The following is a 55,662-nucleotide window of genomic DNA, read 5'->3' as shown; positions in this document are numbered from 1 at the left end:
TTCCGCCCTTAGTTGGGCGGAAGGAACCCTCCCCGGACTCCTTGTCCTATTTTGGCACGAGGGTAGGGGAAGGGCGCAAGGGTGTAGATAGTGCGGTCCGTCACGCTTGGGCCAATGGCCCGTATCGGGACGAAGGTCCTGGCCCTTGGGCCTAAATGTAGCGATCAAGACCTTGATCTGCGGTTTATACCCGATCAACCGATACGGGCGGTACGCTCGGCCCCGCCGGCCCCGGCCGGGAGCCGCCGGGTCCGTGGAACGCGTCACACCACCCGTTCGAGGCTGATTCGACGCTAATTGGCGAACAGTCTCTCCCGTACCGCCCGCCAGCGCTCCGCCAGCTCGCCGTACTTGCCGGCCGCCCCGGCCGTGTCCCCCGCCCGCAGCGCCGCGATCCCCACCGCCAGGTCCCGGGCCGAGCGGTCCACCGCCAGCCGGTCCGGCGGCAGCGCGTGCAGCAGCCCGCCGTAGTCGAGTTCCACCATCGACCGCGGATGGAACTCCTCCAGCCAGCTCCCGACCTCCACCAGGCCCTCCACCAGCCCCCCGTACCCCTCGGCCTCCCGCAGCGTCCGCAGCCCCCGCGCGAGCCGCCTCCGGGCCTGCACCATCGGCGTCCGGTAGCGCAGCCGCTCGCCCGGCAGGTACTCCCGCTCCTCGTCCGCCACCAGCACGAACCAGCGCAGCGGCACCTGCCACACCCCGGTCCGGATCCACGGCCGCGCGTCCGGGTTCCGCTCGCGCCAGGCCTCGTACTCCTCGGTCGCCCGCCGGCGCGCGCCCGGCGGGAGCGCCGCGTCCAGCACCGGGCGCGGGAAATCGGCCACCAGCTCCTGGAGCGCCAGCCAGCCGCGCAGCCGGGTCCGCCACGGGCAGACCAGCAGCACCCCGCCCACCTCCGCCGTGAAGGCGTCGGCGCTCTCGTGCGCGGGGACCCCGACCACCGGGACCCGTACCAAATCGACGAGGGACCGACGCAGTTCGTCCTGGGCGGTCGGCGCCACCCCGCGCCGGGCGTAGTCGGCCCAGTGCGCGCGCTCCGCCTCCGGGAAGGCCGCCAAGGGCTCGTAGACGCGCAGGTAGGAGGCGTACGGGACGGTCGGCGCCGGGCGCGCGGAGGGCAGTCTGCGGTCGGGGGATTCGCTCACGCTCTCGTACTCCCCTGTTTGAGGGCTCGGTTCACCTCCGGGGCGCCTTTTGGCGGGCGCGCGGGGCCGGCCGGAGAGGGCTCCGTACGCCGGGAGGGTCCCGATCCCCGGACAGGTCGCCTACGCGCGCCCCGCAGGTCTTACGCTGCTCCCAGCACGCCCTCCCCCACCCGCAGGGCGGGCGTCTTTCCGCCGCATCTCTTCCATGGGAGTCACCACCGTGACCGAAATGACCGACGGCGTCCTGCACACCCTGTTCCGTACGGAACAAGGCGGCCACGAGCAAGTCGTGCTGTGCCAGGACCGAGCCTCAGGCCTGAAGGCCGTCATCGCGATCCACTCCACCGCCTTGGGCCCCGCCCTCGGCGGTACGCGCTTCCACGCGTACGCCTCCGACGAGGAGGCCGTCATGGACGCGCTGAACCTCTCGCGCGGCATGTCGTACAAGAACGCTCTCGCCGGTCTCGACCTCGGCGGCGGCAAGGCCGTGATCATCGGCGACCCGGACGTCCTGAAGTCCGAGGAACTGCTGCTGGCCTACGGCCGGTTCGTGGAGTCCCTCGGCGGCCGCTACGTCACGGCCTGCGACGTCGGCACGTACGTCGCGGACATGGACGTCGTGGCCCGCGAGACGCGCTGGGCCACCGGCCGCTCCCCCGAGAACGGCGGCGCCGGCGACTCCTCGGTGCTCACCGCTTTCGGCGTCTTCCAGGGCATGCGGGCCAGCGCCCAGCACCTGTGGGGCGACCCGACCCTGCGCGGCCGCAAGGTCGCCGTCGCCGGTGTCGGCAAGGTCGGCCACTACCTGGTCGAGCACCTGCTGGAGGACGGCGCCGAGGTCGTGATCACGGACGTACGGGAAGAGTCCGTACGCCGCGTCCTGGACAAGCACCCGCAGGTCACCGCCGTGGCGGACACCGACGCGCTGATCCGCACCGAGGGCCTGGACATCTACGCCCCGTGTGCGCTCGGCGGCGCGCTGAACGACGACACCGTGCCCGCCCTGACCGCCACGATCGTGTGCGGCGCGGCGAACAACCAGCTCGCGCACCCGGGTGTGGAGAAGGACCTCGCGGACCGCGGGATCCTCTACGCGCCCGACTACGTGGTCAACGCGGGCGGGGTCATCCAGGTCGCGGACGAGCTGCACGGCTTCGACTTCGACCGGTGCAAGGCGAAGGCCACGAAGATCTTCGACACCACTCTGGAGATCTTCGCGCGTGCGAAGGCGGACGGCATTCCGCCGGCCGCGGCCGCCGACCGGATCGCCGAGCAGCGGATGGCCGAGGCCCGCGCCGCGCGCAAGGCCTGACCCTTTCGAGCCCTTCTTCGAGCCCTCCTTCGGGACGGCATCGGGGCGACATCGGGGCGGCTTCGAGGCCCTGGGGTGCGCCCGCCGGGGTGCGGCGAGACGGAACTCACTGCACTTCGGCGGGTCGCCCGTCAGGAAAGGGCTAAAATCGCAGCTGACCAGCGAGGACGGGGCGCTTCTCTGGTTCTGCACCGGGGCGCGTCATGCGGGCGGCGTACCGTATGGCCGCGGAAGCAGGTACCGTTAAACCCCTACGGACGGTCTCTCCACGGAGAGCCCGCTCCGAACCATGAACGCGTGTCAGACTCTGGGGCCGTCGAGCCCCGTCACCGAGGGGGTCGAGCCATGGGGCGCGGCCGGGCCAAGGCCAAGCAGACAAAGGTCGCCCGCCAGCTGAAGTACAACAGCGGCGGGACTGACCTCTCGCGTCTGGCCAATGAGCTGGGCGCATCGCCGACGGATCCGCTGCTGCCTGTCAGCGAGCCGGTCGAAGTCGATGACGATCTGGACGACGACGACGACCCGTACGCCAAGTACGCGGATCTGTACAACAGCGATGACGACGACGAGGACGATGAGTCCGGCCCGTCGGCACAGCGTCGCGGCGCTTGACGCTTTCTTTCGCGTCTGCACGAGATCGAAACAACGAACCCGGTCCAGGGCATTGCCCCGGACCGGGTTCAGTGCTGCTCAGCTCGCGTCAGCTCGCGTAGGAGCCGGTCAGGGTCGCGCCCTCGGTGTGGTCGCCCCGGTCCAGGATCTCTCCCGCGACCCAGGCGTCCACGCCCCGGTCGGCCAGCGCGGTCAGGGCCACGTCCACCGACTCCTGCGGGACCACGGCCATCATGCCGACGCCCATGTTCAGGGTCTTCTCCAGCTCCAGCCGCTCCACCTGCCCGGCCTTGCCGACCAGGTCGAAGACCGCGCCGGGGGTCCAGGTGCCGCGGTCGACCGTGGCGTGCAGGTGGTCCGGGATCACCCGGGCCAGGTTGGCCGCGAGGCCGCCGCCGGTGATGTGCGAGTACGCGTGCACCTCGGCCGTACGGGTGAGGGCCATGCAGTCCAGCGAGTAGATCTTGGTGGGCTCCAGGAGCTCCTCACCGAGGGTCCGGCCGAGCTCCTCGACGTGCTGGTCGAGCGACATCCCGGCGCGGTCGAAGAGGACGTGCCGGACCAGCGAGTACCCGTTCGAGTGAAGGCCGGAGGACGCCATCGCGATGACGGCGTCACCCGTACGGATGCGATCCGCGCCCAGCAGCCGGTCGTACTCGACGACACCGGTGCCGGCGCCCGCCACGTCGAAGTCGTCCGGGCCCAGCAGGCCCGGGTGCTCGGCGGTCTCGCCGCCGACCAGGGCGCAGCCGGCGAGGACACAGCCCTCGGCGATGCCCTTGACGATCGCCGCGACACGCTCGGGGTGGACCTTGCCGACACAGATGTAGTCGGTCATGAAGAGCGGCTCGGCGCCGCAGACGACGATGTCGTCCATGACCATCGCGACCAGGTCGTGGCCGATGGTGTCGTACACGCCCAGCTGGCGGGCGATGTCCACCTTCGTGCCGACCCCGTCGGTGGCCGAGGCCAGCAGCGGGCGCTCGTAGCGCTTGAGGGCGGAGGCGTCGAAGAGGCCGGCGAAGCCGCCGAGGCCGCCGAGGACCTCGGGGCGCTGCGTCTTCTTCACCCACTCCTTCATCAGCTCGACGGCGCGGTCTCCCGCTTCGATGTCCACGCCTGCGGCTGCGTAGCTGGCACCGGTGGTCTTCTCTGTCATGACAGGAGAGAGCTTTCGTGTCGTTACTGCGTGTGGTGCCGGGCCCTGGGCCCCATGTCTTTCCTTCGGCTTGAAAGCTTGAAAGACAGGGCCCGGCGCAGGTTGAACCGTTCGAGCCCGGGCTACGGGCCCACGGCTGACGGGGTTACGGCCGGCGGAGCGCGTCGGCGGCGTCGGTGCCGCCCGCGAGCTCGCTCTCCAGGAGCTGCTTGCCCAGGAGCTGCGGGTCGGGCAGCTCCATGGGGTACTCGCCGTCGAAGCAGGCACGGCAGAGGTTGGGCTTCTGGATGGTCGTCGCCTCGATCATCGAGTCGAGCGAGATGTACGAGAGCGAGTCCGCGCCGAGCGACGTGGCGATCTCGTCGACCGTCATGCCGTTGGCGATCAGCTCGGCCCGGGTGGCGAAGTCGATGCCGAAGAAGCACGGCCACTTCACCGGCGGCGAGGAGATCCGGATGTGGACCTCGGCCGCGCCAGCCTCGCGGAGCATCTTGACGAGGGCGCGCTGGGTGTTGCCGCGGACGATCGAGTCGTCGACGACCACCAGGCGCTTGCCCCGGATGACTTCCTTGAGCGGGTTGAGCTTCAGGCGGATGCCAAGCTGGCGGATCGTCTGCGAGGGCTGGATGAAGGTCCGGCCGACGTAGGCGTTCTTGACCAGGCCGACGCCGAACGGAATCCCGCTGGCCTCGGCGTATCCGACGGCGGCGGGCGTGCCGGACTCCGGCGTCGCTATCACCAGGTCGGCGTCGGCGGGGGCTTCCTTGGCCAGGCGCCGGCCCATCTCGACACGCGAGAGGTAGACGTTCCGGCCGGCGATGTCGGTGTCCGGGCGCGCCAGGTAGACGTACTCGAAGACACAGCCCTTGGGCTTCGCTTCCGCGAATCGCGACGTGCGCAGGCCGTTCTCGTCGATCGCGATGAGCTCGCCCGGCTCGACCTCGCGGACGAAGCTGGCGCCGCAGATGTCGAGGGCGGCGGTCTCACTCGCGACCACCCAGCCGCGCTCCAGGCGGCCGAGGACCAGCGGGCGGATGCCCTGCGGGTCACGGGCGGTGTAGAGGGTCCCCTCGTCCATGAAGACCAGCGAGAAGGCTCCCTTGACCTTCGGGAGGACCTTGGTGGCCGACTCCTCGATCGTCAGGGGCTTGCCGTCGTCGTCGACCTGGCCGGCCAGCAGGGCCGTCACGAGGTCGGTGTCGTTGGTGGCCGCCACCTGGGTGGCGCGGCCGTCCTGACGGGGGAGGTCGGCGACCATCTCGGCGAGCTCGGCGGTGTTCACCAGGTTGCCGTTGTGACCCAGGGCGATGGAGCCGTGGGCGGTCGCGCGGAAAGTCGGCTGGGCGTTCTCCCAGACGGAGGCTCCGGTGGTCGAGTAGCGGGCGTGACCGACCGCGATATGACCTTGGAGCGAGCCGAGAGAGGTTTCGTCGAAGACTTGGGAAACTAGGCCCATGTCCTTGAAGACGAGGATCTGGGAACCGTTGCTCACAGCGATTCCCGCGGACTCTTGTCCGCGGTGCTGCAGTGCATACAGTCCGAAGTAGGTGAGCTTGGCGACCTCTTCACCCGGAGCCCAGACACCGAAGACGCCGCAAGCGTCCTGGGGGCCCTTTTCTCCGGGGAGCAGGTCGTGGTTGAGTCGTCCATCACCACGAGGCACGCCTCCGAGTGTAGGCGAGATCGACCACTGGTCCGAATTGGGGACTGCCCGTAAAAGTCACAGTGCGGACAGTCCGGTAACCCCTGCGGAGGGTGACCGTCTAGATCCGGAATGTCCTTGTTTGACCGGTCCTGTGGATTCGTACAACCTGCCGGCCCGTGCAGCCTCTCGGTGACCGCACCGTCACCCTCGTCGAGCACCGGCCCGTGGACCTCGTCCGTGTCGCGAGCGCCATCTGTCGCTCCCGGGCGCAGCCCCGCCGCGCGCCGTCGTGCGCCGCCTTCCCTTTTCCGGCGTTTCCCCTCGCGGCGGCCCCTGTTGCGGTGTTCCGCGCCGGCCTTCCCCGCCCTGCCTCTCTGCCCTGCCTGAGCCCACCCGGCCGGGCCGTGCGCGGGCCGGCGGGCCGCGCTCTGGAGTACTTGTGGCTTCGTACGAAGCGACCCTTTCCCGGCGTGCCTTCGCGGGGGCCCCCGAGCCTGGACCGACTGGCCCCGCGAGAGCGTCCGGTTCACGGGCGCGGGGCTGCTTCCGTACCCCGGCTGAGCCGGGTCACTCGACGGCGGAGGCGGCCTGGGCGCCCAGGCCCTTTCCGTCGGGCGCGGTGAGGGTCAGGGCCTGGCCCTGGATCCTCCAGGCGAGCGGGCCGCTGCCGAACAGCTCGGTCAGCGCCCGCTCGACCTCGCCCGCGTCGCCCAGGCAGGCCATCCGGGTCATGGTGAGCGGCCCGAGGGTGAGCGTGGGGCCCTCGACGGTGGCCTTGGCGTTGAACCGGTTGCAGCCGAGGTTGCCGCTCGCAGTGCCGTCGGCGGAGATCGTGAACCGGGCCCGGCCGGCCGCCCCGGCGGGGACGGGGGCCGCGCTCTCACCGCTGAGCAGGGAGTCCACCGTCCACTCGGTCGCTATGAGCGGGGCGTCCGGGACCGGTGGGGTGAGCGTGACCGTGCCGGTCGCGGTGTGCGGGCTCTGCGCGCTCAGGGCGGCGCTGCCGTCACCGCAGCCGGCGGCTGCGGCGGCGAGCACGAGCGCGACGAGGATGACAGGGACGGTGGGGACGCGCCTGAAGGTACGCATGCCCCTTGGACGGACGGCCCGCTCCACCGGTTCCGCCCGGCGTCCCGGCGGCTCGGCGCTCGGCGCTCGGCGCTCGGCACGGGCGAGCCCCCTCCGGTGGCTCCGCCCGGCCGCACGGCGACCGGCGATCGGTACGGGACGGCCCGCTCCGGCGGCTCCGCCCGGCGACCGGCACGGGACGGCCCGCTCCGGCGGTTCCGCCCAGCCGCCGGCGATCGGCACGGTCACGCGGGTCAGCCGGGCGGTCGGTCCGCCGGGCGGCGAGGGGCCGGGCGGCGAGGGTTCAGCCCATCAGCGGGAGCAGCCGGGACAGGTCGGCGCGCTCCCCGCTGGCCCTCACCCGCGCCTCGGACACGGCCTCGGCCCAGTCCGTACGGCCCGTCGCGAGCCGGATCCAGGTCAGCGGGTCGGTCTCCACCACGTTCGGCGGGGTACCGCGCGTGTGCCGGGGCCCCTCCACGCACTGGACCACCGCGAACGGCGGGACCCGTACCTCCACCGAGCCACCCGGGGCGGTCACCGCGAGGGCGTCGGCGAGCAGCCGGGTGCAGGCGGCCAGGGCCTGCCGCTCGATCGGGATGTCCAGGCCGGCGGCCCGGTTGAGGTCATCGGTGTGCACCACGAGCTCCACGGTCCGGGTGACCAGGAAGTCGGCCAGTGTCATGGCCCCGATCCACAGGTTCAGCACCCGGTCGTCGAGGTTCGCGTCGAGCGCCTCGGCCATGCGGGTGGCGGCCCGCTCGAACAGCTCCGGCAGCGGTCCCTCCTCCAGGCTCTCCCTCGCCGCCTCGGCGATCCGCCCCGCGACGGACACGGTGGCGGAGGGCCACTCCACGGCGGTGAGCTCGGCGACGACGGCGGGCGGCCGCTCCAGACCGGCGGCCAGCGAGTCGGCGATCCACGCGGTGTGCGCGCAGAGGTCGGCCACGGTCCAGTCCCCGAGCCCGCTGGGTCGTGCCAGCTGCTCAGGCGTCAGCTCCGCGACGGCGTCGGCGACATGGCCGAACTGCGCGGTCACGGCCGCCCTGATCTTGGCGGGGTCGTACCTGCGGGTCTTGGGTGCCATGCCGGGAGTCTGCCCGATCAGTCGCCGCCGCCGCAGCCGCGCCACCGCGGCCTCGCGCACCTCGGGCGCCCCCACGCGCGAGCCCCCGCCCGGAAGGGATCCGGACGGGGGCTCGTACACGTACGGCAGACGCGATCAGGCGAGCAGCGCCGGGATCGTCGCCTCGTGGGCCTCGCGGAGCTCGGCCAGCGGGAGGGTGAACTCGCCCTGGACCTCGATCTCCTCGCCGTCCACCACGCCGATGCGGGTGGCCGGCAGGCCCCGCGCGCCGCACATGTCGGTGAAGCGGAGCTCCTCGCTGCGGGGGACGGACACGATGGCCCGGCCGGCCGACTCGGAGAACAGGAAGGTGAACGCGTCCAGGCCCTCCGGGACCACGACGCGCGCGCCGTTGCCGCCGCGCAGGCAGGACTCGGTCAGCGCCTGGATGACGCCGCCGTCCGACAGGTCGTGCGCCGCGTCGATCATGCCGTCGCGCGAGGCCGAGATCAGGATCTCGCCCAGCAGCTTCTCGCGGCCCAGGTCCACCTTCGGCGGCATGCCGCCCAGGTGGTCGTGGACGACCTGCGACCAGGCCGAGCCGCCGAACTCCTCGGCCGTGTCGCCCAGCAGGTACAGCAGCTGGCCGGCCTCCGCGAACGCCATCGGCGTACGGCGGTTGACGTCGTCGATCACACCGAGGACCGCCACGACCGGGGTCGGGTGGATCGCGGTGTCGCCCGTCTGGTTGTAGAGCGAGACGTTGCCGCCGGTCACCGGGGTACCCAGCTCCAGGCAGCCGTCCGCGAGACCGCGGGTGGCCTCGGCGAACTGCCACATGACGTCCGGGTCCTCGGGGGAGCCGAAGTTCAGGCAGTCGGAGATCGCGAGCGGCTTCGCGCCGGTCGCGGCGACGTTGCGGTACGCCTCGGCCAGCGCCAGCTGCGCGCCCGTGTACGGGTCGAGCTTGGCGAAGCGGCCGTTGCCGTCGGTGGCCATGGCCACGCCGAGGTTGGTGTCCGCGTCGATACGGACCATGCCCGCGTCCTCGGGCTGCGCGAGGACGGTGTTGCCCTGCACGAAGCGGTCGTACTGGTCGGTGACCCAGGACTTCGAGGCCTGGTTCGGGGACGAGACCAGGGCGAGGACCTGCGCGCGCAGCTCCTCGGAGGTCTGCGGCCGGGCCAGCTTGCCCGCGTCGTCCGCCTGGAGCGCGTCCTGCCAGGAGGGGCGCGCGTAGGGGCGGTGGTAGGTCGGGCCCTCGTGGGCGACCGTGCCGGGGGGCACGTCCACGATCAGCTCGCCGTGCCAGTAGATCTCCAGCTGCTCGCCGTCGGTCACCTCACCGATGACGGTGGCGATGACGTCCCACTTCTCGCAGATCTCCATGAAGCGCGCGACGTGCTGCGGCTCGACGATCGCGCACATGCGTTCCTGCGACTCGCTCATGAGGATTTCCTCGGGCGAGAGGGTCGCGTCGCGCAGCGGGACGGTGTCCAGCTCGACGCGCATGCCGCCGGAACCGGCGGAGGCCAGCTCGCTCGTGGCGCAGGAGAGCCCGGCGCCGCCGAGGTCCTGGATGCCGGCGACCAGCTTCTCCTTGAAGATCTCCAGGGTGCACTCGATGAGGAGCTTCTCCTGGAAGGGGTCGCCTACCTGGACCGCGGGGCGCTTGGTCGGCTTGGAGTCGTCGAAGGTCTCCGAGGCCAGTACGGACACGCCGCCGATGCCGTCGCCGCCGGTGCGGGCGCCGTAGAGGATGACCTTGTTGCCGGGGCCGGAGGCCTTGGCGAGGTGGATGTCCTCGTGCTTCATCACGCCGATGCAGCCGGCGTTGACGAGCGGGTTGCCCTGGTAGCAGGCGTCGAAGACGACCTCGCCGCCGATGTTGGGCAGGCCCAGGCAGTTGCCGTAGCCGCCGATGCCCGCGACCACGCCCGGCAGGACGCGCTTGGTGTCGGGGTGGTCGGCCGCGCCGAAGCGCAGCGGGTCCACGACCGCGACCGGGCGGGCGCCCATGGCGAGGATGTCGCGGACGATGCCGCCGACGCCGGTGGCCGCGCCCTGGTAGGGCTCGATGTACGAGGGGTGGTTGTGCGACTCGACCTTGAAGGTGACCGCGTAGCCCTGGCCGACGTCGACGACGCCGGCGTTCTCGCCGATGCCGACGAGCATGGCGTCGCTCGCGGGCTTCTTCTCGCTGAACTGGGCGAGGTGGACCTTGCTGCTCTTGTACGAGCAGTGCTCGGACCACATGACCGAGTACATGGCGAGCTCGGCGCCGGTGGGCCGGCGGCCGAGGATCTCCCGGATGCGGGCGTACTCGTCCTCCTTGAGGCCGAGTTCCTTCCAGGGCTGGGAGGCGTCCGGCGTCTCGGTGGCGTTCTTTACGGTGTCGAGGCTCATGCGGAGACCAGCTTCTTCAGTACCGAGGTGAAGAACGGGAGGCCGTCGGTGCGGCCCGTCCCGATCAGCGGCTCGACCGCGTGCTCGGGGTGCGGCATGAGGCCGACGACGTTGCCCGCGGCGTTGGTGATACCGGCGATGTCGCGCAGCGAGCCGTTGGGGTTGCCGTCGAGGTACCGGAAGGCCACGCGGCCTTCGGCCTCCAGCTCGTCGAGCACGCGCTCGGCGGCGACGTACCGGCCGTCCATGTTCTTGAGCGGTACGGAGATCTCCTGGCCGGCGGTGTAGTCGCCGGTCCACGCGGTCTCCGCGTTCTCCACCTTCAGCTTCTGCTCGCGGCAGATGAAGTGCAGGTCGGTGTTCCGGAGCATCGCCCCCGGCAGCAGGTGGGCCTCGGTGAGGATCTGGAAGCCGTTGCAGATGCCGAGGACGGGCATGCCGGCCTTGGCCTGCTCGATGATGGTCTCCATCACCGGCGAGAAGCGGGAGATGGCTCCGGCGCGCAGGTAGTCCCCGTAGGAGAAGCCGCCCGCGAGGACGACCGCGTCGACCTGGTGCAGGTCCTTGTCGCGGTGCCACAGCGAGACCGGCTCCGCCCCCGCGAGGCGGACGGCGCGCAGCGAGTCACGGTCGTCGAGCGTTCCGGGGAACGTGACGACTCCGATGCGAGTGGTCACCGTCAGGCCTCGACCTTCACGGTGAAGTCTTCGATGACGGTGTTGGCGAGGAACGTTTCGGCCATCTTGTGGATGCGGTCGAGGGCGGCCTGGTCGACCGGTCCCTCGACTTCCAGCTCGAAACGCTTCCCCTGGCGGACGTCGGCGATGCCCTCGAAGCCCAGGCGCGGCAGTGCACGCTGCACCGCCTGGCCCTGGGGGTCGAGGATCTCCGGCTTGAGCATGACGTCGACTACGACGCGTGCCACTGGCACTCCCGATGAGGTGGTTGGTGCGAAGGCGGTTCCCTCAGCGTACCCGGCCAAAATTTCTACGCGGGTAGATATCGGGCGGCCGCGATCTCCGAGCGGTTTCGGCTTCACCAACGCTTCGCAAAATCCTCCGGAAAACCACGCACCCGGGATTGCGGCGGGACACGCGGAGAGAATTAACTGGGCTTCGCAATTTAAAGGGAATCGCGGTACAAAGGAATCCCTCGGCATTCCTGCCGAAAGTTGCATTGCTCCGAAACATCCACACAGTCGACATCACCGCACGTCAGCACGTGGCGAGGTCGCACGAAGGGACCGATATCCGTGGCGCAGCGCGTAGTAGTCACGATCTCCGACGACATCGATGGCGGAGAAGCGTCGGAAACGGTCGTGTTCGCTCTTGACGGTAAGACGTACGAGATCGACCTCAATGAGGCCAACGCAAAGAAACTGCGGGAGAGCCTGGCTCCCTTCGTGGCCGCCGCCCGCCGCCAGTCCCGCTCGGGGAAGGCGTTCAAGCACACGGCGATCGCGCCGGACCCGGCCGTCGTACGGGCCTGGGCACGCTCGAACCAGTTCGACGTGCCGCCGCGCGGCCGCATCCCGAAGCGGGTCTACGAGGCCTACAACGAAGCTCACTGAGGGCCGATTTGCCATCCACCCCCTCCGATCGGCTAGTGTGTGGATCACGCCGAGGGGCCAGACCGCAGGTCAAAGCCCCGAACGTCGTGCGGGTGTAGTTCAGTAGCAGAACACCCCCCTTCCAGGGGGGAGGCGCAGTGTGCGATCCCTGTCACCCGCTCTGCATCGCTTTCCGACCACTACGGTGAATCGGGTACAGTGATGCTCGTACTGCCCCGGCAGTGCACTGCATGCGGACGTAGCTCAGTTGGTAGAGCACCACCTTGCCAAGGTGGATGTCGCGCGTTCGAGTCGCGTCGTCCGCTCTGTATGCAAGAAGGCCCCGATCATTGCGATCGGGGCCTTCTTCGTGTTCCCCCCGCTTTCCCCCGCGTGTGACCCCGGACACCCTGACAAATGTCATCGCGGGTTATGACAGCGCCCACTGCCGACCCGGTCGGGTCACCGCGAGCCTTGAGTCATGACTGACGCTGGCCTGGATCATGATCACGGTGTTTGCTGTCCAGAAGTGGTTCCGGTGGGAACCGCGCCGCTGGGAACGAAGTCGGGGGGCCGGGGTCGTGTCGAAGCTGACCGGGTGGTGGAGGAATCGCAGCAGCGCGGCGAAGGTCGAGCTGTACACGCGCTGGTCCTTCCACCTCTTCGTCCTCATCGAGATCATGTCGTTCGGGCTGTCCGCGGTCGCTTCCGCCGACGGTCGGACCTCCTCGCCGGCGGTCTCGCTCTCGCTCTTCCTGCTGGTCTGCGCGCACGCCGTGCTGATCGGCTTCCTCTCCTCCAGGGCGCTGGACTGGATCGTGGGCCGACGTGAGCGCCCGGTGCGGTTGGCCGTGGTGACGAGCGCCGTGACGGCCGCGGCCTGCCTGGCCGTCCTCGTGCTCCGCAAGTCCGGGCACGTCGCCGACACCGTGGCATCGATGCTGGTGCTGGGCATGACCTGCTTCGCGACCGGAACCCTGGTGCTGTGCCTGAAGCGGGTCCGCCACATGTGGTGCGTCGCCCCGGCCTCGGCGGTGGGCACGGGCCTGGCGGTGCTCGCGCTGGGCCTGCCGGTGGGCGAGGTCTTCGGGTATGTCTTCGGGGTGCTGCTGAGTGGCCTGTTCCTCAGCTTCGCCTCCGGGTTCTCCGGCTGGCTACTGAAGGCGATCTACGAGCTGGACCGCGCCCGGGAGCTCCAGTCACAGCTGGCGGTGGCCGAGGAGCGGCTGCGCTTCGGGCGGGACCTGCACGACGTGATGGGCCGCAACCTCGCGGTGATCGCGCTCAAGAGCGAGCTGGCGGTGCAGCTGGCGCGCCGCGACCGCCCCGAGGCGGTGGACCAGATGATCGAGGTGCAGCGGATCGCGCGGGAGGCGCAGCGCGAGGTACGGGATGTGGTGCGCGGCTACCGGGAGGCGGACCTCTCGGTGGAACTGGAGGGCGCGCGCGGGGTGCTGAGCGCCGCCGGGATGAGCTGCCGGGTCGAGTTCGAGGCCGGCCGGGAACTGCCCGCCGACGTGCAGTCCGCCCTCGGCTGGGTGGTGCGGGAGGCGACCACGAACGTCCTGCGGCACGGGGACGCGCGCAGCTGTGTGATCCGGCTGACGGTGGACGACGAGGGCACGCTGACGCTGCTGGTGGAGAACGACGGGGCGCCCGAGACCCCGACCGGGCCGCCGGGCTCGGGGCTCGCCGGGCTGCGGGAGCGGCTCGCGGTGGTGGACGGCACCCTGTCGGCGGGTCCGGTGGACGGCGGCCGGTTCCGGCTGCTGGCGGAGGTCCCGGGCCGACAACTGCGAGGACTGGAGGTGCGGGCGTGAGCCCCGTACGCGTACTGCTGGCCGATGACGAGCACCTGATCAGGGGTGCGCTGGCCGCGCTGCTGGCCCTGGAGGACGATCTGCTGGTCGTCGCGGAGGCGGCTTCGGGTCCCGAGGCCCTGGCGATGGCGCGGGCGCACCGCCCGGATGTGGCGGTGCTGGATCTGCAGATGCCGGGGAGCGACGGTGTGAGTGTGGCCACAGCCTTGCGGGCCGAACTCCCCGACTGCAAGAGCATGATCGTGACGAGTCACGGCCGTCCCGGGCACCTGAAGCGGGCGCTGGCGGCGGGGGTGCGGGCCTTCGCCCCGAAGACGGTGTCGGCGCAGCGGCTGGCCGAGCTGATCCGGACCGTGCACGCCGGAGGGCGTTACGTGGACCCGGAGTTGGCGGCCGACGCGATCAGCGCGGGGGACTCGCCGCTGACCGCGCGCGAGGCGGAGGTACTGGAACTGGCGGGGGACGGGGCGCCGATAGCGGAGATCGCGGAGCGGGCCTCGCTGTCACAGGGGACCGTACGGAACTACCTGTCCTCGGCGGCGTCGAAGCTGGGCGCCGAGAACCGGCACACGGCGGTGCGTCTCGCACGGGAGCGAGGTTGGGTATAGTGGTTCTCGCGTTACGGCGCATGCGGACATAGCTCAGTTGGTAGAGCACCACCTTGCCAAGGTGGATGTCGCGCGTTCGAGTCGCGTTGTCCGCTCTGTAGTGCAGAAAGCCCCCGGTCCTCACGGCCGGGGGCTTCTTCGTTGTCCTACGACCAGGTGTGGCCGGTCAGCCGCTCGTACGCCTCGATGTACTTGGCGCTGGTCTGCTCGACGACGTCCTGCGGGAGGGCCGGCGGCGGAAGCTCGCCCTTGCGGTCCCAGCCGGAGGCCGGGGAGGCCAGCCAGTCGCGGACGAACTGCTTGTCGAAGGAGGGCTGGGCGTGGCCCGGCTCCCACTGGTCGGCCGGCCAGAAGCGGGAGGAGTCCGGGGTCAGCACCTCGTCGGCGGCCACCAGGGTGCCGTCCTTGTCGAAGCCGAACTCGAACTTGGTGTCCGCCAGGATGATCCCGCGGTCGCGGGCGATGTCGCGGGCCCGCCCGTACACGGCCAGGGTGGTCTGGCGCAGCAGCGCCGCCGTCTCGGCGCCGGTGGTGCGCGCGACCTCCTCGTAGGAGACGTTCTCGTCGTGCTCGCCGACCTCGGCCTTGGCGGCCGGGGTGAAGATCGGCCCGGGCAGCTCGGAGCCGTCCACGAGGCCCTCGGGGAGGGCGAGTCCGCAGACCGTACGGGTCTGCTCGTACTCGGCGAGGCCGGAGCCGGTGAGGTAGCCGCGGGCCACGCACTCGACCGGGACCATCTCCAGGTTCTTGCAGATCAGGGTGCGGCCGGCCCAGTCGGCGGGGGCGCCGGCGGGCAGCTCGGTGCCGAGGACGTGGTTCGGGACGAGGTCCTGGAGCTGGTCGAACCACCAGAGGGAGAGCTGGGTGAGGACGCGGCCCTTGTCCGGGATCTCGGTGGGGAGCACCCAGTCGAAGGCGGACATGCGGTCGCTGGCCACCATGACGAGGTTGCCGTCCTCGTCGCGGTAGAGGTCGCGCACCTTGCCGGTGTGGAGGTGGACGAGGCCGGGCACCTGAACCGGCTCGGGCTTTTCGACGAATCCGGACACGGGGTCTCCCTGTGGTTCTGTACGAGCGCGGTCCCATTCTCCCGTACGGGACCCCGCGCACGCGCCAGGGGGTCTCGGTCCGGGGCTCAGTCGCGCTTGCAGATCCGGTCGAGGAGGTTGGCGGTGGCCCGCTGGACCCGCTCGTCGACGTGGCCGGGGCGGTCGAGCGCCGGGGACCAGGCGAAGGTGCCGGAGGCGAAGACCAGGGCCCCGCTGGGCGCCCGGTAGAGGGAGGTCTCCTGGTGGCGCTTGTGCCCGTCGCCGTCGAGGTACGGGGAGTGCGCGAGCAGGATCCGGTCCTGGTGCTCGGGGAGCTGGGTGCGCGGGAAGTAGCGGTCGGCCTCGCCCGCGACCAGGCCGTCGAGTTCGTCGTTCTCGGTGGCTCCGGTGGAGTCCCACAGCCAGTGCGTGGCGTTGCGCACGATCAGCGGAGCGGGCTCGGGGACGCGACCCGCGTACTGGATGCCGAGCAGTTGCTGCTCCGGGCGGTCGATCTCGCGCCACAGGCTGGGGCGGCCGGGGCCGCGGCGTTTTCGGCAGGTGAGGAGCCGGTCGGGCACTCCGGAGGGGGAGGGGGCCAGTTCGACCTGCCAGTACATGGTGTTGGCGGAGAGGAAGACGAGGGAGGTGCCGTGGTCGCGGGCGCGCTCGGCGGTGCGGCGCATGGGGGCCGACCAGTACTCGTCGTGGCCGGGGAAGACCAGGCCGCGGTAGCGGGTGGGGTCGATGCGGCCGGCGTGCAGGTCGCGGGTGTCGGCGTAGGCGAGGTCGTAGCCGTAGCGCTCGGCCCAGCGGATGAAGTCGTAGGCGTGGCCCACGTGGAGGGGCAGCCCGGCGCCGGCGTAGGGGCGGTCGAAGGAGACGGTGATGGCCGCGTCCTCCTGGCCGAGCAGACGGCCGTCCTCGTCCCAGGCGTGGTAGAGGCTGGCCCCGGTGCGGCCGTCCTCGGGGTACAGGTTGTAGGCCTGCCAGGTGATGTCGGGGAGCAGGAGCAGCAGATCGGCCGGGTGGTCGTCGCGGACCGTGAACGGGATGTGGGACCGGTACCCGTCGGCGGTGGTGAGGACGGCGACGTACGCGCCGAGGTTCCAGTAGGAGGGGACCTGGAGCCGCCAGGAGAGCCACCAGTGGTGGCAGGAGACGGTGCGGTCGGCGGTGAGGGGGGCCGGCTGGACGATGCCGGAGAGGCGGGGGCTGGTGGTGATCTTGGAGGCGCCGTCGCCGCCGTAGTGGCCGATGCGGTAGACGTCCACGGAGAACTGCTGGGGTGGGTCGACGGTGATGTGGAAGTCGATGGCCTCGCCGGGGGCGACGGCTCCGGTGGAGGCGAACCCCTTGATCTGCCGGTGCACGTCGTCGGCGGTACGGGGGCCGCCGTTGCCGCGGGCGCGGGGGATCTGGCCGCCCGTGCCGGCCGCCGCGGCCGGGTCCACGTACCAGGGGACGACCTGGCCGGTGTCGTCGAAGTAGAGCTCGCTGCCCCGGAACCACGGCAGGGGGCCCTGGCCGAAGGGATCGTTCACCGCGTGCGCGAGCGCACCTGATTCCCATCGCCGGATCTGGTCCGCACCCATACCGCTCCCCTCCCTCGCTCCCCCGAACTCCACTGATACGGCGTACGGCCGCGCTGCCGCCGCTCCGCTCACGAGAAGTGTGCCCGCGACCGGTCCCCAGCACATCACATAACGCACGCACTCCGTCACTGTTCGCCATAACCGGCCGTATCCCGCGACCGCGCGAGCGGGGGTCACACCAGGCGGACCGGCTTCTCCGGGCGTACGCCGACCTCCGTGAGCCAGCCCCGCAGGGGTTGGGGATCCCCGTCCTCGACGAGGGACAGCACGCGCGGCGCCAGGTCCGAGCGCCGGTCGCCGCAGACCAGCAGCACCGGGCCGTCCAGCCAGTCCAGGCCCGGAGCGGCACCGGCCGAGTCCACGGCCGCGCAGCACACCAGCGCCGTCACGTGGTCGGCCAGCAGATCCCGCCCGCTGCGCGGCGCCTGCAGCGGGAGCAACGGCAGGGCGTGCGCGGCGCGGGCCTTACCCGGGCTCCCGGCCCGTTCCTCCCGGGCCAGGTCCGCGCTGAGCCGGCCGGCCAGAGCCTCCCCGGCCGCGCCGTCCCCGCCCGGGTCCGTCAGGTACGCCAGCACGCGTTCCAGCGTCGGCCCGGTCGGCCCCGGCGGGGCCCCGACCGGTTCCGCGGGGACGGAGAGCGCGTCGAGGGCGGCATGCAGACGGGCCGCCTCGGTACGCCACTTGCGGTCCACGACCTCGTCCGGATACTCCGCCCAGTCCACCGGCGCCCAGTCCGGCCCGGCCTCGGCCGGGCCGCCGTGGAACAGCCGCGCGGCGAGCAGCGAGGCCGCCTCGTCGATCACGCCGGGCCGCTCCAGCAGGTCACACGCGGGCCGCTCGCCCAGTCGCGAGGTGTACCCGTCGGCCAGCCGGTCCCGCCGGGACAGCTCGGTCAGTGCCGACACCACACCCGCGTCGAGGTGCGCCGGCCAGCGGCCCATCCGCCAGGCGGGCAGCGCCACCCGGGTCAGTAGCCGGTCCCAGCCCGCGTAGGCCAGCCCGACCTGCTCCTGGGCCAGGATCCGCAGCCCGTAATCCACATCCTGTGCACGCGCGGAGGCGGCCGCGGCCACCCCGCGCTCCATCTCGGTGGCGTCCTCCCGGCACAGCCGCAGCAGCAGCCGCGCCGGCCGGGCTATCCAGCCCATGCCCCGCCGGTTGCCCACATCCACGGCGGCGTCGAGACCGCGCACAAAGCCTCGCGCGTCGGCTATGTCCGGGTGCGCGGAAGGACCGGTACCCGCGACGACCGGGGCCAGCACCGCCCGGAGCTCGGCGACCCGCATCCACCACAGGAACGGGGAGCCGATCACCAGCACGGGGGCCGCCCCCGGCTCGGTCTCGGGGCCGGCGGATATGCCGCCCGCCCCGCCGGCCCGGCCCGCGCCGCGCCGGTGCGCCGCGTGCGTACGGTCCTCCAGCCAGCTGTCGCAGTCCGGGGTCAGGGCTATCGCGGAAGGCGCCGGCACGTCCATCCGGTCGGCGAGATCCCGCACGAGCCGGTAGAGGTCGGGCGCGGCGGTCTCCGCCAGCGGCACCGTCGGCGTCAGGGCGGGGCTCGCCCGCAGCACCACCGCGGCGAACGTCCCGCCGACCAGCAGCACCAGCGCGGCGACCGCGCAGGCGACGAGGGTCACGGCGGGCCAGGGGTCGGCGGGCAGCCGGCCCGTCATCCGGGCGGCCACGAGCACCACCGCGACGGCGGCGGGCAGCAGGAGGGCGGCCAGCGCCCTGCTGCGGACCCGCAGCACGGCCAGGGCCCGGGAGCGCGCGGACGGCGCGCCCCCTTCGACGATCGAACCGGTTCCGGACACGGCCGGACCTCACCCCCTCTGCCCTGCGGCGGCTTTGCTCACTCCCCCACTGTGACACCCGCCACTGACATCGCAATGCCGGTGGGCCATGTGCCGGAATGCTTGCGCCGCACCCTAGTTGGGGGCGGGGCGGACGTCAGGCGGACGGGGTGACCATCACCCGATGGAATGGCTTTGGGTAAAGGTGGGTGCGTTCGAACGCGGCCGGATGCACTCGTACGCGGACATGCGCGCGGGCCCGGGCGCACCAGGGTGCGCGCCGGGCCCGCAAGGTCCGTGAAGCCCCTGTTCAGCGGCTGACCGCGGCTGAACAGGGGCTGACGGCGGGGTTCGGCGGGGTGTCGGCGGGGGTCAGCTGGTGGCGGCGGTTGTCAGCGGACCTCGCCCGCCGCCTTCGCGGCGATGTCCGTGCGGTACTGCGAGCCGTCCAGCCGGATCCGCGCGACGGCCTTATACGCCCGCTCCCGCGCCTGCGCCAGATCGGAACCGGTCGCCGTCACCGACAGCACGCGTCCGCCCGCGCTGACCACCGCGTCACCCTCGCGCCGGGTCCCGGCGTGCAGCACGTACGCCTCGGGCGCGTCCTGCGCGGCGACCTCGGCCAGGCCCTCGATCGGGTCCCCGGTACGCGGGGTGTCGGGGTAGTTGTGCGAGGCGATGACCACCGTGACGGCCGCGTCCTCGCGCCAGGTGAGCGGGGGCTCGGTGTCGAGGGTCCCGTTGGCCGCGTTCAGCAGCACGCTCGCGAGCGGGGTGCGCAGCCGGGCCAGGACCACCTGGGTCTCGGGGTCGCCGAAGCGGGCGTTGAACTCGATGACGCGGACGCCGCGCGAGGTGATCGCGAGACCGGCGTAGAGCAGGCCGGAGAACGGGGTGCCGCGGCGGCGGAGCTCGTCCACCGTCGGCTGGAGCACGCTCTCCATGACCTCGTCGACGAGCTTCGGGTCGGCCCAGGGCAGCGGGGAGTACGCGCCCATGCCGCCGGTGTTGGGGCCCTCGTCGCCGTCGAGCGCGCGCTTGAAGTCCTGCGCGGGCTGGAGCGGCAGCACGGTGACGCCGTCGGTGATGGCGAAGAGGGACACCTCGGGGCCGTCGAGGTACTCCTCGATGACGACCCGGTCGCAGCCCAGCGCGTGCGCGCGGGCGGCGGCCAGGTCCTCGGTGACGACGACGCCCTTGCCGGCGGCGAGGCCGTCGTCCTTGACGACGTACGGGGCGCCGAAGGCGTCGAGGGCGGCGTCCACCTCTTCCGGGGTGGTGCAGACGTAGCTGCGCGCGGTCGGGACCCCGGCCGCGGCCATCACGTCCTTGGCGAACGCCTTGGAGCCCTCCAGCTGGGCCGCCTCGCCGGACGGGCCGAAGACGGGGATGCCGGCCGCGCGCACGGCGTCGCCGACTCCGGCGACCAGCGGGGCCTCCGGACCGACGACGACCAGGTCGGCGCCGAGTTCGGTGGCGAGAGCGGCGACGGCATCGCCGTCGAGGGCGTCGACCGGGCGGAGCTCGGCCACCTCGGCGATGCCGGCGTTGCCGGGAGCGCAGTACAGCGCGGAGACGTCGGGGTCGAGGGACAGAGAGCGGCACAGGGCATGTTCGCGGGCGCCGCCGCCGATGACGAGGACCTTCACGCCATGAAGCGTAGCCCGCGCTCCGGATTCACTTTCGTGCGGCCACCCAATGAGACGGCCCTACTCGTTCGTATATTCCTCTACAACGGTGGCTCCGAGCTCGCGCACGATGAGGTCGTGTCCGGTCAGCGCGCTCTCGACGAGATCCGGATCATCCTCTTCCGGTACGTCGTCTTCGGGCGCGACCGGCGGCGGTGCCTGCTGTTGCTGTACGGGAGGCTGCTGCGCGGAAGCGGACTGCTGGGGCGGCTGGTACCGCGGCTGCTGCGGGGCCGGGGCCTGCTGGGACGGCGCCGCCGGAGCGGCGGGCGGCTGGCCGTAGGCGGGCGCGGGCGGAGCCGCGTAGGAGCCCTGGGGCGCGGGCTGGCCGCCCCCGCCGACCACGGCGTCGATCTTCCAGTTGACCTGGAACTGCTCGGCCAGGACCGCCTTGAGCACATCCTCGCTGCCGCTGCTCGCGAAGTTGTCGCGGGCTCCGGCGTTGGGGAAGCCGAGCTGCAGGGTCGTCCCGTCGAAGCCGGTGACCTGGGCGTTCTGGCTGAGCAGGATCCAGGTGAAGCGGCGGCGGTTCTTGACGGCCTCCAGTACGCCGGGCCACATCGCCTGGACCTGGCCGACGCCGGCGGCCATGCCGGGGGACGGTGCGGCGGGCTGCTCCGCGGGGGCGGAAGCGGCGGGCGCGGGGGTGGGCGCGGGGGCCCCCGTCCCGGGTGCGGTGGCGCTGGGCCAGGCACCGGCGGCGGGAGCCGTCGGGGCCGGGGCGGCGGGAGTGGCCGGGGCGGCGGGAGCGCCCGGAGTGGCCGGAGCGCCCGGAGTGGCGGCTCCCGGCCAGGCGCCGGGGGCCCCGGACCCGGGCTGCGCGGCACCGGGCCAGGCCCCGGGGGCGGGGGTGGCGGGAGCGGGTGCGGCCGGCGGCGGTGCCTGGACAGGCGCGGCAGCGGCAGCGGCCGACGGAACGGGGGCGGGGGCGGGGGCTGACGGAACCGGGGCGGGGGCAGCAGCGGGGGCCGACGGAACCGGAACCGGGGCGGGCGGAGCCGTCGCCTCCGGCCCTGGACCCCGTACGGCCGCCCGCGCGGCCACGACACCGCCACCGGGCCCGGCGGGCGCCATGCCGTGCGCCTCGGGCCCCGGCACGTACCCCATGGCGGGCCCGGCGGCGGGCGGGGCGGCCAGGACGGCCGCACCCATGCCACCCCGCTCCAGGCGGTCGAGCCGCGCCTGGAAGGACCGCTCGTCATCGAAGGCGGCGGGAAGCAGCACGCGGGCGCAGATCAGCTCCAGCTGCAGCCGGGGCGAGGTCGCGCCGCGCATCTCCGTAAGCCCCGTATTGACCAGGTCGGCGGCGCGCGACAGCTCGGCCGCCCCGAAGACGGAGGCCTGGGCCTGCATCCGCTCGACGACATCGGCGGGGGCGTCGATCAGCCCCTTCTCCCCGGCGTCGGGCACGGCGGCCAGGATCACCAGGTCGCGCAGTCGCTCCAGCAGGTCGGCGACGAACCGGCGCGGGTCGTTCCCGCCCTCGACCACGCGGTCCACGACCTCGAAGGCGGCGGCGCCGTCACCGGCGGCGAAGGCGTCCACCACCGCGTCCAGCAGCGAACCGTCCGTATATCCGAGCAGCGAGGTCGCCATGGCATACGTCACACCCTGGTCGGTGGCGCCGGCGAGCAGCTGGTCCATGACGGACATGGAGTCACGCACCGACCCGGCCCCGGCGCGGACGACGAGCGGCAGCACGCCGTCCTCGACCGTGGCCCCCTCCCGCCCGCAGACCTCGCCCAGGTAGTCCCGCAGGGTGCCGGGCGGCACCAGCCGGAAGGGGTAGTGGTGCGTACGCGACCGGATGGTCCCGATGACCTTCTCGGGCTCGGTCGTGGCGAAGATGAACTTGAGGTGCTCCGGCGGCTCCTCGACCACCTTCAGCAGAGCGTTGAAGCCCGCCGAGGTGACCATGTGGGCCTCGTCGATGATGTAGATCTTGTACCGGCTGGCGGCGGGGCCGAAGAAGGCCTTTTCCCGCAGGTCACGGGCGTCGTCCACACCACCGTGCGAGGCCGCGTCGATCTCGATGACGTCGATCGAACCCGGCCCGTTCCTGGCGAGGTCCTTGCACGACTGGCACTCCCCGCAGGGTGTGGGGGTGGGACCTTGCTCACAGTTCAGGCAGCGGGCCAGGATGCGCGCGCTGGTGGTCTTGCCACAGCCGCGCGGACCGCTGAACAGGTACGCGTGATTGACCCGGTTGTTCCGCAGGGCCTGCATCAGGGGGACAGTGACATGCTCCTGTCCGATGACCTCGGCGAACGACTCGGGGCGGTAGCGGCGGTACAGCGCAAGGGACGACACGTCTACGAGGTTATCCGGGCCCACCGACAACAGCGGCCCGCCGACCTCCACCGGCACCGCCCGAGAACGCAAAGCGCCCCCCACGCACCCGCCAGAGCCCACTTACCCTTGCTGCCTTCCGGCCCTGGGGGAGTTGGGTGAGATAGCGCCACGTGAGGGGCTGAGCCCACCCTAGCGGATCCCCACCCCCAGAATCGACCCGCACCCCCACCTGGTCCCCGCCCAGCCCCCGCCCGACGATCACGTTCGCGAGCACCCCTCAACGTCTTGTATTGTTTGCGGCGGAGGATTCGCCTAGTGGCCTAGGGCGCACGCTTGGAAAGCGTGTTGGGGGCAACCCCTCACGAGTTCGAATCTCGTATCCTCCGCCAGTGCCTCACCGGGCACTTGAAGGCCCCGACCGGGAAACCGGCCGGGGCCTTCTGCGTTCCCTGGTCTCAGTTCCAGTCTCAGTTATTTGCCGCACAACCGGATGATCCGCCACATTTCGGCTTCGATGGCCTATCCCTCGTGCTCCCAAGGGTTCAGCAGGAGTGCGCCCGATCGCGCCAGATGCTTGATGTTGCGGCTCACCAGCGTCCAGTCGTTCGCCAGCGCGGTGGCGGCGATCAGCGCATCTGGGGGATCGATGCTGGTCCCGGCACTCTTGAGCCTCCGGTGAAGAGCGAGGTAGGCGAGTGCCTCCCGCTCTCCGACGGTGGCGATCCGGTCGCGATACTGATCACGGATGTCCGCGAGCGCCCGCTCGAAAGCGGTACGCCGCACCAGATCCGGCGTCCCCTGGATGCCCGCCTCGATCTCCGCGATCGTGATGACGCTCAGATAGAGGGCAGGAGCTGGAACAGACCGAGCCCAGGCTACGACGGCCGAGGCAGGCTTCGGCCGGGTGGTGATCTCGGCGACCACATTGGTGTCGAGCAGATAGATCACTCGCCATCCGCCTCGTCGTCGTAGGACCGCTGCCCGAACTCCAGCCCCTCGAACGGCGCCGTCGTGAGCCGTTCGAGAAACCCGTCGCTGCCCAGGGTCGCCCAGCGGTGAAGCATGTCGGGCAGGGCATCGATGTCGGTGTCGGCGAGCTCGGCATCGAAGTGCCCGAGCTGCTGTTCGGGCAGAGACTCCCGGATCTCCCGGATCGTCCGGAGCGGATGAGGCTCCTCAGGTCTGCGCGGCGGGAGCGGCAGATTCGGGGCAGTGCTCATGATCGGCTCCTCCACGCTCTGGTCCACGGGCCCATGCCTGAAGACCACCCTAGGCCGGACAACCCTGGAGAGGGCCGAGAACGACCCGAATCCGAGCTTTGACGGAACCCATCCGCCGAGTCGCCATCGACTGCGTCCGGCCTCGACACCCACGGCACACCGAGAGTGGCTGTACGTCGCTGCGGTCAGCGCCGCCGCGGCCTCATGACTGTTCGAGCGGCGGGAGTTTGACGCCACCCTGCTTTTCCTGGCGAGAAGGCCCAGTGCGGGGATCCTCACTCACCCCACCGGTTCCGGCCGTCTCGCGGTGATCGTCGGCAGCGGGGGCAGGCTGGTCTCAATTCTGGTCTCATTCGCCTCCCTCCTGGGCCCTTCGTACGGGGCCAACCCGAATGCTCAGGGCGAGTACGACCTCCGCCGAACGAAGCCTCGATCGAAGGCCCGGACCGTCTCGCACGGCCGGGCCTTCGTCGTTCCGGGTTTCAGCTGGGCCCCGGCCACGCCGTCACCGTTCAGCGGGCAGCGCCCCAGCCAAACGAGGCACTGCTGAACCAGAGGGAGCGAGCTTCCCACCCTGTCGGTCCGACCGCCTACGCTTGGTGCCTTTGTAGCTCGCTGCGCTCCGGAGCACGTTGGATGGGGATGCTCTGTGCCTAACGTTCATTCCACCCACCTGGTCGACCGGGCTGGTGTGTCCCGAGCCGCCTACTTGGTGTCCACGCAACTGGGCTGGCTCTTCCGGGAACAGGAAACTAGCGACATCGGGGTCGATGCACACCTTGAGGTGGTGGACAACGCGGGCCTGACTCCTGGCAGCGTCGGCCTGGGGACCGGTCGACTCCTTGCCGTTCAGCTCAAGTCAGGGGCCAGTCAGTTTGCTTCTCCGGGGGAGGGTGGCTGGTGGTACTACTGCGATACCCGCCACGTCGTGTACTGGCACAAGCACTCGCTCCCAGTCGTCATCATGCTGTTCAACCCCGCCACTGAGCAGATCTTTTGGCAGCATGTCGATGGCGAGACGCTCAAGCTCACCGGCCAGAACTATAAGATCTTCGTCCCTGAGACGCAGCGGTTGGATGAGACCTGCGCCGAGACGCTCAGCAGACCCGCACGGCACCGCACCAAATCAAGCGACTCCCCGATGGATCCGGACCGGCCGCAGGAAGCCAGGAAAAGATCCGTCCGACTCGCGGATTACGAACTGGCCGGCTCCATCGATCTGCTCTTGGGGAGCTCAGAACAAGGCCTCGCCGGGGCGAGTCCGCGCGACTTCAGGACGGCGCTCGCGAACCGCCTCCGCTCTCTGCGGCGTCTTGCCGGTTCGCCAAGTGTGGAACTCATCTCTGCCAGAACCGGGTACGAGGAGGACAAGATCGCTGCCTACCTGGCAGGGAGTGCCCTCCCCGGACGCGGCCGAACGGTGACGATCGTCAACATCCTCATCGAGTACGCCCGCGGCCGGGGCGTCGAAGTGCCCAACCACTTCCAAGACATCCGGGCCTGGGAACGGATGCAGCGGGTCGCGAAGAGACCCGGAATGCAGAAGATCGTGAAGAACAAGGCACTCGCAGGATCTCTCAAGACCAGCTAGTGCTCCAGCAGCGGTCCGTATCTTCCGCCAGTGCCTCACCGGGCACTTGAAGGCCCCGACCGGGAAACCGGCCGGGGCCTTCTGCGTTCCGTGGTCTCAGTTGCCGTCCGTCGGGCTCCTGAACCGGACAGGCGGAACTCGCACCGGGTCGAACAGCTGATCATTTTGGGCGGCTGCGGCAGTGGTCATCTGCGGTGGACGCGCCATGCTTGCCCGCCAACCTGCGGAGCGCTGCGATCCTCAAGGACGCCGTAAAGCAGCTCGGCGGATACGTCCGCACCCGTACGGAGCAGGTCGGCCAGCGGTAACGTGGGCATCCTCACGGACGGCGCTGACTGGCGCGTACAGCCTGTCCGGCGACGGCCTGGTCCTGAGCCCTGCCCCGAGAGCAGCCACTACTCAGCGCAGCGAGGCTGTCGGATTCTTGCCGCTCTGGGCCTGCTTTACGCGGTCCACCACCGTCCTGGTGATGTCCATGAGCCGGTCCGGCACCTCACCGCCCGGTGTCCAGGCGTACTCGACTTTCGCGATGACCGAGCCCTGCCGCACTGTGATGCCACGGCCCGTCCACCCGGCGTCTCCAGGCGGCAGCGCGTAGCCGTCGATGGCGTCTCCCGGAGGGTTGGCGCCGAGATCGTCCTCCGTGCCCGTCCCCTTGAAGAAGCGCTCGGCTGCGGCTACGTCGTTGAACGAGATCATCTGAACGATGACGTTCTGCGTGCGGTAATCGGTGGCACCACCCGCAGCCACCGCGATCGCCTCGGCGCACATCTCGTCTCGCCAGCCGTTGGACTGGCAGATGGCGGGATTCGACATGTCCCAGCTGTGCGTGCTGCGCTCCTCCAGCCCCCTTGGCATGTTGATCCCCCTGGGGAGCGCGGCTTCCAGCAGCTCCAGGTCCATGACCAGAGCCGCAGGGCTGTTCTTGGCGGGATCGGGCATTCCAGCGCCGCCACCCTTGCCGAAGGAACCACCAGTAGCCTCCCCGGCGCAGCCGGCCGCCAGTACGCAGATGAAGGCGGCAGCCACCAGACGCCCAAACGGCCGGGGAGGATCCGGGTCTCACCGCGCAGCGCCCAACTCACCTGACCCATACGGCTGTTCGAACAGCAGGGCCACCCGCCCGAAAGTGGAAGGTCGGGAGCCTCAGCAGTCTGACAAAACGCCAAACTAACGCGTTCGCAGCGTTAAACTCCCCGCACGAGGGCGGCTAGCCGCGGACAAGACGGAGGACAAAGATGAGCGCGAGCGGGACCCGCACTTGCTCTTGGTGCGGTGAGGGAGGGCACGACAAGCGGACGTGCGACGTCTCTCCCAACGCTGGGAAGTGCAGCGTGTGTCACTACCACGGGCACGACAAGCGCAATTGCCCGAGTAAGTGAACCCCGAGCAGTAGAGCCCCCGCCACATCGCCTTGAGTTCTAGCGGCTGTCGCAACACACAAGCTCAGGTGATGCGATGGATCTTCGAGATCCGGAAGGTTCGCAAGGCTCACGGCCGATGAAGTTGCGGCGGGAGCGTCAGGAAGCGCCCCGCCCAAGCCCAAGCCGACACCGGCGCATGCCGGGAAGCGGTGTGGATCACTGGGGCGCAGCAAGTGTGGCGGCGGCGCGGCACGGCCGACCGAAGCGGGGCGCCACCTCTCCTGGGCCGTCGACCATCCATCGTGGTTGGGTGTCACGCGCCGCCTGGCGCCGCCTGATGGAGTTACCGACCGCGGAACCCACAAGACTCCCGATGACGAATACGGGAGGATCTTGCCACCGTGGCTGATCCTCGTGTTCGTCGATATGAGAGAGCCAGCAGGCACTCGTACCTCTTGGCCGGTACCGGCGACCTTGACGCCGTCAGGCCGCCCGTCCTGGTCTCATTCGCCCTCGTCCGGCCCCGTCCGGACGGGGCCATCCTGAGCCCTCCGCCACAGGTTCAGGTCGCCCAGCGGTGAAGCATGTCGGGCAAGGGCGTGTCCCGCAGCCCGGCGACACCCGTGGGCAGCGATCGGCACGGCGGCGGCATCGGCATCTGCGGGCCGATGCACTCGTCTGGGTGATCCGCTTCGGGCGGTCTCGATCGGGACTCCGACATGTCGCTATAAAAGGGCCCGTCACGTTGATCAACTGATGGGCACTCACCATGTTGAAGGCCGCTCTGCAGGTCCTCGCCGCCGCCTCGCTCTCCACCGTCGCCGCCATCGCGCCGGCCGCTGCCGCCGCCCCCGCACCCGACACCGGCCCGTGCGGGCCCGTCGCCGAGTACCGGGGGACGGACTGGTGGAGCACGACGACGAACCCGTTCATCGCCCAGGCCGTCGAGGCCGCCGCCCGGGCGGAGGACTGGCAGTGGCGCGACGACCACAACACGCTCTGGCGGGGCGACACCCGGGAGACCGTGGAGGACCTCTTCCGCACCGGGTTCACCCCGCGCGGCGCGGAGTTGACCCCACTGTCCGAGTACATCGTCAAGGGCGGCGGACAGAACACCGCGCACCTCAGCACCAGTTGTGAGAAGTGGGTGGCCCAGAAGTTCGCCACCTACGGCGCGGCCAAGACGGGGTGGGTCTACGAGATCGACGCCCCGGGCGGGATCGACGTGAACGCCACCGCCTGGAAGAGCGGGTACACGTCGCCGTACCTGTGGAACAAGGAAATCGACTTCCCGGGCGGGGTCGAGGGGCGGTACATCAAGCAGGCCTGCAAGTACCACCTGGTCAAGACGGATCCGGAGACCAAGGTGAACACGTACGAGAACCTCGGCTGCAAGGACAACGCGCACTTCGCGCCGTACCCGCTGGAGGACGCCAGCACCGGCACCGGCGCCGGTACCGCCGCCGCCCTGGCGTTCTGACCAGGGGTGAACGCGGCCGTGGGGGAAGCCGCCGTCGGCTTCCCCCACGGCTTTCATTGGCCTCTGAGACCTCAGACGGTGGCCAGGCTGATCTCGGTCGCCTTGATCAGCGCGACGACGGACGAGCCGGCGGCCAGGCCGAGCGCGTCCACGGCCTCCCTGGTGACGGCGGCGGTGAGACCGCCGCCGCTCACGTCCACCTTGACGGACGCCATCGCGGGGCCGACGGCCACCTCGGCGACGGTCCCGGCCAGCTGGTTACGGATGGACACGCCCTCGACGGGACCGGTGGCCAGGGCGACCTCGGTCGCCTTGACCAGCGCCTTCACCGAGGAGCCTTCGGCGATGCCGAGGTCCTTGACCGCGTCGGTGGTGATGGCAGCGGTGATGTCCTGACCGCCCTCCAGCCGGACCTTGACCACCGTCATGGCCTCGCCGGAGGTGACGGAGGTGACGGTGCCCGCGATCTGGTTGCGGATGCTCAGGCTCATGACTGGTTCGACCCTCTTACGTAGACGCCTCGTCCGGTCCGGTGGAACCGCACAAGATCGACGCTACGAGCCGTTGCGCTGGCCGCGCGTTCAACCCGTCACATCCCCGCCCCGGAACCACCCGGGCGGCTGGCCGCTGCGGTCAGACCCCGCCGGACGCGTACGCGACGAACCCAGCCCAGGCGGTGCCGCTGACCGCGAGCTGCGGGCCGGTGCCGATGCTCTTCGAGTCCCGGACGTGCACCGCACCGGGGCCGGCCGCCACCTCGACGCAGTCGTTGATGTCGCTGCTATCGCTGTAGCTGCTCTTGCGCCAGGCGACCTCGACGCAGGAATCGATCTCACTGCTGTCGCTGTAGCTGCTCTTGAACCAGTCCAGCTCGCCGGTCATCTCTTACCCCTACCCCTCGGAGGCGTACGCGACGAACCCGGCCCAGGCGGTGCCGCTCACCGCGAGCTGCGGGCCGGGGATGTTCTTGGAGTCCCGGACGTGGATCGTTCCGGGGGTGGCCGCCACCTCGACGCAGGAGTCGCCCTCGCTGCCGTCGCTGTAGGTGCTCTTGAACCAGCCCAGTTCGGCGCTCATTACTCTCCCAGCAAGTCCTCGATGAACACCCGTGACCCCTGTGGCGAGAGGGCCTGGGCTCGGATCATTCCAAAGCGCAGCTCAAGGAATCTGAGCTGCTTGAGGTCAGAGACCGGCCGTCCGTTGAATGCCCCTTCGGAGCGCCCGATCGCCGACCCGTCGGCGAACTTCAGCACCTCGATCCCGCCATCCATCCCAGCGTGAACCTCACAGCTGAGCGGCATGACCTGGAACGAGAGGTATCGCAAGTCGACCAGCTCCAGAAGGTGTTCGAGCTGGCGACGCCACACCATTGTGCCCCCGATCCGGCGACGGAGGGTGGCCTCTTCCTGGACAAGGCTGAGCGCGGGAGGCGGATCGCGATCGAAGAGCGACTTCCTGGCGAGCCTCGCGGCGACGAACCGCTCCACCTCCTCCTTCGAATAGGCCGGCTGTCGCATCTCGAACAGGGTCCGTCCGTACTCCTCCGTCTGCAATAAGCCATGGATGCCGTGGATGCGATAAGCCCCGATCTCGATCGCCCCGGCCTCCAGCTTCGCCAGCTGGCGGACCTTCTTGGGGTAGCGGACCCCAGCCAGGTCCTCCCGCATGGCACGGATCAGGCCGCCCGCCTTCAACGCCTCGTCCACCGCCACCAGATACTCCGGCTTGGCGATCCGCTTGCCCGCCTCGACCTTGTAGACGAGGTCCTCGCCGTACCCGATCCGCGAGGCCAGTTCCGCGACCTTTACCCCCAACGCCTCCCGCCGCGCCCGCATCTGGCGGCCGAGCGCGGCGACCACGGCCGCGCCCTGCTCGTCCTCCGGGTCCACGGACCAGCTGTGCTCTTCCAGGCTCATACGCCCTCCCGTACCCGGCAGGCCCCGTCAGACAGTCCGGACATAGTTGGACAGCCCTCGGACAGGAGGCCTCCGCGACTTCTCAGCGTACGCACGGACGGACACTCTGTGTGACGTGAATACTCAACTCCACTTCGCCGTGCAGCTTTCCGCCACCCCCCGGGCGGCCCGTCTGGCCAGGCTGCTCACGGTCGAGCAACTCCGCTCATGGGGACTTCTGTTCGATGACGCGGCGCAGGTCGTCTCGGAGCTCTGCGCGAACGCCGTCACCCACGGCAAGGTTCCCGGCCGGGACTTCCATCTCGCACTCAGCGTCACCGGGGCCGGGCGGGTCCGGATCGAGGTTTCGGACACCCGGGCCGACAAGCTCCCGGGCGAGCCGCGCTACGGACTGATGATCGTGGACGCCCTCTCCGACCGCTGGGGGAGCGCCTGCGGGCCCGCTCCGAGGAAGTCCGTATGGGCCGAACTGATGTGCTGAATCGCAGGTGCGGGCCCTGCTTCGCCGGATCGCGGGCCCACGCGATCCGGCGGGACGCGATCTTTCCTTTCAGGAGAAAGAACCGGGGGAAAGAACCCCACCCTCCCCTACCAGCCTTCCCCGGCGGCCCCGTCACCCACACGGGTGACATGCCCGAACTGGGCTGGAAATGCGGGGGCTTGGCTGGCATATGCTCGCCCCGACAACCCCAGACATGAGACGGCCCCCGCCGGGACGGCAATCCCGAACGAGGGCCTGACCAACGAGGAAGCGAAACCTTCCCAATGGCTTCTGAGCACTTTAACGCGCGCACGGTTTTCCCGTCCGGCATTCGGCACGCCAACGTGCCGCAGACGTCGCACTTCACGGTGATCGGGAACCACCTCACCCAGCACGAGACGCTCTCGCTGGCCGCGATCGGGCTCGCCTCCCACATCCAGTCGCTGCCCACCGGAACCCGGATCGGCATCAAGCTGCTGGCAGATCGCTTCCCCGAGGGCGAGGTTCGGATCGCGGAAGCGCTGCGGGAGCTGGAGGGGGCGGGTTACCTGAGCCGGAAGCGGGAGAAGCTGCCGAGCGGGCAGATCATCACCCGAACGGTGTCCTACAACCAGCCGGGAGCCGTCGCCCCGGTACCGGACCCGGAGGACCCCCCGCCCCCGCCCGCCCGGCCGCGCCGACCCAAGCTCGCCGAGGCACCTGCACCGGCACCTGCACCTGCACCTGCACCGACCCCGCCACCCGCGGCCCCCGTCCCCGCGCCCCCGGCGGTACTCCCTCGGGCCGCGGCCCCGGCTCCGCCGCTCCCCGCGCCCCGCGGCGACGCACACCCCGCCCGCCGCGCGGCCGCCGTCGCCCTGCTCGCGGGACTCCGCCGGGTGAACCACCGTCTGCTGCTCGGCGAACGGGACATCCACCGCCTCGCGGGCGGGGTCGAGGCCTGGCTGGAACGCGGGGCCTCCCCGGACGCGGTGACCGCCGCGCTCACCCATGACCTCCCCGTCCCCACCCTCAACCCGGCCGGCCTGATCGCCTACCGCCTCGCGGCCCAGCTGCCGCCGATCCTGGGGCCGGTCCACCGGAGTCCCGCCTTCGTGCGGCCGGACCCGGTCCAGAACTGCCAGGCCTGCGACCGCGGCTTCCACGGCCCGACCCCCGGCAGATGCAAGTTCTGCGTCGAACAGGGCCGCCCCGCCGCCTAGGCCCGGGGTTCTTCCCGGGTGCACCGTGTATCCCGTCGGTCTAACGTGGAACTTGGCCGCTGGATTTCTGGGCATCGGGTGCAGGAGAACGATATGAGCACTCAAGAGCAGGGCGGCGCACAGGGCGGCGTCAAAGAGCCGACCGTGGACATGAAGATCGAGGTCCACATCATCCCCGTCGCTGACGTCGACGGTGCCCTGCGCTTCTACCAGAGCCTGGGATGGCGGCTCGATGCGGACTTCGAGGCCGGCCCGGAGTTCCGGATCGTTCAGCTGACGCCGCCTGGGTCGGAATGCTCGATCATCTTCGGCCGCGGGGTCGTCTCCGCGGCGCCTGGATCCGCAGAGGCCTACCTCGTGGTCTCCGACCTCGACAAAGCCCGCGCCGACCTCGCCGGCCGCGGTGTCCAGGTAAGCGAGATCTTCCACAAGGTCTACGAAACCGGCGCTGAAGTACGGGTCGACGGCCGCGATCCAGAGGGCCGCAGTTACGCCTCCTACGCCTCGTTCAGCGACCCGGACGGAAACGGGTGGGTACTGCAAGAGGTGCGGGAGCGACTGCCCGGACGGTGACGACTCAGGAGGCTTTCGCCGTGGACGTAGCCGCGTTGACAGAACTTCTGCGCGAGACGGAGGAGCACCACGGCCCGTACGAGGCATCCGCCCCCGAGCACCACTGGTGGGACTGGTACGCCGCGTACATGGTCGCCCGCGAGAACGGCCGGACACCCGATGAGGCGTCCGACGACGCCGCGCGCCACATGGAAGCACTCTTGCAATAGTGGCCGCGAGGAACACTCCGCTTCAGCCCGCGAATCCCGGGACCACCAGCCCGGATTCGTACGCGATCACCACCGCGTGGGTCCGGTTCTGCGCGCCGAGCTTGGTCAGCACGTTCCCGACGTGCGTCTTCACCGTCTCTTGGCTCACCGTGAGCACCTCCGCGATCTCCGGGTTGGACAGGCCGGTGGCCATCAGCCGCAGCACCTCCTCCTCCCGCCCCGTCAGCGCCGCCTTCGGCAACGCCTCGGCGGAGCCCAGCGGTCGGGCGGTGACCATCCGGCCGAGTGCCGCCGGGAAGAGGATCGCGTCCCCCGCGGCGACCACGCGCACCGCCTCCGCGATCTGCCGGACCGGCAGCCGCTTGAGGACGAAGCCGCTGGCTCCCGCGCTGAGCGCGGCGGTGACGTAGTCGTCGTTCTCGAAGGTGGTGATCACCACGACCCTCGGCGGTTCGGTCGCCTCTGCGAGCAACTGCCGCGTGGCTTCGATTCCGTTGCGGCGCGGCATCCGTACGTCCATGAGGACCACGTCCGGCCGCAGCCGCAACGCCTGTTCGACCGCCTCGACCCCGTCGGCGGCCACCCCGAGCACCGCGATCCCCGGCTGCAGGGCGAGCAGGGTGCGCAGACCGCTGCGGGTCACCTCGTCGTCGTCCGCGATCAGGAGGGTGACGGGGGAGGGGGCGGCGGTGTCGGGGGCGGTGTCGGCCGGGGCGGCGGCCGTCTCCTCGGAGCCGGTCATGCCTACACCCATACCGGCAGCCGGACCACCAGCTGCCAGTGCTGCGACCCGTGCGGGCCGGCCTCGAACTCACCGTGCAGCAGCCGCACGCGCTCGGCCAGGCCGGGCAGGCCGTGCCCGGACGTCGGGAAGGGACGCGGACCGCTGTTCGCTTCCGCCCCGGTCCTGTTGAGCACACCGAGCTCAAGGCCGTCCGGTCCGGCCGCCACCCGGACCTCGATCGGCCCGCCCGCCCCGTGCCGCAACGCGTTCGTCAGCCCCTCCTGGAGGATCCGGTACGCCGCCCGGGAGAGAGTCCCGTGCACCTGCGCCCACTCGCCCGACAGCTCCTGCTCCACCACCGTGCCCGTGTGCCGCAGCCGGTCGAGGAGTTCGGGCAGGTCGGCCAGGGTCCGGGTCGGGGCCGTCTCCGCCCGCTGTTCGCGCAGTACGCCCAGGACGTAGTCCAAGTCCTCCAGCGCGGCCCGCGCCGAGTCCTCGATGCTGCGCAGGGCGGCCCGTGCCGCCGCCGGGTCGGCGGAGAGCACCTCGCCCGCCACCGCCGCCTGGATCGTGGTCGCCGTCAGGGTGTGGCCGATCGAGTCGTGCAACTCGTGGGCCAGCCGGTTGCGTTCGGCCAGTTTCTGCTCCCGCTCGGCCGCCAGCGCGAGGTGCTCGTTCGGTGAGGGCCCCAACAGCTTCGGAGCCAGCCACCGCAGAGCGCTCGTCACCACCGCGCACACCGCCGCCGCAAGCAGCAGGCAGCAGAGCGCCACCACCCAGTTCTGCGGGCCGCCGTCCGCCCGCACCGTCCAGCCGAACAGACTCAGGCCCGCCTCGGCCCGCAACCAATTCCCCGGCAGGGTCAGGCCCGCGAGGACCAGCACGCCGCTGACCAGCGCTCCCGCCCACCCCAGGGCCACGTGCAGCAGCAGCCAGAGAGGCGTCCGCAGGCGGTCGGCGCCGAAGGACACCGGCACGGGGTCCGGCAGCGGCACCTTCAGCAGTTGACGGGCGAACGCGATCAGCGCGCGTCGAGCGGTGCGGGCCAGCCCGACCGCGCCGATCAGTGCCGCCCAGACCAGGAGTACGAGGACGGCTTTCAACCCGTACGGAGCGGACGGCCACGCCAGCGTCGGCAGAAGCGCGAAAGGCAACAGCGTCAGGCTCGCCAGTGCGCCGCAATAGGCGAAAAGCATGCCCGAATAAGTGGAGCCGCGAAAGAGCGGCCCGATTCCCCTGATCATAGTCAGCCAGTATGACCAGGCGGTTCGCCGGGGTGCCTCCCCCGATCGGGGGAGGCATTTCTCCCGCCTTTCCGCGATGCGCGGCCATGTCCCGGACAGCCAGGATCGAACCCTGAGCAGTTGACCGGAGGACGCCCGATGAACACGCGGGGCGGACACATGCAGGGCAGAGAAATACAGGGAAGAGAAATGACGCCGAACCGCACGGTATCCACGACTTCGACGTGGGCCGCCGAGACCGCCCCGTACTCCACCTCCACCCGCCCCCGGGCATCGGGCGGTGCGAACGGACCGGCAGGAGCCGCCATGGCGCTGGGCGTGATCGGCCTGAGCACCTCGATCGTCTTCATCGGCGGCCTGTTCGGCGTCCTCGGCCTGATCCTGGGCTCCGTCGCCCTGAAGAAGAGCGGACGGACCGGAACCGGCCGGACCAAGGCCGTCACCGGCGTGGTCACGTCGGTCCTCGCGATCGTCGTGGCCGTCCTGGCCGGCTTCTTCTTCGTCTGGTACGCCAACCAGACACAGGAGTGCTACCGGCTCGACAGCTTCCGGCAGTACACGGAGTGCGTCCACCGGCAACTGGCCGGAAACTGACCGGCAGTTCACTGCCTGTCGGTCAGGGTGTGTTCCAGCTGACGATCACGTAGCCGGACTCGCCTTCCGTACCGGCCTTGCCCTGCGTGCCGGGGCCTCCGGTGCCGCCGCCCTTGGCGGCGACTCCGGGGTAGCCGGCCCGCTTGCCGTTTCCTCCGGGACCGGCCTTGCCTCCAGTGCCACCGCTGCCGCCCTTACCGCCACTGCCGTGCACGGTGAACTCCGGTTTGCCGCCGGGGCCGATGTTGCCGCCGCCCGATCCGGCGTCGCCGCCGAGGCCCTCGATCTGGCCGGTGGTGCCTCCTCCGGCCTTCCCCTTGTTGCCGGCCTTGCCGTTGCCGCCGACGTCGCCCGGCGCGCCGTCGGCGACTGTGGTGCATTCACCGCCCGGGTACTCGTAGTCGGCGGCCTTCCCGCCCGCGCCGCCCGCGCCTCCCTGGCCGCCCTTGCCGCCGTCGCCGCCGCCACCCGGCTGCGTGCCGGTCGCGTCCCCGCCGCCATGGCCGCCGGTCCACAGCGTGTCGTTGCCGCCGCCGTCGCCCGGCTTGCCGGAGTTCGCGGTGCCAAGGGGAATCCGGTCCCCATTCGGGACGGGAATGAGTGCTACCTCGCTGGGCGCACCTTCCGTGCCGGGCTTGGCCTTCCAGGCCCACCCTCCGCCGCTTCCGGCAGCTCCTGCCTTGCCGCCGGCCCCGCCCTTGCCGATCTCGCCCGGGTCTCCGGGCCCGCCCGGCCACCCGACCTTGATGGCGAAGGAGGCGTTCGGGGGCACCTGCGTAAGGTCGATGGAGCACTGGAGGAACGCGCCGTTGCCGCCCGCGCCTCCGCCGCCTCCGCCTCCGCCGACACCGGCCCCGCCGCCGCCTGCGCCGCCGAGGCTCGCGGACGGCGTCCCGCCGCCTCCGCCACCGCCCCCTCCGGCGCCGCTCTGGCCGCCGCCTCCGCCCGCGCCTCCGCCCCAGAAGCTGAAGGTCAACTCGGTGACTCCGGAGGGCGGGTTGAAGCGGAACTCACCCGGCTGGGAGAAGATCGCCTGACCTTCCGCCGCCGCATAGCTGGGCGCGGGGCTCGCCAGTCCCAGTGCGCCGATCAGCCCGGCGGCACCGGCGGCCGCGATCGCGGCCCTCGCATACGTGCGCCTGGCTCTGGTTGGGGGCAGGGGCTGGATCGTGGGCACAAAGGCCTCCTTCACACGGCGTGATCGCTTGCCCTGTATCTACAGGTCGTTGTCGAGCGATCGCCGGATTTGGAGACCTTGTACGGCTTTCGGCCGAATCTTCGATGACTGGAGAATGGATTCTCCGACTGCGCTGTGGCTCCGGCGCGTACGAACGACGGCATGTCGGCCGCCGCGCGCCGATCACCCACGTATCAGGGGACCGGTTCTCCGTCATGCGAGCCGCCCATGCAGGTCCACAAACTGGTGGCGGAGTCGTACTGCACGGTCCCGCCACCGGTCATACACGTCTGTGCATCGACACTTGGTACGGCAGCAGCCTGTGCAACAGGACTCATGGCGCCAAGGGCGGCCAGCATCACGGCGGCGATGAACCCGAGAAGTCGTGTACGCATGGGAAGCTCCTGTAGGGAAGAGCGACACCTCACAACCAGCTTCGCCCCGCACGGCCAAGTGCGCACCCTGGTACTCCGATCGGGTGACAGGCGTACGCCGCCGTCGCAAGGAAGACACTCGCACGGCGGGCCCTCCAGGGGCGTTCTCCTCGCGCAAGCCGCAGGCTGGTGTCATGGCGAACACGCCCGTGGTAACCGTAGGGGCACCAGACGACCTCGGCTTGCGGCGGGTCGTGATCAACGACAAGACCGCAGGCAAGGTGCGGTCCCCCGGGGAGCTGCAGAGACTCCTGCGTCACGCTGGTATTGCGTTCGGGCACGACATCCATTGGCTTGGTGGGGACAGCACTGTCTGGCCGGATCGCCCGTGGCGGCGACGCACCATCGGCACCCTCATGGCCGTCGGCCTCCTGACGACCTGCCTCATGCTCGTCAAGATCGGGATAGCGGACATTCTCAATGCCCTCACCTATGCCGGGCGCCTCGCAGGAGCCACTTTCCTCTTCTTGGCCCTGGTCGAAATGATTGCCGCAGTAGCCACCCTCGATCATTGGCGCAAGCGGCAAATAAAACACTCGGGCATAGCCGTCCTGCTCGGAGCCTCAATCGCCCTCGGCTTCAGCTTCATGATGCTCATAGTGCAGATCGGCAGCCGAGTGTACACCCGCTACTTTCCGCTGTGGATCATCCTCACGGTCTGGTCTGTATGGGCTCTTTGGATACTGGTCCGCGGTCGGGCATGGAAGGGCATTCGGAATCCGAAGCGAATCGCGATCGGGGCACTCGTCTCCGCCTTCCTCGCCATCACCAACTTGGCATATTCGCAAGTCTATGTGCCCTATGTGACATCTCCACTGATACAGACTGCGGCTGAATTCAGAGCACCAAGCCTGAACAGGGAAGGTACGAGTATGTACCTCCCGGTACATCTGACGGTAAAGAACTCTGGTCAGGTCCCCGTCTACATCCTCGGCAGTATCTACTGGATCCACGGCAGGTCCGCGAAGAATTTGAAATACAAGTTGATCTCCTCCGGCGAGTTCGTCGCGCCGCCAGGGCGGACGTTGAACCCAGGAGAAGAACTTGCGCGGGACGAGGTCGTCGTGATCAAGAATCCTGACAAGCCCAGCGATGTTGACGCAGTCAAGGCCCAGGCCGAGGTGTACGTGGTCAGGAAAGACAGAATGAAATTGATGGCTGATTACGAACGCTCCAAGAAGGAGGCTGGGAATCTCCGCAAAGAACACAAAGACGATGACCCCGAGGGACCCAGCGGCGAATATCGCAGATATCAATCCGAGATATCGAACAGCGACGAGATTCTCAATGTGATGCGCGGGCGGCAGCGCATCACATTGTGGTGGGTGCCCAATGGCAGCTGGCCATACATTTACGCGGATGTGGCACCCCCGGGCGAAAGGAGGCCCTTTGACCCCAATAACCCGGCCGCGAACAAAGAAGACAGGCAACGGTACGGTCTCGAAAAGGTGACTGGATCAATGGCGCAGACACCCTACGGGGAACTCCTGAAGAAGGCCCGGGCCCAGCCCGCCACCGAGTGACTCGGCTCAACCCGCGCAGAAGGGCGCCCGCCGCCCGGCAGGCGCCCCGCGCCACGGATGCGGCTACGGCTACGCGTTCGACAACTTCGGCATCTCGCCGACCGTCTTCGTCATGTCGATCACCGCGAACGCCGCGCCCTGCGGGTCGGTCACCGCCGCGAACCGCCCGAACGGGCTGTCCATCGGGCCGAAGTGGAGCTTGCCGCCGTGCGCTTGGGTCTTGCGGACCGCCTCGTCGCAGTCCGGGACCGCGAAGTAGACCTGGATGTACGAGGGGATCTCGGGCGGGAAGTCGTCGTTCATCTTCATCCGGCCGAGCACCGGGTTCTCGGGGCCGCCCACGTGGAAGATCTTGAAGTCCATCCCGGCCATCTCGGGGTCGTCGCCGGGCTCCATCTTCTGGACGCCGTACGGGAAGACCTTCGGCAGGAACGCGTCCGCCTTGCCCGGCTCACGGGTGAAGACCTCCGCCCAGGCGTACGAGCCCGGCTCGCCCATCTTCTCGAAGCCCTTGTGCTCATCCGGCTGCCAGACGCCGAAGACCGCGCCGCTCGGCTCCTTCGCGATCAGCATGGTGCCGAAGGTGCCGACCTGCATCGGTTCCATGATCAGCTCGCCGCCGGCCGCCTTGATCTTCTCGGCGGTGGCCGCCGCGTCGGGCGAGGCGAAGTACAGACACCACTGCGACGGCGCCTCCCCGCCCGGCATCGGCGGAACGACGGCGGCGACCGCCTTGCCGCCGGAATAGGCCTGCGTGTAGTTGCCGAACTCGCTGGACGCCTCGCCGAAGGTCCAGCCCAGCACGTCGGCGTAGAAGGCCTTGGCACCCTCCACGTCGGCGAACATCGCGTCCGCCCAGCACGGGGCGCCTTCCTTAAACTCACTCATGGTCGATCGACTCCTGTGTCGTGTACGACGGCGTACCCGACACACGCTAGGGGGGCGGTGCGCCGCCCGCGCGCGGAGCGCGCCGACAGGGGACGCTGGAGCCATGGACAAGGACATCACGATGCGGCTGGCGCAGCAGCCGGAGGCCGACGCGCTGCTGGCCAGGAGCCCGCTCGCGGCCCTCGTCGGCATGCTGCTCGACCAGCAGGTCCCGATGGAGTGGGCGTTCTCGGGGCCGTACACCATCGCCCAGCGGCTCGGGGCGGACGATCTGGACGCGCAAGCGATCGCCGCGTACGACCCGGAGGCCTTCGCGGCGCTGCTCTCGCGGAAGCCGGCCGTGCACCGCTATCCCGGGTCGATGGCGCAGCGGATCCAGCAGCTGTGCGCGTACCTGGTGGAGCACTACGACGGGGACGCGGAGGCGATCTGGAGGGACGCGGGGACCGGCGAGGAGCTGCTGAAGCGGCTCAAGGAGCTGCCCGGCTACGGGGAGCAGAAGGCGCAGATCTTCCTGGCCATGCTGGGCAAGCGGTTCGGCGTCCGCCCGGAGGGCTGGCGGGAGGCCGCCGGGGGCTACGGCCTGGCGAACGTGTACCGCTCGGCCGCCGACATCACGGGCCCGGAATCGCTGGCCAAGGTACGGGCGTACAAGCAGGAGCAGAAGGCCGCCGCCAAGGCGAAGAAGCCGCCGGTCTGACGTACGGCGAAGCCGAGTTGACGGACCGTCTGACCGCCCCCGGGGATTGTCAGTGGTGCCGCCTAGCATCGTGAATATGACCGAGAACCTGACCCGCGCAGTCACCGCCGAAGCCATTTCCGACGGCCCCGGCAGCCTCATCACCCTGCTCACCGATACCCCCGAACTCACCTGCAACACAGCCAGCTTCGAGGTCGGCGCAGCCGGCGCCCCGGTGCACTTCCACACCAAGGCGACCGAGTTCTTCCACGTCACGGACGGGGAGCTCGATGTGCTCATCGGGGACGAGATACACACCCTGTCCAAGGGCGACTTCATCACCGTCCCGCCCGGCGTGAAGCACGCCTTCGCGCCGGCGGCGGGCCGGACCGCCGAGGTGTTCGTCGGGTTCACCCCGGGCATGGCCCGCTTCGACTACTACCGGCTCCTCGGCCGGGTCCGGGCCGGCGAGGCCACGGTGCAGGACATCATCGACAGCCAGCCCGCCTACGACAACCACTACGCGGAGAGCGAGGCCTGGGCCGGGCGCGCGCGCAGCGCCGACGCGTAGACGAGGTCCTCGGCGAGCCGCCGGAGTTCCTCCGACAGCAGCTCGGCGGTGCTGCGGATCTTCAGCGCCACGGTGCGGTCGGGGGCGCCCGGCAGGATCAGCGTGGCCAGGGTTCCGTTCGGGCGGTCCACCCGGATCTCCCCGGCCGTGGTGTCGAGGCGGACGCCGGTGATGACCGGGCCGTCGGTGGGCACCCGGGTCACCGGCGCCTGGAGCCGGTCGCTCAGCCAGCGCGCCAGCAGCTCGGCGCTCGGGTTGTCGGCCTCGCTCTCCACCGCGCCGCCCGTCACCGGGACCGGCTTCTGGTCGAGCGCGGCGGCCAGCAGTGCCCGCCAGGGGGTCAGGCGGGTCCAGGCGAGGTCGGTGTCCCCGGGGGCGTAGGAGGCGGCCCGCGCCTCCAGCGCGGCGATCGGGTCCGCCGAGGCGTCGGCGTCCGTGATCCGGCGCTGCGCCAGCGCGCCCAGCGGGTCCTGGGCCGGGGCGGCGGGGGCGTCGGCCGGCCACCAGGCCACCACCGGCGCGTCCGGCACCAGCAGCGGCAGGACCACGGAGCCCGGGTGCTCGGTGAGCTCCCCGTACAGGCGCAGCATCACGATCTCCCCGGACCCGGCGTCCGAGCCGATCCGCAGGTCGGCGTCCAGCCGGGTCTGCCGGAGCTTGTGCGGGCCGCGCGAGGTCCGCTTGATCACCACGATGATCCGGCACGGGTGCTCGTGGGAGGCCTCGGAGGCCGCGCGGACGGAGTCGTACGCGTTCTCCTCGTCGGTGGCGATGACCAGTGTCAGCACCAGGCCCATGGTGGGGCTGCCGACGGCCCTGCGGGCTTCGAGCAGGGCCCGGTCGATCTTGCTGGACGTGGTATCGGTGAGTTCGGTCCGCATACCCCGAGTCTCTCAGCGACCCCCGCCCCGCGCGCACCCGGTTGGTCAATCTCCGTCACCCCAACGGGCCCCCACACCCTCCACGCCCTGGCCCGCCCCCCGGCCGGGCCGCCGGGGCAGACCCGGGGCAGCCCGGGGGGCCCGCGCGGGGGCCGGGCGGGCAGGGCCCCGGGGGTTCCGGGGCCCGGGGATTCCGGGGCCCGGGGATTCCGGGGCCCGGGCCCCGGCAGGTCCCCGGCGCCCCCCGGGGGGGTCGCCCGGGGGGCGCCCGGCGGGGGTCGCCCGGATCCGGGCAGGTGCGGCGAACCCGGGGAGTAGGGCGGCCCCCGGGGGTTCCGTGCCACCTGCGGAGCTATCGGCGGCGTTTGGCCGTGCCGAAGATTGAGCGGGAGATCTCCCGGCCCAGCTGTGTCCCGATCGAGCGGGTCAGGGAGCGGAAGAGTCCGCTCCCCACCACCTGTTCGGCCAGCGAGGGTTCCGGCTTCGGCGGCGCGCCCCGGGCGGTCTTCCGCTCCGCCCCCGCCTGTTTCTCCGCCTCCGCCGAGGCCGCCGCGGCCGCCTCGGCCTCGGCCTCGGCCTCGGCGGCCGCCTGCTCGGCGCTGATCTTCTCGTACGCCGACTCCCGGTCGATCGGCTCGGCGTACCGCGCGTGGAGGGGGGAGGACGTCACGGCCCGCTCCAGGGCCGTCGCCTCGATCGGTCCCATCAGCGACCGCGGGGCCCGCAGCCGGGTCGCCGCCACCGGGGTCGGGGCGCCCTTCTCGCTGAGCACCGTGATCACCGCCTCGCCCGTGCCCAGCTGGGTCAGCAGCTCCTCCAGGTCGTACGGGGAGTTCGGGAAGGTCTTCACGGTGGCCTTGAGCGCCTTGGCGTCGTCCGGGGTGAAGGCGCGCAGCGCGTGCTGCACCCGGTTGCCGAGCTGGGCCAGCACGTCGGCGGGTACGTCCTTCGGGGTCTGGGTCACCAGGAACACGCCGATGCCCTTCGAGCGGATCAGCCGCACGGTCCGGGTGAGGGACTCCAGGAAGGCCTTGGAGGCGCCGTTGAACAGCAGGTGCGCCTCGTCGAAGAAGAAGACCAGCTTGGGCTGTTCCAGGTCGCCGACCTCCGGCAGGTCCGTGTAGAGATCGGCCAGCAGCCACATCAGGAACGTGGAGAACAGCTGCGGCTTGTCCTGGACCGCCGGGAGTTCCAGTACGGAGACCAGCCCGCGCCCGTCCGGGGCCGTCCGCAGGAAGTCGGCGGTGTCGAACTCGGGCTCCCCGAAGAACTCCCCGGCGCCCTGCTGTTCGAAGGCGGTCAGTGCCCGCAGGATCACCCCGGCCGTCGCCGTGGACAGCCCGCCGATGCCCTTGAGCTCGGCCTTCCCCTGGTCGGAGACGAGGAAGGCGACGACCGCCCGCAGGTCCTTGAGGTCGATCAGCTCCAGGCCCTTGGCATCGGCGTAGTGGAAGATCAGGCCGAGCGACTGCTCCTGCGTCCGGTTGAGCTGGAGCACCTTCGACATCAGCACCGGGCCGAAGCCCGTGACGGTGGCCCGCACCGGAATGCCGGAGCCGATCCCGCCCAGTGCGTAGAACTCGCTGGGACAGCCGGTGGCTTCCCAGGTCTGGCCCACCTCCCCGGCCCGCGCCGTGACCCTCTCGTTCGCCACACCCGGCGCCGAGATCCCGGACACGTCGCCCTTGATGTCCGCGAGGAAGACGGGGACGCCGGCCGCCGACAGCTGCTCGGCGATGAGCTGGAGCGTCTTGGTCTTGCCGGTGCCGGTGGCGCCCGCGACGAGGCCGTGCCGGTTGAGCATCGACAGCGGAATCCGGATCTGCCGGTCGGGCAGGCAGGCGCCGTCCCAGAGCAGGGCGCCCAGTTCGAGGGCGGGTCCGGTGAAGGCGTACCCGGCGGCGATCTGATCGGCCGGGGACGCGGGGTCGCTGCTCTCGCTCATGATCACTCCCGAATTAGGGCTGATTGCCACTTTTGCACCCTGAATGCGAGGCTGCGCCCGCAGGCACCGGCCCGGTAGGCTTTCCGTGTGATCTTCAAGCGCATCGGAAGCGGGCGGCCGTACCCCGACCACGGCAGGGAAACCACCCGGCAGTGGGCGGATGTCGCCCCGCGCCCGGTCCGGCTCGACCAGCTCGTGACGACCAAGGGCCAGCTCGACCTCGAAACGCTGCTCGCCGAGGACTCCACCTTCTACGGCGACCTCTTCGCGCATGTCGTGAAGTGGCAGGGCGACCTCTACCTGGAGGACGGGCTGCACCGCGCCGTGCGCGCGGCCCTGCAACAGCGCCAGGTGCTGCACGCACGCGTCCTTGAGATGGACTGATTGCGCCTTTCGGGTCTGCCTTACCCGATCAACAGATCATTTAGTAGGCATCGTTCCGGTACCGCACTACGCTGCGCCCATGAGCATGCTCACTCCCCCCGGCATGGGCGGAAAGTACCGCGTAACGGGAGCCGCCTACCCCCGCATGAGCCGTCCGCGGCGACGCCGTCGGATCGTGTTCGCCCTGCTCGGATCGGTCCTCGCGCTCGCCCTGCTCGGCTACGGGGCTCTGCAGCTCATCGACGTGTTCCGCGGCGACACCGCCAAGCGGAACACGGCCGCTGGCACCAAGGACTGTCCGACCACCGCGCCCAAGGCCGGCCCGGCCGCGTCGCCCAAACCGGCTGTCGTACTGCCCCCGCCCGGCGAGATCAAGGTCAACGTCTACAACGCGACCCCGCGCGCGGGCCTGGCCAAGGCCGTCGGCGACGAACTGCGCAAACGCGGCTTCGTCGTGGTCGACGTGGGCAACGCCCCCGCCGACTTCGACAAGAAGGTGCCCGGCACCGGAATACTGCTGGGCTCCCCGACGACCGACAAGGCGGCCTATTCCGTCCTCGGAACCCAGCTCGCCGGGGCCACCCAGCAGACCGACACCCGCGAGACCGAGGAGATCGACCTGATCCTCGGCGACGCCTTCAAGGAGCTCAGTACCAAGGAGGACGCGGACAAGGCGCTGGCCGTACTGGCCAACCCCGCGCCCGTGCCCGCGCCCACCAAGAAGTGCTGATCCGACTCGCGTGAGTCGCGCGTCCTACTCGGCCTACTCGGCCTACTCGGCCGAGCCGTACATCGCGCGTCCTACTCGGCCGAGCCGTACATGCGGTCGCCCGCGTCGCCCAGGCCCGGCACGATGTAGCCCTGCTCGTTGAGCCGCTCGTCCACGGCGGCCGTCACCACCGTCACCGGCGTACCCGCGAGCTCGCGCTCCATGACCTCGACGCCCTCGGGCGCGGCCAGCAGCACCACGGCCGTGACGTCGTCGGCGCCGCGCTTGATGAGCTCGCGGATCGCCGCGACGAGGGTGCCGCCGGTCGCGAGCATCGGGTCGACCACGTACACCTGGCGCCCGGAGAGGTCCTCCGGCATGCGCGTGGCGTACGTGGAGGCCTCCAGGGTCTCCTCGTTGCGGACCATGCCGAGGAAGCCCACCTCGGCGGTCGGCAGCAGGCGCACCATGCCGTCCAGCATGCCGAGGCCGGCGCGCAGGATCGGGACGACGAGCGGGCGCGGGTGCGACAGCTTCACGCCGGTGGTCGGGCCGACCGGGGTGTCGATGTCGGCCTGCTCGGTGCGCACGTCGCGGGTGGCCTCGTAGGCGAGCAGGGTCACCAGCTCGTCGGCGAGCCGCCGGAAGGTGGCGGAGTCGGTGCGCTTGTCGCGCAGTGTGGTCAGTTTGTGCGCCACCAAGGGGTGATCGACGACCTGCAAACGCACAACATCCTCCAAGACTCAAGCTTCGGGTTTTCGACCTGCGACCTGCGCAAACGGCCGCAACACGCGACCCACGCCCAAAAGGCTACGCGGTGAGCGGACCCGAAGCGTCCGCGCGGGTGTACGACGGCCCGACTGCCTGGGATGCGGGCTGGGGTGCGAGCTGGGGTGCGAGCTCGGACACGGGCTGGGACGCGGGCTGGGATGCGGGCTGCCCGGGATGCGCCCGGCCGCGATGCCCCGCACCCTTGACGGGTGAGCAACGCAGTGACGGGCAACGGAATGGTGATCGCGGCCGTCGACGGATCCGAGCACAGCCTCAGGGCCCTGGAGTGGGCCCGGGCCGCGGCGATCCGGCACGACACGGGGCTGATGGTCGCCCATGTGCTGCCCGACCACTCCCAGTTGTACGCCGGCCGGCGCGCCGCCCTCGACGCCGCCTCCGAGCGGACGAAATTCGTCGATCCGGTGACCGAGCAGCTACGGACCCTCCTCGCGCGGGCCCCCGAGCTGCCGGCGGAGGTGCGGTACGAGTCCCTGGAGGGCTCCGTTCCCGAGGCGCTCCGGGTGATCGGCTCGGGCGCCCGGATGCTGGTGATGGGGTCCCGGGGGCGCGGCGGGTTCGCCACGCTGCTGCTCGGCTCGAACAGCCGGGCCGTGGCCACGACGGCGCCGTGCCCGGTGGTGGTGGTCCCGCACGAGGCGCGGAGTGCGGCCGCCTCCGAGGAGGCATCGGCCGGCCGGGTGGTGCTCGGACTGCACGCGGCGGAGACGGCCGACGACGTGGTGGCCTTCGCCTTCGCGGAAGCGGCCGCGCGGGGGACCGCTGTCCAGGTGGTCTCGGCGTACGCCGTGCCGCCCTCGCCGGTCGCGCTGATCGACTCGCCCTTCGCGGTGATCACGCCCGAGGGGCTGGCGGACGGCGTGGAGGCGGTGCCGGCCGAGACGGAGATGCTGCGGGCCCAGACGGAGCGGCTGGACCCGTTCCGGGCCCGGTACCCGGACGTGCCGGTCGAGCAGGCCGCGGTGCCGGGGGACGCGGCGGGGCGGCTGGTGGACGCCTCGCGGTCGGCGGCCCTGGTCGTGGTGGGGCGCCACCACCCGCGCGTCCGGTCGCTGCTGATCGGGTCGGTGGCGAACGCGGTGCTCCAGCACGCGCACGGCCCGGTGGCCGTCGTCCCGACACTCAAGGACGACGGCACGTGACCGTCTGCCCCGTCTCACCTGTCCCACCTGTCTGACCTGCGCTTGAGTGGCATCAATCCGGCCATCGGGGGGAAGGTGGGGTGCGGGGGGACTGCTTCGCGCCGGCGGAGGAGGACGACCGGACCAGCCCGGGGTGGTGGCCGATGCCCGACGTGCAGCCGACGGACGAGAGCGACGAGTACGACGCGCCGGAAACCCCGGCGCAGCGCAGAGCGCGACGCGCGCAGTTCCTGCGCGACCTGATGGAGGCCCGCGAACTGCGCGACCGCGTCCAACCCCGCCGCGCCCGCGCGGCCCGCATGCGCCAACAAATGCGCATGCGCACCTTCCGCTGGTAGCCCACCCCCGAGCCTTCCGCCCCGCCGGCGCGGGGAGCCACCCGGCGGGTGCGACCCGAGACCCGCCTGTCCGCACCCCGGCAGCAGCCGGCGCCCGGGCGCCCCGCCGGCGCGGCTCATGGCCCGGACCGGCCCGCCCCTGGCCGGCCGACCGCTCCGCGCGGGACACCGGGCCCAGGCCCGGTCGCGCCCCCGAGACTGCGCCAGCTGCACCGGGCGGCAGCCGGTGCCCGGGCGCGGGCGTCGGCGGGGCAGTGGGGGTGTCGGCCGGTGGCCGGGTACGCCACACGCAGCAACCGGCACGCCGGGCGGCGAAGCGGATCCGGCGCGGCCGTACCGGCGCCGCGGGACGGCACCCCGAGCTGCCGTCACGCACCCCCCGTACAACCCGCGGAGCGCACGGCACGGCACGACGCAGCGCGGAAGACCTCTCGCAAAGCCGCTGTTTCTGCCACGATGCCGATTGGGCGGGGCATGAACGGCGAGCACGGCGGCCGTTCGACCCCAACCTCCGGCCGGGGGGACCTCCAACCGGCACGCCTATGACCAGTGGGAGAGTCACGGTGTATTTCGCCGCACTGCTCGCGCGCACCGAAGACGGGTGGGAAGCGAGCGACATGGAACTCGACGCTGTCGAGTCTCTGAGTGATCTGATCGATCTCGCCCGGTCCGCCGCTGTCGACGACGACACGGTGGTCGCCCTCATCGAGCAGGAGGACGCCTGGTTCGGCGTCATCCGCGTGGACGGCGAGGAGGACCCGCGGTACTTCGTATCGAACGCCTCCGCGGCCTCCCGCAGCTCCTACGGCTCGATGCTGACCGACGAGCTGCTGGGCAGCGACGAGGAGGACGACGAACTCGACGAGCTGGACCTGGACGGCACCGAGGACGGCGAGGAAGACGCGATCGCCGCTTTCACGGACGAGGACGACGACGCGGACGAGGAGGGCGGGACCGGCGCGGAGCCGGTGCCGGCCGGTCCGCTCGGTGATCCCCGGCTGCTGGACGACCTCGGGGTGAGCCACAAACAACTGATGACCCTCGACGGGGACCCCCTCACGGAGATCGCCGACTCGCTCGGCGCCACCGAGGTGCTGGAGGCCGTCCGCTAGTGACCGACCCGCACGCGACCTCTCCGCACCACTCCGATCCCGATCCCGATGCCGATGCCGATCCCGTCCGGGACCCCTGGCGGCCCTCCATGCGCCTGGCGCTCCAGGAGGCCGCCCGGGCGGTACCGGCCGGCGATGTGCCGGTCGGTGCCGTCGTGCTCGGCCCGGACGGGGAGCTCCTCGCCACCGGGTACAACGAGCGGGAGGCCACCGGCGATCCCACGGCGCACGCCGAGGTACTGGCGCTGCGCCGGGCGGCCGCCCAGCTCGGGGAATGGCGGCTTCCGGGGTGCACCCTGGTGGTCACCCTGGAGCCGTGCGTGATGTGCGCGGGCGCGCTCGTGCAGTCGCGGGTGGCCCGGCTCGTCTACGGCGCGGGGGACGAGAAGGCGGGCGCGGCGGGGTCGCTGTGGGACCTCGTACGGGACCGCAGGCTCAACCACCGGCCCGAGGTGATCCGCGGGGTGCTGGCGCGGGAGTGCGCCCGGCAGCTGACGGACTTCTTCCGGGAGCGGTGAGGAGGGCCACGCGGTCCCGAGTTGCGAAGCACTCCCCACCTTGGGCTAGGATCTCTCCCGGTAGTGTGTCCGAGTGGCCGAAGGAGCTCGCCTCGAAAGCGAGTATGGGGCAACCCATCGGGGGTTCAAATCCCTCCACTACCGCTCTTGATCGAGAGCCTCGTCCCGCAAGGGCCGGGGCTCTCGGAGTTTTCCGGGCCTCGCGCCGCGCCGAACGGCTTCCGCGGCGCCCCTCCGGGGGACGACCGCGTGACCCGGCCGCCCGCTCGGCCGTTGTCACGGCATGACCAAGACCCAGCGCATGCTCGCCGCCATCGCCCTCGCGGGCGCCGCCGCGGGCCTCGCCGCTCCGGCCGCCTCCGCCGCCCCGATCGCCCCCCTTACCCTTCCGGACCTGCCGACGGCCGCCCCGGGCATGCCGGAGGGGGCCACCCCGCATTCCGTCCAGGACATCGGCGCCAAGCTCAACGACCTGAACCAGCTCAACCAGCTGATGGACCTGCCGAACCAGCTGGCGCCCGTGATCGCCCCCGTACAGCCGCTCACGGACCTGGCCGGCGCCATCCAGTAGAGCGACGGCGCGATCGGTCCGCAACGCGTCGAAATACGCGGCGCATACGCGTCGAAGGCCCCGACCGGGATCGGTCGGGGCCTTCGACGTGGTCGACGCGGTCGACGTGGTCAATCCCGCGCGCCCCGCGCCCCCGGGCGGACCGGGAAAGGACCTGGAGTGCCAGGTCCTTGGTACTTAAAGACCGGGTGAGTGTCCAAACCCGACCGGTTAGACTCACCCGACTTTGCAGTACCGGTTGGGGAGGCCGACACCGCTCGTGGAGACCAAGAAGCTCGTCATGGGCGCGCTCGTCGTGTTCGCACTCTTCGTGATCATCACCCAGCCGGTCAAGGCGGCCGATCTCGTGCTCATCGGCTTCCAGGGCATCTCGGACGCCGCTTCCGCGATCGGCGAGTTCATGACCGAACTGGTGCGCTGACCCCCTACGCTGAATCGGTTCTTCGGACGCCCCGGCCCCCCACTCGCACACGTGGGGGGCTTTTCGCGCTCCGTACGGTCCGGCTCCAGGTCCGGGGCCGTGTGCGGCGGTAGCCTGCACCTCCCGATATGCCCAACTTGCCTTCAACACGGCGATATACGGTGCTTGCGCCCAGTACACATGTCTTGTGATGCTATGACCGGTTTTGACAGATAGTTGACTGAAGGGGTGGCGTGACCGTGCCGGCCAGTACTGCGCCTCAAGTGCCACCCCAGCAGGACCCCTCGCAGGACGCCCCGCAGGAGGCCGCGCACGACGCCCCGCGGGAACCCCCGCACGACACCGGGCGCACCCCGCACGATGCGGGGCGCACTCCGCACGACACCGGGCGCTCCCCGCACGACTCCCAGGTCCCGGCCCAGCACGACGCCCCGCAGGAGCCGCCACCCGCCCCGGCCCCCCAGCGACCCCAGAGCCGGGGCGCGGACACCCGGGCCCTCACCCAGGTCCTGTTCGGGCAGCTGAAGGGCCTCCAGCCCGGCACCGGGGAGCACCACCGGGTGCGCGGCGCCCTGATCGAGGCCAACCTCCCGCTCGTGCGGTACGCGGCAGCCCGCTTCCGCAGCCGCAACGAGCCGATGGAGGACGTGATCCAGGTCGGCACCATCGGCCTCATCAACGCCATCGACCGCTTCGACCCGGACCGCGGGGTGCAGTTCCCGACGTTCGCCATGCCGACCGTCGTGGGCGAGATCAAGCGGTACTTCCGCGACAACGTCCGCACCGTCCACGTCCCGCGCCGGCTCCACGAGCTGTGGGTCCAGGTCAACGCGGCCACCGAGGACCTCACCACGCTCCACGGGCGCACCCCGACGACGGCCGAGATCGCCGAGCGGCTGCGGATCACCGAGGATGAAGTGCTCTCCTGTATCGAGGCCGGGCGGAGCTACCACGCGACCTCCCTCGAAGCCGCCCAGGAGGGCGACGGGCTGCCCGGACTGCTCGACCGCCTCGGCTACGAGGACCCGGAGCTGGCCGGGGTCGAACACCGCGACCTCGTCCGCCACCTCCTCGTACAGCTGCCCGAGCGCGAGCAGCGGATCCTCCTCCTGCGGTACTACAACAATCTGACGCAGTCGCAGATCAGCGCGGAGCTGGGCGTCTCCCAGATGCACGTGTCCCGGTTGCTCGCCCGCAGCTTCGCCAGGCTGCGATCCGCAAACAGGATCGAGGCGTAACCGGAACGAGTGGAGATCCCTCCGCCGTTTCCCGACAGAACGGGCTCATTCCGGTCTGTCGCTGGAGATACTTGTCGACATGGCGCTACAGCGTGTTGCCGACATGTGACATTCTGCTGGAACCGCGTTTGCCGCAGCCCCGCCTCCGGTATTCAGGTGGAGGCTGCGTTCCTCCGACGGGCGCGCAGAGACGCGACCGTCCGCGACCTCAAGGGGGTGGCATGTCCGTAGACCAGGGCAGCTCCAAGGTGCTCACGCTCGTCAAGCGTGAGCTGCCGGCAGTGTCCAACCGCCGCTCGGAAGCCATCGACACCCGCACCCTGTCCCGCTCCCTCTTCCAGCGACTGGCCGCCCTGGACGCGGACAGCCCCGAACGGGCCTACGTACGCGACACCCTGATCGAGCTGAACCTGCCTCTGGTGCGGTACGCCGCGGCCAGGTTCCGCAGCCGCAACGAGCCGATGGAGGACATCGTCCAGGTCGGTACGATCGGCCTGATCAAGGCGATCGACCGGTTCGACTGCGAACGCGGCGTGGAGTTCCCGACGTTCGCGATGCCGACCGTCGTGGGCGAGATCAAACGATTCTTTAGGGACACCTCCTGGTCCGTGCGCGTCCCGCGCCGCCTCCAGGAGCTCCGCCTCGCCCTCACCAAAGCCAGCGACGAGCTCGCCCAGAAGCTCGACCGCTCGCCGACCGTGCCGGAACTCGCGGCCGTACTCGGGGTCTCGGAGGAGGACGTCGTCGACGGACTCGCCGTCGGCAACGCGTACACCGCTTCCTCGCTCGACTCGCCCTCCCCCGAGGACGAGGGCGGCGAGGGCTCGCTCGCGGACCGGCTCGGGTACGAGGACACCGCGCTCGAAGGCGTCGAGTACCGCGAGTCGCTCAAGCCGCTGCTCGCCAAACTCCCTGCCCGGGAACGGCAGATCATCATGCTGCGGTTCTTCGCGAACATGACGCAGTCGCAGATCGGCGAGGAGGTCGGCATCTCCCAGATGCACGTCTCCCGGCTGCTCACCCGCACCCTCGCGCAGCTGCGCGAGGGCCTGATCGGCGAGTAACCCTTCCCTCTGGGTTCAGATTTGACGTCCCGTCAGGAAAACTGACGCGATGCGAAAGGGACCACGAGGCACGTTCGCCCGGCTCGCCCTGTGCTGCACGGCCGCCGTCGCCCTCACCGGCTGCGGCGGCCCGGCGCGCGACGGCTACGCGGCCGTGGGCGCGGCGGCTCCGGGCCCCGAACGGGGCGCGGGGGAGAACGTGGCGCCCCGGGGCGAGGTCGAATTCCAGCCACTCTCCGCTCCGTCCGGCGCGGCCGGCTCATCGGCTTCGTCCAGTACGTCGGCCAGTGCGCCGGGGTCCGGTCCGTCGGGCGGCTCCACCGGAGGCGGAGCCACGCCCACCGCACCCGGGGATCCCGCCACGTCACCCGGCACCCCACCGGAGCCGGGCCGCCCCTCCACCCCGGGCGGAACCCCCGGGACGGCGAACGGGCCCGGACCTGAGCCGGGGACCGGGGCCGCGCAACCCGGGGGCACCACCGGCCCCTCAACACCGGCCACGCCGACCACACCCTCACCCACGCCCTCCACGCCGCCCGGCCCACCGGGCACACCGGCGAAGCTGACCCTGAGCCCCCCGGCCCGCGCGGCGGCTGCCGACCGGTGGTGCGAGCGGGTCACCGTCACCTTCACCAACACCGGGACGACAGCGGCCCGTTCGGGCACGGTGACCTTCGCGACACACATCATCGGGGCCCTGGGCATCGACTGGGCCACGATCACCACGACCCAGGCCCTGCCGGCGCCGATCGCGGGCGGCACGGCGAAGACCCAGACCTACACGGTCTGCGTGGAGGCCTGGCGCGTCCCCCTGGGAATGCGCGTGGAGACCCAGAAGGTCACGGCGACCTGGACCTGAGGCGCGACCTCAGCAGCCCCAGCAGCCCCAGCGGCCTCGTCGTCCCCAGCGGCCGCGTCGGTCTCAGTGCAGGACGACCCACAGGGCCGCGGCGAAGACCAGCGCGAGGGCGACGCCCACGCCGAGCCACACGCCCTTCTTCGAGCCCGTCTGCCGCTCGGCTCGCCGCTGCGCGCGGGCGCCGGGCCCGGCCTGCCGAGCCGGCGCGGCCTCTTCCACGAACGCCCGGAACATCTGAGTGCTGCCCGCGGGGTCGTAGGTGCCCTCGGGGGCCTGTGAGTTGTGGTTGTCAGCCATGGGTCAGGACCCTAGCGGGTTTTCCGATTCCTTTACCGGCCCCACCCCCCGATTAATTTGCCTGTAGCAACCATTCGTTTCTATGGTTGCTCTAAGCAACAAGACTGGGGGCAGCCCGCCGATCCAGGCTCTCGCCGAACTGGGTGCCCGCTACACCGGCGCGCTGGAGAGAGCCCCGGCGGACTTGGTCCGCCGAGGAAATCGTCGTACTCAACACCCTGCTGGCCCGACTCCGATCGAGCTTCTAAGACTTGATCCGTAATTCCCGAAGGAGGTACGGACTGCATCCGGTCGGCTGGTCCGGGCGCTCCGACGTGGTCACCTGGCGGTGTCTCATCCGGGGTTGCTCGGGGCCGTTCCGGAGTTCGGTGAGCAGAGGCCCGCAGTTCAACGGACTGCCGCAGGCGCCGCACCGGCAAGCCGGTGGTCAGAACCTCACGCGGTTGACTCACACTGGCCGTCTTCTCGGCCGCTACCGATCGTACCGGACCGGCAGGCCAGTGAATCGCGGAACACCTCTTAGACCAAAGGAAACGCATGGCTACGACCACACCCACCGGTGTGCGGGGAGACGGGCCGTCGCAGACCTCGTCCGACGGCGCACCCATGACCCATCCGCAGATCATGAAGGCGCTGTCCGGGCTGATGCTCGGCATGTTCGTGGCGATCCTGTCCTCCACGATCGTGTCCAACGCCCTGCCCCAGATCATCAGCGACCTCGGCGGCACCCAGTCCTCGTACACCTGGGTCGTCACCGCCGCCCTGCTGTCGATGACGGCCGCGACTCCCCTCTGGGGCAAGCTGTCCGACCTCTTCAGCAAGAAGCTGCTGGTCCAGATATCCCTGGTCATCTACGTGCTCGGCTCGATCGTGGCCGGTCTGTCCCAGAGCACCGGCACGCTCATCGCCTGCCGCGTCGTCCAGGGCATCGGCGTCGGCGGCCTGTCCGCCCTCGCGCAGATCGTGATGGCCGCGATGATCTCCCCGCGCGAGCGCGGCCGGTACAGCGGCTACCTCGGCGCGGTCTTCGCCGTCGCCACCGTCGGCGGCCCGCTGCTCGGCGGTGTCATCACGGACACCGACTGGCTGGGCTGGCGCTGGTGCTTCTACGTCGGCGTCCCGTTCGCGATCATCGCGCTGATCGTGCTCCAGAAGACGCTGCGGCTCCCGGTCGTCCGCCGCGACGTCAAGGTGGACTGGCTCGGCGCCTTCCTGATCAGCGGGGCCGTGTCCCTGCTGCTGATCTGGGTCACGCAGGGCGGGGACTCCTACGAGTGGATCTCCTGGCAGACCTGGGCGATGACCGGCGGCGCCGTGCTCCTCGGCCTGCTCTTCGTCCTCGTCGAGTCCCGCGCGAGCGACCCGATCATCCCGCTGCGGCTGTTCCGCAACAAGACCATCACCCTGGCCTCGGCGGCCTCGCTGTTCGTGGGCGTCGCGATGTTCTCGGGCACCGTGTTTTTCAGCCAGTTCTTCCAGCTGGCCCGCGGCGAGTCCCCGACGATGTCCGGAATCCTCACGATTCCGATGATCGGCGGACTCTTCGTCTCCTCCACCCTTTCCGGTCAGGTGATCACCAAGACCGGCAAGTGGAAGGCGTGGCTCGTCTCCGGCGGTGTGCTCCTGACGGCCGGACTCGGCCTGCTGGGCACCCTGCGGTACGACACCCCGTACTGGCACATCGCGATCTACATGGCGCTGACCGGTCTCGGCCTCGGCATGATGATGCAGAACCTCGTCCTCGCCACCCAGAACCAGGTGGCCCCCGAGGACCTCGGCGCTGCCAGCTCGGTCGTCACCTTCTTCCGCTCGCTCGGCGGCGCCATGGGCGTCTCGGCGCTCGGCGCGGTCATGGCCGACCGGGTCAGGCACTACGTCGAGGACGGCCTGGCCGCGCTCGGCCCGAAGGCGGCGGCCATGGGCCACGGCGGCACGGCCGGGGGCGGGATCCCCGACCTCGACAAGCTGCCCGCCCCGTTCCGTACGGTCGTCGAATCCGCGTACGGGCACGGCGTCGGCGATGTGTTCCTGTACGCGGCCCCGTTCGCGCTGCTCTCGCTGGTGCTGGTGGTGTTCATCAAGGAGGTCGCGCTGAAGTCGGAGCCCGCGGCCAACGCGCCGACGGAGGCCGGCTCCACGGACGCCGGCTCCACGGACGCCGAGGCTCCGGCCGCCACCCCGGTCCCCACCCCCTAAGGGGTCTTGGCCTCGATGCCCGCGATCAGGACGTCGAGCGCCAGGCCGAAATCCCCCTCGGGCGCCCGCCGGGCCGTGCCCCCGCAGCCGTGCAGGAAATGCGAGACGGCCAGGTGGGCGCCGGTCCGGCCGGCGTCCCCCAGGCCCGTCGCGTCGAGCAGCCGCTGAAGCGCGGCGTCGAAGGCCCGGGCGTGCGGGCCGATGTTCGGGTACGCGGCGGTGAGCGGAGCCAGCCACGGGTGCTCCGCCAGCAGCTCCCGGTAGCCGCAGGCCAGCGCCCGCAACCGGCCGGGCCAGGCATCCGGCTCCGACACGGCCGGGAGCGCGAGCTCGCCCAGGGCCCGGTCCAGGGCGAGTTCGAGCAGATCGTGCTTGGTGTCCACGTACCAGTACAGGGACATCGCGGTGACCCCCAGCTCCGCGGCCAGCCGGCGCATCGAGAACCGGGCCAGCCCCTCGGCGTCGAGCAGCCGCACCGTGGCGTCGGTGATCCGCTCCCGGTCGAGTCCGGACGGCGCCTCACTGCGGCGTCTGGCCGG

General features: G+C 70.7%; 56 protein-coding genes, 5 tRNA genes and 1 other RNA gene (1 of these 62 only partly in view). 32 read left to right on the top strand and 30 right to left on the bottom strand.

What is annotated here, in order from left to right:
- Positions 1-293: 293 nt before the first annotated feature.
- A complete protein-coding gene (locus MTF65_RS16130) occupies positions 294-1,148 on the bottom strand; it encodes a hypothetical protein (RefSeq protein ID WP_374207238.1) in 855 nt (284 codons plus the stop codon).
- Positions 1,149-1,368: 220 nt separating this feature from the next.
- On the opposite strand from MTF65_RS16130, the gene MTF65_RS16125 reads away from it, so the two are divergent.
- Positions 1,369-2,460, top strand: coding sequence for a Glu/Leu/Phe/Val dehydrogenase (locus tag MTF65_RS16125; protein ID WP_243629377.1), 1,092 nt, complete (start codon positions 1,369-1,371; stop codon positions 2,458-2,460).
- 345 nt (positions 2,461-2,805) lie between these two features.
- Complete coding sequence (locus tag MTF65_RS16120; RefSeq protein WP_030857985.1) at positions 2,806-3,072, top strand: DUF3073 domain-containing protein; 267 nt, start codon at positions 2,806-2,808, stop codon at positions 3,070-3,072.
- Between the two features lie 88 nt (positions 3,073-3,160).
- On the opposite strand, the gene purM is transcribed toward MTF65_RS16120, so the two are convergent.
- The 7 genes from purM to purS all read right to left on the bottom strand — a co-directional run bounded on the left by purM (position 3,161) and on the right by purS (position 11,347).
- Positions 3,161-4,231: a phosphoribosylformylglycinamidine cyclo-ligase gene (purM, locus tag MTF65_RS16115; protein ID WP_243629376.1), complete on the bottom strand. Its 1,071-nt coding sequence runs from the start codon at positions 4,229-4,231 to the stop codon at positions 3,161-3,163.
- 145 nt (positions 4,232-4,376) lie between these two features.
- On the bottom strand, positions 4,377-5,894 hold the full coding sequence (gene purF, locus MTF65_RS16110; RefSeq protein ID WP_243629375.1) for an amidophosphoribosyltransferase: 1,518 nt from the start codon (positions 5,892-5,894) through the stop codon (positions 4,377-4,379).
- 549 nt (positions 5,895-6,443) lie between these two features.
- Complete coding sequence (locus tag MTF65_RS16105) at positions 6,444-6,965, bottom strand: META domain-containing protein (protein WP_243629374.1); 522 nt, start codon at positions 6,963-6,965, stop codon at positions 6,444-6,446.
- A gap of 283 nt (positions 6,966-7,248) precedes the next feature.
- Positions 7,249-8,031 (bottom strand): maleylpyruvate isomerase family mycothiol-dependent enzyme, encoded by a 783-nt coding sequence (locus MTF65_RS16100; RefSeq protein WP_243629373.1) that lies wholly within the window; start codon positions 8,029-8,031, stop codon positions 7,249-7,251.
- Between the two features lie 135 nt (positions 8,032-8,166).
- On the bottom strand, positions 8,167-10,416 hold the full coding sequence (gene purL, locus MTF65_RS16095; RefSeq protein ID WP_243629372.1) for a phosphoribosylformylglycinamidine synthase subunit PurL: 2,250 nt from the start codon (positions 10,414-10,416) through the stop codon (positions 8,167-8,169).
- Complete coding sequence (gene purQ / locus MTF65_RS16090) at positions 10,413-11,093, bottom strand: phosphoribosylformylglycinamidine synthase subunit PurQ (RefSeq protein ID WP_243629371.1); 681 nt, start codon at positions 11,091-11,093, stop codon at positions 10,413-10,415. The genes purL and purQ overlap by 4 nt, the downstream gene beginning before the upstream one ends.
- Before the next feature lie 2 nt (positions 11,094-11,095).
- Positions 11,096-11,347, bottom strand: coding sequence for a phosphoribosylformylglycinamidine synthase subunit PurS (gene purS / locus MTF65_RS16085; RefSeq protein WP_008740952.1), 252 nt, complete (start codon positions 11,345-11,347; stop codon positions 11,096-11,098).
- A gap of 321 nt (positions 11,348-11,668) precedes the next feature.
- On the opposite strand from purS, the gene MTF65_RS16080 reads away from it, so the two are divergent.
- The 6 genes from MTF65_RS16080 to MTF65_RS16055 all read left to right on the top strand — a co-directional run bounded on the left by MTF65_RS16080 (position 11,669) and on the right by MTF65_RS16055 (position 14,488).
- Positions 11,669-11,986: an Lsr2 family protein gene (locus MTF65_RS16080; protein ID WP_243629370.1), complete on the top strand. Its 318-nt coding sequence runs from the start codon at positions 11,669-11,671 to the stop codon at positions 11,984-11,986.
- An 88-nt stretch (positions 11,987-12,074) separates the two neighbouring features.
- Positions 12,075-12,146: transfer RNA gene (locus tag MTF65_RS16075), tRNA-Gly, on the top strand.
- Positions 12,147-12,218: 72 nt separating this feature from the next.
- Positions 12,219-12,291, top strand: a tRNA-Gly gene (locus tag MTF65_RS16070).
- Between the two features lie 255 nt (positions 12,292-12,546).
- Positions 12,547-13,785, top strand: coding sequence for a sensor histidine kinase (locus MTF65_RS16065; RefSeq protein WP_243629369.1), 1,239 nt, complete (start codon positions 12,547-12,549; stop codon positions 13,783-13,785).
- Positions 13,782-14,393 (top strand): response regulator transcription factor, encoded by a 612-nt coding sequence (locus MTF65_RS16060; RefSeq protein WP_243629368.1) that lies wholly within the window; start codon positions 13,782-13,784, stop codon positions 14,391-14,393. Before MTF65_RS16065 ends, MTF65_RS16060 begins: the two co-directional genes overlap by 4 nt.
- A 22-nt stretch (positions 14,394-14,415) precedes the next feature.
- Positions 14,416-14,488, top strand: a tRNA-Gly gene (locus MTF65_RS16055).
- Between the two features lie 51 nt (positions 14,489-14,539).
- Here the strand turns inward: MTF65_RS16055 and MTF65_RS16050 are convergent.
- From MTF65_RS16050 to ffs, 6 genes are all read right to left on the bottom strand, one after another.
- A complete protein-coding gene (locus MTF65_RS16050) occupies positions 14,540-15,442 on the bottom strand; it encodes a phosphoribosylaminoimidazolesuccinocarboxamide synthase (RefSeq protein WP_243629367.1) in 903 nt (300 codons plus the stop codon).
- 86 nt (positions 15,443-15,528) lie between these two features.
- Positions 15,529-17,016, bottom strand: coding sequence for a N,N-dimethylformamidase beta subunit family domain-containing protein (locus MTF65_RS16045; RefSeq protein ID WP_243629366.1), 1,488 nt, complete (start codon positions 17,014-17,016; stop codon positions 15,529-15,531).
- Between the two features lie 173 nt (positions 17,017-17,189).
- Positions 17,190-18,830 (bottom strand): hypothetical protein, encoded by a 1,641-nt coding sequence (locus MTF65_RS16040; protein ID WP_243629365.1) that lies wholly within the window; start codon positions 18,828-18,830, stop codon positions 17,190-17,192.
- Positions 18,831-19,201: 371 nt separating this feature from the next.
- The gene (gene purD / locus MTF65_RS16035; RefSeq protein WP_243629364.1) at positions 19,202-20,458 is read right to left on the bottom strand and encodes a phosphoribosylamine--glycine ligase; all 1,257 of its coding nucleotides are present in this window, start codon (positions 20,456-20,458) and stop codon (positions 19,202-19,204) included.
- 60 nt (positions 20,459-20,518) lie between these two features.
- Entirely contained in the window at positions 20,519-22,807 is a 2,289-nt protein-coding gene (locus MTF65_RS16030; protein WP_243629363.1) for a DNA polymerase III subunit gamma and tau, read from the bottom strand.
- 66 nt (positions 22,808-22,873) lie between these two features.
- Positions 22,874-22,972, bottom strand: an RNA gene (ffs, locus tag MTF65_RS16025) — signal recognition particle sRNA small type.
- A 118-nt stretch (positions 22,973-23,090) separates the two neighbouring features.
- Between ffs and MTF65_RS16020 the strand changes: the two genes are divergently transcribed.
- A tRNA-Ser gene (locus MTF65_RS16020) sits at positions 23,091-23,178 on the top strand.
- 130 nt (positions 23,179-23,308) lie between these two features.
- Here MTF65_RS16020 and MTF65_RS16015 read toward each other — a convergent pair.
- Together MTF65_RS16015 and MTF65_RS16010 are read right to left on the bottom strand one after the other, a co-directional pair.
- Positions 23,309-23,737 carry a type II toxin-antitoxin system VapC family toxin gene (locus tag MTF65_RS16015; protein ID WP_243629362.1) on the bottom strand — a complete coding sequence of 143 codons (429 nt, stop codon included), beginning with the start codon at positions 23,735-23,737 and terminating at the stop codon, positions 23,309-23,311.
- Complete coding sequence (locus MTF65_RS16010; RefSeq protein ID WP_243629361.1) at positions 23,734-24,009, bottom strand: hypothetical protein; 276 nt, start codon at positions 24,007-24,009, stop codon at positions 23,734-23,736. Before MTF65_RS16010 ends, MTF65_RS16015 begins: the two co-directional genes overlap by 4 nt.
- Before the next feature lie 649 nt (positions 24,010-24,658).
- Between MTF65_RS16010 and MTF65_RS16005 the strand changes: the two genes are divergently transcribed.
- A complete protein-coding gene (locus MTF65_RS16005; protein ID WP_308407176.1) occupies positions 24,659-25,600 on the top strand; it encodes a DUF4365 domain-containing protein in 942 nt (313 codons plus the stop codon).
- Positions 25,601-25,999: 399 nt separating this feature from the next.
- Here the strand turns inward: MTF65_RS16005 and MTF65_RS16000 are convergent, their stop codons facing one another.
- Complete coding sequence (locus MTF65_RS16000; protein WP_243629359.1) at positions 26,000-26,629, bottom strand: hypothetical protein; 630 nt, start codon at positions 26,627-26,629, stop codon at positions 26,000-26,002.
- Positions 26,630-27,733: 1,104 nt separating this feature from the next.
- Here MTF65_RS16000 and MTF65_RS15995 point away from each other — a divergent pair.
- Positions 27,734-28,444: a hypothetical protein gene (locus MTF65_RS15995; RefSeq protein ID WP_243629358.1), complete on the top strand. Its 711-nt coding sequence runs from the start codon at positions 27,734-27,736 to the stop codon at positions 28,442-28,444.
- A gap of 71 nt (positions 28,445-28,515) precedes the next feature.
- On the opposite strand, the gene MTF65_RS15990 is transcribed toward MTF65_RS15995, so the two are convergent.
- From MTF65_RS15990 to MTF65_RS15975, 4 genes are all read right to left on the bottom strand, one after another.
- Entirely contained in the window at positions 28,516-28,935 is a 420-nt protein-coding gene (locus MTF65_RS15990; RefSeq protein ID WP_243629357.1) for a molybdopterin-binding protein, read from the bottom strand.
- A gap of 142 nt (positions 28,936-29,077) precedes the next feature.
- Positions 29,078-29,326 (bottom strand): DUF397 domain-containing protein, encoded by a 249-nt coding sequence (locus MTF65_RS15985; protein WP_243629356.1) that lies wholly within the window; start codon positions 29,324-29,326, stop codon positions 29,078-29,080.
- A gap of 9 nt (positions 29,327-29,335) precedes the next feature.
- A complete protein-coding gene (locus tag MTF65_RS15980) occupies positions 29,336-29,521 on the bottom strand; it encodes a DUF397 domain-containing protein (RefSeq protein WP_243629355.1) in 186 nt (61 codons plus the stop codon).
- Complete coding sequence (locus MTF65_RS15975; RefSeq protein WP_243629354.1) at positions 29,521-30,360, bottom strand: helix-turn-helix transcriptional regulator; 840 nt, start codon at positions 30,358-30,360, stop codon at positions 29,521-29,523. Before MTF65_RS15975 ends, MTF65_RS15980 begins: the two co-directional genes overlap by 1 nt.
- Positions 30,361-30,475: 115 nt before the next feature.
- Here MTF65_RS15975 and MTF65_RS15970 point away from each other — a divergent pair, with 115 nt between their 5' ends.
- The 4 genes from MTF65_RS15970 to MTF65_RS15955 all read left to right on the top strand — a co-directional run bounded on the left by MTF65_RS15970 (position 30,476) and on the right by MTF65_RS15955 (position 32,825).
- On the top strand, positions 30,476-30,841 hold the full coding sequence (locus MTF65_RS15970) for an ATP-binding protein (RefSeq protein WP_243629353.1): 366 nt from the start codon (positions 30,476-30,478) through the stop codon (positions 30,839-30,841).
- A gap of 344 nt (positions 30,842-31,185) precedes the next feature.
- Complete coding sequence (locus tag MTF65_RS15965) at positions 31,186-32,043, top strand: helix-turn-helix domain-containing protein (RefSeq protein ID WP_243629352.1); 858 nt, start codon at positions 31,186-31,188, stop codon at positions 32,041-32,043.
- A 93-nt stretch (positions 32,044-32,136) separates the two neighbouring features.
- Positions 32,137-32,616 (top strand): VOC family protein, encoded by a 480-nt coding sequence (locus MTF65_RS15960; RefSeq protein ID WP_279399105.1) that lies wholly within the window; start codon positions 32,137-32,139, stop codon positions 32,614-32,616.
- On the top strand, positions 32,613-32,825 hold the full coding sequence (locus MTF65_RS15955) for a bleomycin resistance protein (RefSeq protein ID WP_243629351.1): 213 nt from the start codon (positions 32,613-32,615) through the stop codon (positions 32,823-32,825). The genes MTF65_RS15960 and MTF65_RS15955 overlap by 4 nt, the downstream gene beginning before the upstream one ends.
- Before the next feature lie 22 nt (positions 32,826-32,847).
- Here MTF65_RS15955 and MTF65_RS15950 read toward each other — a convergent pair whose 3' ends face one another.
- Positions 32,848-33,567 carry a response regulator transcription factor gene (locus MTF65_RS15950; protein ID WP_243629350.1) on the bottom strand — a complete coding sequence of 240 codons (720 nt, stop codon included), beginning with the start codon at positions 33,565-33,567 and terminating at the stop codon, positions 32,848-32,850.
- A 2-nt stretch (positions 33,568-33,569) separates the two neighbouring features.
- Positions 33,570-34,703: a sensor histidine kinase gene (locus MTF65_RS15945; RefSeq protein ID WP_279399104.1), complete on the bottom strand. Its 1,134-nt coding sequence runs from the start codon at positions 34,701-34,703 to the stop codon at positions 33,570-33,572.
- A 279-nt stretch (positions 34,704-34,982) separates the two neighbouring features.
- On the opposite strand from MTF65_RS15945, the gene MTF65_RS15940 reads away from it, so the two are divergent.
- Entirely contained in the window at positions 34,983-35,387 is a 405-nt protein-coding gene (locus tag MTF65_RS15940) for a DUF4190 domain-containing protein (protein ID WP_243629348.1), read from the top strand.
- A gap of 22 nt (positions 35,388-35,409) precedes the next feature.
- Here the strand turns inward: MTF65_RS15940 and MTF65_RS15935 are convergent, their stop codons facing one another.
- Complete coding sequence (locus tag MTF65_RS15935; RefSeq protein WP_243629429.1) at positions 35,410-36,564, bottom strand: hypothetical protein; 1,155 nt, start codon at positions 36,562-36,564, stop codon at positions 35,410-35,412.
- Between the two features lie 568 nt (positions 36,565-37,132).
- On the opposite strand from MTF65_RS15935, the gene MTF65_RS15930 reads away from it, so the two are divergent.
- The gene (locus MTF65_RS15930) at positions 37,133-38,521 is read left to right on the top strand and encodes a Yip1 family protein (protein ID WP_243629347.1); all 1,389 of its coding nucleotides are present in this window, start codon (positions 37,133-37,135) and stop codon (positions 38,519-38,521) included.
- Between the two features lie 69 nt (positions 38,522-38,590).
- Here MTF65_RS15930 and MTF65_RS15925 read toward each other — a convergent pair whose 3' ends face one another.
- Entirely contained in the window at positions 38,591-39,409 is an 819-nt protein-coding gene (locus MTF65_RS15925; protein ID WP_243629346.1) for a VOC family protein, read from the bottom strand.
- Positions 39,410-39,512: 103 nt separating this feature from the next.
- On the opposite strand from MTF65_RS15925, the gene MTF65_RS15920 reads away from it, so the two are divergent.
- Positions 39,513-40,109, top strand: coding sequence for an HhH-GPD-type base excision DNA repair protein (locus MTF65_RS15920; RefSeq protein ID WP_243629345.1), 597 nt, complete (start codon positions 39,513-39,515; stop codon positions 40,107-40,109).
- Between the two features lie 76 nt (positions 40,110-40,185).
- Positions 40,186-40,659, top strand: coding sequence for a cupin domain-containing protein (locus MTF65_RS15915; RefSeq protein WP_243629344.1), 474 nt, complete (start codon positions 40,186-40,188; stop codon positions 40,657-40,659).
- On the opposite strand, the gene opcA is transcribed toward MTF65_RS15915, so the two are convergent.
- Positions 40,608-41,540, bottom strand: coding sequence for a glucose-6-phosphate dehydrogenase assembly protein OpcA (gene opcA, locus MTF65_RS15910; RefSeq protein ID WP_243629343.1), 933 nt, complete (start codon positions 41,538-41,540; stop codon positions 40,608-40,610). The two genes, MTF65_RS15915 and opcA, sit on opposite strands and share 52 nt — an antisense overlap.
- A 352-nt stretch (positions 41,541-41,892) precedes the next feature.
- Positions 41,893-43,485: a helicase HerA-like domain-containing protein gene (locus tag MTF65_RS15905; protein ID WP_243629342.1), complete on the bottom strand. Its 1,593-nt coding sequence runs from the start codon at positions 43,483-43,485 to the stop codon at positions 41,893-41,895.
- Between the two features lie 87 nt (positions 43,486-43,572).
- On the opposite strand from MTF65_RS15905, the gene MTF65_RS15900 reads away from it, so the two are divergent.
- Complete coding sequence (locus MTF65_RS15900; RefSeq protein ID WP_008740979.1) at positions 43,573-43,869, top strand: type II toxin-antitoxin system VapB family antitoxin; 297 nt, start codon at positions 43,573-43,575, stop codon at positions 43,867-43,869.
- A 79-nt stretch (positions 43,870-43,948) separates the two neighbouring features.
- A complete protein-coding gene (locus MTF65_RS15895) occupies positions 43,949-44,599 on the top strand; it encodes a LytR C-terminal domain-containing protein (RefSeq protein WP_243629341.1) in 651 nt (216 codons plus the stop codon).
- 71 nt (positions 44,600-44,670) lie between these two features.
- Here the strand turns inward: MTF65_RS15895 and upp are convergent, their stop codons facing one another.
- Positions 44,671-45,306, bottom strand: a complete 636-nt coding sequence (gene upp / locus MTF65_RS15890) for a uracil phosphoribosyltransferase (RefSeq protein ID WP_243629340.1) — start codon at positions 45,304-45,306, stop codon at positions 44,671-44,673.
- A 252-nt stretch (positions 45,307-45,558) separates the two neighbouring features.
- Between upp and MTF65_RS15885 the strand changes: the two genes are divergently transcribed.
- The 10 genes from MTF65_RS15885 (at position 45,559) to MTF65_RS15840 (ending at position 52,630) form a co-directional block, all read left to right on the top strand.
- Positions 45,559-46,509 (top strand): universal stress protein, encoded by a 951-nt coding sequence (locus tag MTF65_RS15885; RefSeq protein WP_308407174.1) that lies wholly within the window; start codon positions 45,559-45,561, stop codon positions 46,507-46,509.
- 143 nt (positions 46,510-46,652) lie between these two features.
- A complete protein-coding gene (locus MTF65_RS15880; protein ID WP_243629421.1) occupies positions 46,653-46,847 on the top strand; it encodes a hypothetical protein in 195 nt (64 codons plus the stop codon).
- Between the two features lie 563 nt (positions 46,848-47,410).
- Entirely contained in the window at positions 47,411-47,959 is a 549-nt protein-coding gene (locus MTF65_RS15875) for a hypothetical protein (protein WP_243629339.1), read from the top strand.
- Between the two features lie 89 nt (positions 47,960-48,048).
- On the top strand, positions 48,049-48,477 hold the full coding sequence (gene tadA / locus MTF65_RS15870) for a tRNA adenosine(34) deaminase TadA (protein ID WP_243629420.1): 429 nt from the start codon (positions 48,049-48,051) through the stop codon (positions 48,475-48,477).
- Between the two features lie 59 nt (positions 48,478-48,536).
- Positions 48,537-48,621: transfer RNA gene (locus MTF65_RS15865), tRNA-Ser, on the top strand.
- Between the two features lie 139 nt (positions 48,622-48,760).
- Complete coding sequence (locus tag MTF65_RS15860; RefSeq protein WP_243629338.1) at positions 48,761-49,048, top strand: hypothetical protein; 288 nt, start codon at positions 48,761-48,763, stop codon at positions 49,046-49,048.
- Between the two features lie 259 nt (positions 49,049-49,307).
- On the top strand, positions 49,308-49,469 hold the full coding sequence (locus tag MTF65_RS15855) for a hypothetical protein (protein WP_243629428.1): 162 nt from the start codon (positions 49,308-49,310) through the stop codon (positions 49,467-49,469).
- Between the two features lie 263 nt (positions 49,470-49,732).
- Positions 49,733-50,707, top strand: coding sequence for an RNA polymerase sigma factor SigF (locus MTF65_RS15850; RefSeq protein WP_374207237.1), 975 nt, complete (start codon positions 49,733-49,735; stop codon positions 50,705-50,707).
- Positions 50,708-50,928: 221 nt separating this feature from the next.
- On the top strand, positions 50,929-51,771 hold the full coding sequence (locus MTF65_RS15845) for an RNA polymerase sigma factor SigF (protein ID WP_243629336.1): 843 nt from the start codon (positions 50,929-50,931) through the stop codon (positions 51,769-51,771).
- Positions 51,772-51,820: 49 nt separating this feature from the next.
- Positions 51,821-52,630 carry a hypothetical protein gene (locus MTF65_RS15840; RefSeq protein ID WP_243629335.1) on the top strand — a complete coding sequence of 270 codons (810 nt, stop codon included), beginning with the start codon at positions 51,821-51,823 and terminating at the stop codon, positions 52,628-52,630.
- A gap of 63 nt (positions 52,631-52,693) precedes the next feature.
- Here the strand turns inward: MTF65_RS15840 and MTF65_RS15835 are convergent, their stop codons facing one another.
- On the bottom strand, positions 52,694-52,927 hold the full coding sequence (locus tag MTF65_RS15835; protein WP_243629334.1) for a hypothetical protein: 234 nt from the start codon (positions 52,925-52,927) through the stop codon (positions 52,694-52,696).
- 537 nt (positions 52,928-53,464) lie between these two features.
- On the opposite strand from MTF65_RS15835, the gene MTF65_RS15830 reads away from it, so the two are divergent.
- Positions 53,465-55,123, top strand: a complete 1,659-nt coding sequence (locus MTF65_RS15830; protein WP_243629333.1) for an MDR family MFS transporter — start codon at positions 53,465-53,467, stop codon at positions 55,121-55,123.
- Here MTF65_RS15830 and MTF65_RS15825 read toward each other — a convergent pair.
- On the bottom strand, positions 55,120-55,662 hold the 3' portion of the coding sequence (locus MTF65_RS15825) for a TetR/AcrR family transcriptional regulator (protein WP_243629332.1). 66 nt of this gene lie beyond the right edge of the window; the window shows 543 of its 609 coding nt (coding positions 67-609); its start codon lies beyond the right edge, outside the window — the gene reads right to left on this strand; the stop codon is at positions 55,120-55,122. The two genes, MTF65_RS15830 and MTF65_RS15825, sit on opposite strands and share 4 nt — an antisense overlap.

It is taken from the genome of Streptomyces sp. APSN-46.1, assembly GCF_022815725.1.
Lineage (GTDB): Bacteria > Actinomycetota > Actinomycetes > Streptomycetales > Streptomycetaceae > Streptomyces.
This window is presented reverse-complemented; position numbering and strand designations above follow the sequence as displayed.

Excerpts from the sequence above, each read along its gene's own strand:
- MTF65_RS15835 (WP_243629334.1), bottom strand. The coding sequence starts at position 52,927 with ATGGCTGACAACCACAACTCACAGGCCCCCGAGGGCACCTACGACCCC.
- MTF65_RS15860 (WP_243629338.1), top strand. The coding sequence starts at position 48,761 with ATGACCAAGACCCAGCGCATGCTCGCCGCCATCGCCCTCGCGGGCGCC.
- MTF65_RS15960 (WP_279399105.1), top strand. The coding sequence starts at position 32,137 with ATGAGCACTCAAGAGCAGGGCGGCGCACAGGGCGGCGTCAAAGAGCCG.
- MTF65_RS15925 (WP_243629346.1), bottom strand. The coding sequence starts at position 39,409 with ATGAGTGAGTTTAAGGAAGGCGCCCCGTGCTGGGCGGACGCGATGTTC.
- tadA (WP_243629420.1), top strand. The coding sequence starts at position 48,049 with ATGCGCCTGGCGCTCCAGGAGGCCGCCCGGGCGGTACCGGCCGGCGAT.
- purL (WP_243629372.1), bottom strand. The coding sequence starts at position 10,416 with ATGAGCCTCGACACCGTAAAGAACGCCACCGAGACGCCGGACGCCTCC.
- MTF65_RS15840 (WP_243629335.1), top strand. The coding sequence starts at position 51,821 with ATGCGAAAGGGACCACGAGGCACGTTCGCCCGGCTCGCCCTGTGCTGC.
- opcA (WP_243629343.1), bottom strand. The coding sequence starts at position 41,540 with ATGCGGACCGAACTCACCGATACCACGTCCAGCAAGATCGACCGGGCC.
- MTF65_RS15905 (WP_243629342.1), bottom strand. The coding sequence starts at position 43,485 with ATGAGCGAGAGCAGCGACCCCGCGTCCCCGGCCGATCAGATCGCCGCC.
- MTF65_RS16100 (WP_243629373.1), bottom strand. The coding sequence starts at position 8,031 with ATGGCACCCAAGACCCGCAGGTACGACCCCGCCAAGATCAGGGCGGCC.
- MTF65_RS16045 (WP_243629366.1), bottom strand. The coding sequence starts at position 17,016 with ATGGGTGCGGACCAGATCCGGCGATGGGAATCAGGTGCGCTCGCGCAC.
- MTF65_RS15895 (WP_243629341.1), top strand. The coding sequence starts at position 43,949 with ATGAGCATGCTCACTCCCCCCGGCATGGGCGGAAAGTACCGCGTAACG.
- MTF65_RS15915 (WP_243629344.1), top strand. The coding sequence starts at position 40,186 with ATGACCGAGAACCTGACCCGCGCAGTCACCGCCGAAGCCATTTCCGAC.
- MTF65_RS15980 (WP_243629355.1), bottom strand. The coding sequence starts at position 29,521 with ATGAGCGCCGAACTGGGCTGGTTCAAGAGCACCTACAGCGACGGCAGC.
- MTF65_RS16105 (WP_243629374.1), bottom strand. The coding sequence starts at position 6,965 with ATGCGTACCTTCAGGCGCGTCCCCACCGTCCCTGTCATCCTCGTCGCG.
- MTF65_RS15880 (WP_243629421.1), top strand. The coding sequence starts at position 46,653 with ATGCCCGACGTGCAGCCGACGGACGAGAGCGACGAGTACGACGCGCCG.
- MTF65_RS15930 (WP_243629347.1), top strand. The coding sequence starts at position 37,133 with ATGGCGAACACGCCCGTGGTAACCGTAGGGGCACCAGACGACCTCGGC.
- MTF65_RS16010 (WP_243629361.1), bottom strand. The coding sequence starts at position 24,009 with ATGAGCACTGCCCCGAATCTGCCGCTCCCGCCGCGCAGACCTGAGGAG.
- MTF65_RS16120 (WP_030857985.1), top strand. The coding sequence starts at position 2,806 with ATGGGGCGCGGCCGGGCCAAGGCCAAGCAGACAAAGGTCGCCCGCCAG.
- MTF65_RS15830 (WP_243629333.1), top strand. The coding sequence starts at position 53,465 with ATGGCTACGACCACACCCACCGGTGTGCGGGGAGACGGGCCGTCGCAG.
- purM (WP_243629376.1), bottom strand. The coding sequence starts at position 4,231 with ATGACAGAGAAGACCACCGGTGCCAGCTACGCAGCCGCAGGCGTGGAC.
- MTF65_RS15995 (WP_243629358.1), top strand. The coding sequence starts at position 27,734 with ATGTTGAAGGCCGCTCTGCAGGTCCTCGCCGCCGCCTCGCTCTCCACC.
- MTF65_RS15985 (WP_243629356.1), bottom strand. The coding sequence starts at position 29,326 with ATGACCGGCGAGCTGGACTGGTTCAAGAGCAGCTACAGCGACAGCAGT.
- MTF65_RS15845 (WP_243629336.1), top strand. The coding sequence starts at position 50,929 with ATGTCCGTAGACCAGGGCAGCTCCAAGGTGCTCACGCTCGTCAAGCGT.
- MTF65_RS15920 (WP_243629345.1), top strand. The coding sequence starts at position 39,513 with ATGGACAAGGACATCACGATGCGGCTGGCGCAGCAGCCGGAGGCCGAC.
- MTF65_RS15975 (WP_243629354.1), bottom strand. The coding sequence starts at position 30,360 with ATGAGCCTGGAAGAGCACAGCTGGTCCGTGGACCCGGAGGACGAGCAG.
- MTF65_RS15940 (WP_243629348.1), top strand. The coding sequence starts at position 34,983 with ATGACGCCGAACCGCACGGTATCCACGACTTCGACGTGGGCCGCCGAG.
- MTF65_RS15950 (WP_243629350.1), bottom strand. The coding sequence starts at position 33,567 with ATGACCGGCTCCGAGGAGACGGCCGCCGCCCCGGCCGACACCGCCCCC.
- MTF65_RS15990 (WP_243629357.1), bottom strand. The coding sequence starts at position 28,935 with ATGAGCCTGAGCATCCGCAACCAGATCGCGGGCACCGTCACCTCCGTC.